The following is a 53561-nucleotide window of genomic DNA, read 5'->3' on the forward strand; positions in this document are numbered from 1 at the left end:
CCGGTTCGGCGTTCGGCGGCTACGTGGTCCTGCTGGTCGTCCTGGTGGCCGTCGGCACGATCGGCCTGTCGGTCCGGCACCGTCGCCGGGACCTGGCGCTGCTGCGGGCGGTGGCCGCCACCCCACGCCAGGCGCGCCTGCTGGTCGTGGCCGAGGGGGTCGTCGTGGCTCTGGCGTCCGCCCTGCTCGGTGTGCCCGCCGGTCTCTGGTCCACCCACTGGGTGCACCACCAGATGGTCAGCCGGGGCTTCCGGCCGGCTGACTTTCCGATCGTCAACGCCGGACTCGCCGCGGCGGCCGCCGTCGCGGTGACGGTCCTGGTGGCGGCCTCCGGGGCCTGGATCGCGTCGCGTCGCATCGTCCGCATCCGCCCGGCCGAGGCGCTCGGCGAGGCCGCGGTCGAACCGGCTCGGAGTTCCCGGGTCCGGCTCGTTTCCGGTCTGGTCACGATGGCCGGCGGCGTGTTCTCACTGTTCTTCGCGGCCGGGCTGTCCGGCACGGCCGCGCTGGCCACCGCGGCCGGCATGCTCTACCTGCTCGTGCTCGCGGTCGCGCTGCTCGCGCCCTGGATCAACGGCTTCGCCGCCCGGCTCTTGTCGCCGGTCTTGCGAACGGTGTGGCGGGCGCCTGGCGAACTGGCGGCGGCCAACCTGCGGGTCAACGCACGCGGGATGTCGGTCGTGCTGAGCGCGCTCGTGCTGGCGATCGGCTTCGGTGGCTCCATCTGGTTTCTTCAGGACAATCTGCAGCGGCAGACCGTCACGCAGAGCCGCGACGGGATGCTGGCCGACCGGGTGCTGACCACACCGCAGGGCATCTCGTCGACGGAGGTGGCCGAGGTACGCCAGCTCCCCGGGGTCGAGGCGGCGACCGGCGTCCGGAACACGTCGGTGGTGGTCCGGGTCCTCGGTGGTGCCGAGCCAGTCGTCGCCCGGGCGGTCGACCCGCGTGGGCTCGCGTCGACGATCGACCTGAAGGTGCGCGAGGGCAGCCTGTCCGGGCTGACCGACGGGACGATCGCCGCCTCGGCCCTGCAGGCCTCGTCCTCCGGCTGGAAGGTCGGTGGGACGGCCGAGATCTGGCTGGCCGACGGCACCCCGGTCCACCCCCGCGTGGTGGCGACCTACGACCGTGGGCTCGGCTTCGGGGATGTGCTGCTGCCACAGCAACGCGGCGTCTACGACGAGGTGCTCGTGCGTACCACCGGCGACGTCGACCAGCGGCTGTCCGCGTTCGGGACGGTGACCGACACCGGCGCCCTGACCGGGCAGTTGAACCGCGACCTGGCCATCTCGGCCTGGCTCAACAAGCTGCTCATCACCGTGCTGGTCGGCTACTCGGCCCTGGCCGCCGGCAACACCATGGTCATGGCCGCGCTGGCCCGCGGCCGGGAACTCGCGGTGCTGCGCCTCGCCGGGTTGACCCCCAGGCAGGTGCGGCGGATGGTCGACGCCGAACAGTTGGGCCTGATCGGTACGGCGCTGACGCTCGGGGTGGCGATCGCCGGGATGACGCTCGTCGCGGTCGTCCACGCGCTGACCGGCACGCTGATCCCGTACGTCCCGCCGCTGGGCTGGGTCGCTGTGCTGGGTGGCGCGACCGCGCTGGTCCTGGTCACCACGATGCTGCCGGTTCGGCGGTTGCTACGGACTCCGCCGGTCCGCGCGGCGGGTACCAGGGAATGACGCGGCCTGCGGCGGGCTAACTGGCGAGATGGGCGACCATCGTGTCGGCGTCGTCGAACGACTTCACCGTGCGAAAGCCCTCACTGGCGTACAGCTGCGCGGCGAAGTTGGCCCGCTCCACGCTCAACGACACCTTCGGTAGGCCGCGCTCGGCGGCGACGGACAGCACGGCGCGCAGGAGCGCCCGGCCCACACCGCGATTGCGCCACGAATCCACCACGCCGAGGGTCAGCTCGGGTACGTCGTCACTGACGTACCCGTAGCCCGGATCGGCGGCGGTCAGCTGTCGGCACCACGCCGCGCCGACCGGCCGGTCAGCCGGGTCCGCCGCGACGACCCCGAAGTCTGCCGGTCGCATCCAACCGGCGACGTAGTGGGCCAGCTCGGGCTTCGCGAGGATCTCCTCGCGTGACCAGTTGCGCTCGGGCAGCCAGTTGACGGCCTGCACCAGCATGTCGACCAGGAAACCGTGGTCAGCCGAGGTGGCGGTACGGATGCGGAACGTCGTCACCGCCGCAGCTTTTCACAGGGGATCGGGGCAGCGCACCGTCGATGCCGAGGTCTACCGTTACCGGCATGATGGTGCGGACGCGCTGGACGATGCCCCACCCGCCCGAGGTGTTGTGGCCGGCGTTGTGCGATTCGCGCCTTGAGTTGCAGCCCCGGTGTCCGGTCTTCTATCTGGGTACGCCCCGGCCGACGACGTGCCGGCTGCCGGAGGGCCCGGGTGAGGTGGGCGCGGCCCGGCAGTGCGTGTCCGAACAGGGCGTGGTGCGCCAGCGGATCACGACGTGGGAGCCGCCGACCCGCTTGGCGTTCCACATGGAGTCGACGGATCTCGGCTTCCACCGCTTCGTCGATCAGCTCGGCGACGTGTTCGAGTTGACTCCGACGGCGCGCGGCACCCGGGTGACCCGGACGACCACGGTGACGGTTCGCGGGTTCGGCCGTGCGGCTCTGTATCCGGCGCTGTGGGTCGGGTTGAAGTCGGTGCACCGCTTCGTGTTCCGCAACTGGCAGAAGATGGAGTTGTCCCCGCCGGCGACGGTGTGAGGGGTCAGCCCGAGGCGCGGCGAACGGCTCGCCTCAGGCGCGGAACGCCCTGATCGCGAGCGCGGCGAACCGGCGGGACGCGGCGACCCGGGCGTCCGTGGAGGTGGCGTGCAGGCCGCCGTTGGCCATCAGGACGAGGACGAGGTCGTCCAGGACGAAGTCGGACCGCAGATGGCCGGTGGTGCTGGCTCGGCGGGCCAGTTCGGCGAGTGCGGCCAGGGCCGCTTCGCGTTTCGCGGCGAGATCCACGGCATGCGGGAAGGCTGTGGTGAACGCCGTGGTGTAGCCCCGGTCGCGGGCGTGCAGCTCGCAGAGCTTCTCGATCACCAGGCACAGGCCGTGCCACGGGTCGGGGTCGGCGAGCCCTTCGTCGACGATCACCTGGCAGGCGTCCATCTGCTCGGCGAATGCCTCGGTGGCCAGCGCCTCCTTGGTGGGGAACCGTCGGTAGAGGGTGGCGGGGCCCACGCCGGCCCTGCGGGCAATTTCGCGCATCGGCACGTCCATGCCGTCGGTGGCGAACATCGCCCGGGCGGCTTCGAGGATCCGCTGGCGGTTGTCCCGCGCGTCCGACCGCAGGTTTCGAGTCAACTGCTCGGTCACGCTCTCACTTTAGCTAAACGGACGCCAGCGTCCACTACCGTTCGCGCTGACCGCAGGACGGTCCGACTCGAGAAGAGGCACACGTGAGAGCAATCATGATCAGGGAGTTCGGTGATCCTCGGGGCCTGGCGGTGACCGACATCCCCGACCCGGTTCCGGCGCCGGGGCAGGTGATGATCACGGTCGAGGCGGTCGGTGTCGCGGGCGTCGATGTCATGATCCGAAGCGGCGCCCTCGCCGCGTACGGCTTCCGCGAGGGGCACATCCTCGGCGGCGAGGTGGCGGGAACGGTGGCCGCGGTGGGCGAGGGTGTCGACGCGGCGTGGCTCGGGCAGCGCGTGTGGGCGTTCACCGGCACCGGCGGTGGGTACGCCGAGCGTGCGGTCGCCCCGATCTCGGAGGTGCTGCCCGTCCCCGCCGGCCTGTCCCTCGTCGATGCCGTGACCCTCGGGAGACCGGGGTCGTGGCCCACTTCGGTCTCGCCCACGCGCACGTCGCCGAAGGGGAGACCGTCCTGGTGCGCGGTGCCGCCGGCAGCATCGGGATCATGACGGTGCAACTCGCGGCCCGCCAGGGCGCCGGCGCCGTCGCGGTCACCACCTCGTCGCCCGAGCGTGGTCGTCGGCTGCGCGACCTTGGCGCGACCCACGTGCTCGACCGCTGCGGAGCAGGAGATTCCGGCGCTCCCCGAGGCTATGACGTGATCATCGACGTTGTGGCGGGCGACGGCATGCCCTCGTTCTTCGACAGGCTCAATCCCAACGGCCGTCTGGTGCTCGTCGGCGCGGTCGGGGGCCAGCCACCAGCGGACTTCGGGGCGACGCTGATGACGGCCTTCCAGAAGTCGCTGTCGTTCGCCACGTTCAGCGCCGCGACCGTGCCCGAACCCGCTCGCCAGGCCGTGCGGCGGGACCAGTTCGCCGCGGCGAGCCGTGGCGAACTGGTCCCGGTGGTGCACGAGGTGCTGCCCCTGGAGCAGGCGACGACCGCCCACCGGAAGATGGACGCCGGTCAGGTCTTCGGGCGGATCGTCCTCACCCCGTAGCGGGGCCGGGCTGTGCCGGGCCGTGGCGCGCGGCTCTCAGGCGAGCAGGGTGCCGCCGTCCACGGTGACCAGCGTGCCGGTGGCGTACGTCGACCGCAGGAGGTAGACGAACGCTTCGGCGACCTCCTCGGGCTCGCCCACCCGACCGAGCGGCAGCGACGCGCTGAGATGGGCGTACATCTGCTCTCGGGTGTCGTCGGGCAGTGCGTCCCACAGCGGTGAGCGGATGACGCCGGCGGAGACGGCGTTGACCCGGATCGGTGCCAGTTCGACGGCGAGCGAGCGGACCAGCGCGTCGATCGCCCCGGTGATGCCGGCGACCACCGACCAGCCCGCCTTCGGCCGGTGACCGGCGGTGCCGGTGGTGAGGGTGATCGACCCGCCGGGACGCAGATGCGGGAGCGCCGCGTGGACCGCCGCCAGCGAACCGAAGTAGCGCAGGTTGAAGGCGGTACGGGCGGCGGTGAGGTCCAGGGCGTCGACGGACATCAGCGCGAGCGGTTCGCCGGCGGTGTAGACGAGGTGGTCGAACGGGCCGAGCCCCTGGAACAGGCGCGTGACGTCGGCCGGGTCGGCGAGGTCGGCGACGTACCCCTGGGTGCCGGCCGGCAGGGCGGCGAGGGCGCGGTCCACGCTGTGCCGGTTGCGCGAGGCGACCACGACCTGGGCGCCCTCCTGGGCGGCCCGGGCGGCGGTCGCGAGCCCGATTCCCGAGGTGCCGCCGAGGACGACGACGCGCTGGTCGGTGAGGGTCATGATGGTCCTTCCGGATGGTCGGCTGACGTTCACCACCATGCGTCCGCACTGACGCCCACGTCCAAGACCTCTTTGAGCTGCTGTGATACCCGACGGGTATTTATAGACTGGTGGGACGCGAGCGAGTCGGACGGGAGGGCCGGATGGACGTCGATCTGCGTAAGCTCCGCTACTTCGTGGCCGTCGCCGAGGAGCTGCACTTCGGCCGGGCCGCCGCGCGGCTGCACATCGCCCAGCCGGTCCTGTCGCGGCAGATCCGGGCGTTCGAGCGGGAACTCCGCGCCGAGCTGTTCGTTCGGGATCGCCGCTCCACCGTGCTGACCGAGGCCGGTCGTCAACTGTTGGCCGACGCCGGTCCGCTGCTGGCCTCGGCCGAGGCCCTGGGTCGGCGGGTGCAGCGGGCGGCACACGGCCGGCCGACGTTCACCATCGCGTTCATGCCGGGCATCATCGTCACGGCCGAGGCCCGTGCCATCGCCCAGATGCACCCCGAACTGGCTGTCGGTGTCGTCCGCACCTCCCGGTACGACCAGGCCGAGGTGCTCCGCGAGGGGCGCGCCGACGTCGGCTACGTGCGGCTTCCGGTCGACCAGCGGGGCCTGCGCCTGCGCCCGCTGTTCGCCGAACCCCGCGTCGTGGTCCTGCCTGGCGACCATCGTCTGGCGGGCAAGGAGTCGGTCGACCTCGCCGAGTTGGCCGAGGAGCGCCTGCTTCAGGACCCGGACGTGGTGCCGGAGTGGCGGGACCTGCCGAACCGTCCGGCGGACCGGGAGCCCCGCCCCCGGCCGGTGCTGACCTCCGTCGAGGAGAAGCTGGAGCACGTCGCCGCGGAGGCCGGGGTGGTGATCCTGCCGCTGTCGATCGCGAGGTTCTACACCAGGCCGGACGTCGTTCACGTGCCCATCCGCGACCTGGCCGACAATCAGGTGTGCCTGGCCTGGGCCGAGAACAACCGGTCACCGCTGGTGCGGGAATTCGTCGACATCGCCACGCGGCAGGCCGGCGATGTCGGTCCCGTTGACCGTACCTAGAGCAGGGGGAAGCAGCATGGCGCTCCGGCGGATGGACAACGTCCTCATCGTGGTCGAGGACCTCGACGCGGTCATCGCGTTCTTCGTCGAGCTGGGCATGGAGTTGCAGGGCCGGGGACCGGTCGAGGGCCGGTGGGTGGAGCGCGTCATCGGTGTCGACGACGTGCGGCAGGAGGTCGCCATGCTGCGGACCCCGGACGGTCACGGCAAGGTCGAGCTGGCGATGTTCCACGCGCCGGAGGCCATCCGTCACGAGCCGCGGGACGTGCCGGCCAACACCCTCGGCATCCGCCGGATCATGTTCGCCGTGGACGACGTGGAGGACACGGTCGCCCGGCTGCGTCGCCACGGGGCGGAACTGGTCGGCGAGGTGCAGCGGTTCGAGGACATCTTCCTGCTCTGCTACGTCCGCGGCCCCGAGGGCATCGTCGTGGGGCTGGCCGAACAGCTGAACTGAGCGGCGAGCGGGGTTCGCGCCTGGCGACGCACGTGCTACAGGAGATTTCTGAAGAGTCGCAGGTGTTTTCGCATGAGGTGAATGCAGGCGAGGCGCTCGGCCCGATCGTCGAACGTGTAGATCGAGCCCGCCTCGATGTCGACATCGGCCGCAGGTGCCGGCCTGGAAAGTGCGTCCTTCCTGAACCCACTGTTGCGTTCCCGCACCTTGTCGACCAGGTTGTCGTACGCAGCGCCCAGCTCGGGTGATTCGAGGGTCAGCCACCGCCGGTGGAACGACAGGGTCTGTTGCGTGTCGCCGAGCATCTCGGCCAACTTCTTCCTGGTCTCCGCCGTGTCGTCGTGGAGCCACAGGAACGTGTAGGGCAGTTGTCGGTAGCGCTCGACGACGTCGAGAGCCTCCGCGTACCTGCGAGCTCTCTCGGTGCGCCTGGCCGCGGCGTTGCTCAGGAGGTAACCGCCGAGCGCAGCGGCAGCCGCGATGACGCCAACGACCACCGTCGAATCCATGCTCACCGTTGCATTGAAGCAACGCGGGACAACACGTCACGCGGGCGGTGGAGTCCGGAGCGGCCACCGCCGCCCCGGACTCCCTCCGTTCACGCGGTCCGGTAGGCCCGCAGTACCGTCTGCGTCACCGTGTTGCCGGCGGTGTCGGTGGCCGTCACGCGCAGCGCGACGAAACCGGGCTTCCGGGGATGGGCGATCAGGGCGACGCCGCGCAGCACCGGCAGCGTGACCCACGTCTTTCCGTCGTCGAACGACGCGGCGACGCCGAGCTTGCGGTTGGGTGCGGCCGACGAGCCGGCCTGCCGGTCCAGGCTGACCGGGAGGGGCATGACCCGTCCCGCCCGGGCGGTGTTGGTGTCGTCGAGCTTCGGTGTCGGGCGGGCCGTGGTCAGGGGCAGCCGCTGCGGAGCCGAGGTGTGCGCCGAGGTGAACGTCCAGGCCACCGAAACGGACGTCGACAGCGTGTCCGGGGTGCCACGCCTGGCGGTCGCCTCCAGGCGGTAGTCGGCCTCGCCTGCGGGTACCGCGAACTCCGCCCACGGGCTGTCCGACGTGCCGATCCGCGTGCCATTGCGGAACAGCCGGAACTCGACGGGCAGGTCGTCGCGGCCGGCGGGACGGCCGGTCGCGTCACCGAACAGCGGCAGGGACGCGATCGAGATGGTGTCGCCGTCGCGTCCCGCGTACCCGAGGGGACTCAGGGATGGCACCTGGGCCACCGACGGGCCGAACGGGGCCGCGTTCCAGGTCTGGGTGTACGTCCGCCCCGGCTGGAAGACCGACTCCTGCGTGGTGGAGTTGTCGCCCTCGACGAAGGTGGACGTCCAGGTGAGACCGCCGTCGGTGTTGTAGTACTCGGTGCCGTGGAACGGCAGGTCGATGGGTGTGTTGGACCCGATCGGGCCGGATCCGCCGGCCGCCGCCGCGCGGTGGAACCGTACGGCCGTCGCCGTGGTGGACTGGCGGCGGTAGGTCGCGTCGACCGTGGCGAGGTTCTTCGGCGTCAGCTTCGTGGACAGGCCGGTGAACATGTCTCCCTTGCGGACGTACGCGAGGTCGTAGGTGTAGGGGCTGTTGCGAAAGGTTCCGTCCTGACCGGGTCGGCCGAGCCCGACGCCGAGTGTCGCGGCGAACTCCGGGGCGGCGACGGCGGGCCCGATCCGACCGAAGAACACGTCGGCGAACGACACCCCGCTGAGCTGTACGCCCGGATAGCGGAAGCCGTCGTCCCAGTTGGCGCTCACATTGATCGCGATGGGAGCGGCGTCGCGCTGCGGTACGGTCAGTGCGACGGGCTTGGCGGTACGGGCGTCGATGGCCTCGGTCACCGGCCCGTGGACGTCCAGGACCGGCTGCACGAGCAACGTCGAGGTGTCGCCCTCGTGGATGGTGCTGTAGAGGGCGTAGCGGCCGGTGGGCAGTCGCAGGGTGCCACCGCCCGGCGTGGCGTCGAGGGTGCTGAACTCGCCGGTGGCGAGGTTCGCCGCGACGGTCGTGTACTCGGTGGCGGGCTTGCCGTCCCGGCCGGTGTGGGGGAGCGCGATGTCGTAGCTCTCGATCTCCCGGTTGAGGGCGAACGGCGTACGTACCCGTAGGTCGCCGGCGCCGGTGGCGACCACCGCGCCCTGGTAGACGCCGTCCGGGGCGTCTACCCGGGTGTCCACGGTGATCGTGGCCTCGGCCCGGCCGCCGGGCGGCACCACAAGCGTGCTCGGGTTGACGGTGAGCATGCCGGCCGGCGCGGGCGCAACGTTCAGCGACAGGGTGACCGGCGCGGCGCCGGTGTTGCGGTAGCCGACGACCCGGGTGACGGGGGTGTCGTCGGCGTGCGGCCAGCGCTGGACCGGGAAGTCGATGGCGGCCACGTCGGCGGCGACCGGCTGGGCGACCGCGCGGGCGACGTCGACTCGGCCCGCGCCCTGCTCGTAGAGGGTGTCCGCGCCGGTCGGCTTCGCCGAGTCCATCAGCGCGGCCTTGAGTTGCGGGCCGGTCCAGTCCGGGTGCTGACCGGCGAGGATCGCGGCGGCGCCCGCCACATGCGGGGTGGCCATCGACGTACCCGACATGGTGGCGTAGTCGCCGCCCGGGGCGGCCGCGACGATGTCGACGCCGGGAGCGCTGATCTCGGGCTTGATGTGGTTGTCGCCGACGCGTGGGCCGCGGCTGGAGAAGTACGCGCGCTGGTCATCGGAGTCGACAGCCGCCACGGCGAGCGCGTCGTCGGCGGACGCCGGCGACGACACCGACCTGGGCTTGCCCTCGTTGCCGGCGGCGACCACGAACAGCGTGCCGTACCGGCGGCTGAGGTCCTGTACGGCCGTCTCCAGGGGGTCGAGGCCGGGCATGTCGTCGCCGCCCACGCTCAGGTTGACCACCCGGGTCTGCGGGGCGAGCCACTGCATGCCGGTGATGATGTCCGAGTCCTGGCACTCGGTGGTGGCGCAGACCTTGCCGACGAGCAGCTTCGCGCCCGGCGCCACGCCGCGGTAGCGGCCACCGGAGGCGGCGCCGCTGCCTACGATCGTCGACGCCACGTGGGTGCCGTGACCGACCGAGTCGGCGGGGTCGTCGCCGCCCGTGAAGTCCCGGACCTCGGTGAGGTGCCCGGCGAAGTCGGGGTGCGCGGCGTCGATGCCGGTGTCCAGCACGCCGACGGTCACGCCCGTACCGTCGAAGCCGGCCTGCCAGGCCGCCGGAGCGCCGATCTGCGGCACACTGCGGTCCAGCGTCACCCGCCGTTTGCCGTCGAGCCAGATGGCGCTGACCCCGTCGGCGAGGGTGCGCGCCATCGACGTACCCCGCGTGAGCGACGACCACAGCGTCACCCGGTCGTCGCGGCCCGCCCGCACCGCGAGGGTGTGGGCGGCGGAAAGGTCCGCCCGCACGCGCCCGTCGCCCCCGACGGTCGCGGTCCGCGCCCCCGCCGCGTTGTTTCCGGGGTACGCGACCAGCAGCGGCAGTTCGGCCGCCCGGTCGTCGTAGCCGAACTCGGTGAGCGTGGTGAGGTCGAACAGTCGCCGGTCGAGCCGCCCGTCACGCAGCAGCGCCATGGCGTCCACCGGGATGACGAACTGGTGACCACCCTCCCGGCTGGTCACGAACCGCATCGCGGTCCGCCCCGTGCCCCGCTGGATCGTCAGGTGGCCCGCCGCGTCGACGGACACCCGGTCGCCGGTGACCAACGTGTAGGTGCCGGGTGTGCCGGAGACGGTCGCCGCCGGCCGCACCTGCGCGCTCGCCGGGTTGGCCGTCAGGGCCGCCGCGACCAGTGCTGTCGTGAGCACCCCGGCCGTCAGGGCGCGTCGTTGACGTTGTCGCACATCGTCCTCTCCGCCACGGGCATCTCCCGGGACGGCACGATGACGCTCGGGCCCGCCACCCGGTTGATCTTCACCGGTGTGACTGTGATCACAAACCGACCCGGGCGGCGGCCGGCCGGATCGCCGTAGCGGGTTCCATGCGCGGTGACCAGGGGGACGACGCTTCGGAGGACGCAGGTCGGATGCGTGATGCTGAGGAGTTCGACGCCCTCTACGCCGCCTGCGCCGGGCGGATCGTGGGTCACGTCTACGCGCTGACCGGCAACCGCAGCGAGGCCGAGGACGCCGTCGCGGAGGCGTTCATGCGGGCCTGGCAGCGCTGGCACACCGTCCGGGAGGCGGACAGCCCGGAGGCGTGGGTCCGCGCGGTGGCCTCGCGGGCGGCGGTGAGTAGTTGGCGCAAGACGTTCAACCGGATCCGCGCCCACCACCGGGCGGCCGTCGACCAGAGCGTGCCCGGCCTCAGCGAGGACCATGTGGCGTTGATCCAGGCACTGCAACGGCTCAGCGCCAACGAGCGCCGCGCCGTCGTCCTGCACCACCTGAACGACCTCAGCGTCGCCGAGGTGGCAGCCGAGATGCGCCGGCCCGTCGGGACCGTCAAGACGTACCTCGCCCGTGGTCGCCGGGCGATGGCCGGACTGCTGACCGAGGTGAACCAGGAGGGGACCTCTCATGGCTGATCCGCACGACGACCTGCAAGCGATCGTCGACGAGGTCCGCCGCGTCACGACCCTGCCCACGGCCCGGACGCTGCGCGGGCGCAGTGACCGGCGGCGGCGAAGCCGGGCGACCGTCACCGGCGTGGGACTGGCCGTGCTGGTCGCGGCCGCCGGCACCACCCTGGTGCGGGTGCGCGCCGACGACACGACGCCGCCTGTCGGCCCGGCGGGCACGGTGTCGCCCGCACCCTCGCGGTCGCCCCTCGCGCCGACCGTGACCGTCCCGGCGGGACCGCGGGACATTCTCGGCGGACGCCGGCAGGTGCGGATCGCGGTGCCGGGTCTGGGTGGGGCGGCCTTGGCGACCGACCCCGACGGCGACCGGGTACGGGCCACCGCCGGGGCGGGCGTCGACACCGGGGCGCTGTGGATCCTGCGCCCGACCGGAAAGGCGTACCGGATCGTGGCGGCCGCCCCGGCCGGAGCTGGCGAGGTCTGTATGACAGTCGTGCACGACGCCGCGCCGGGCAGCGTCCGTACCCGGTCCTGCGAGCCGGATGCGGCGACGCAGCTGTTCATCATCGACAAGGTCGACGACGGCAGCTACTCGATCCTGCAGGGCAGGCGCTACGTGCAGGTCGTCGACGGCACCAACGCGCTCGTGCCCGACCTGCCGGAGGCCCTGACCACCACCTACGAATTCGAGGATCGAGGCCCGTCGGGCTCCTGACCGCGCTCGGGGCGGCACCCACGGCTGGGCGCGTCCACCCGGCTAACCGGGGAAGGTCTCGCGCAGCGCCGGTTCCAGCGCGCGGCCGGTCGTCGGCTCGATGAACAACTCGGTGAGCAGCAGGTCGGCGAGGAAGGTGGGGTTGATCCCGGACTCCTTGCGACCGAGCGCCTGCGCCGCGCCGCCCAGTCGCAGCGCCGTCCGCGCCGCGCCGGCCGGCAGCCGGCCGACCCGGCGGCGGTGGCCGACCGCCCCGGCGATGCGCGCGAGCATGTCGTGCCAGGTCAGGTTCTCGTCGGCGACCGGGATGTCCGCGCCGCTGGCCGCATCGAGGGCGTCGGCCGCGACCTCGGCCACGCTGCGCGCCGAGGCCGCGGCGCTTCCGCCGGTGGGGGCAACCAGAGGGGTACGAGAGCGCGCCCACCGGTCCAGCGGACCGGCCCAGTTCGGCAGCCGGTCACCGGCCCGCCCGAACACGAAGGGCAGTTCGAGGACGGCGACCGGCAGGCCCGGACCGGCGGCGGCCCGTCCCTCGAGGGCCTGCTCCAGCCGGCAGCGGATGTACGTGTGCCGCTCACCGAGCCGCCACTGCGGATGGAGCCGGTCGAAGTACGTGTAGTACGAGCCCATGATCACCCCACGGGTGAGCCCCTCGGCGTGGGCGGCGGTGAACAGGCGTACCACCGGATCGACGTTCTCGCGCCGGAACTGCGGATAGATCGGCTTCGGCAACGGGCGCTGCTCGTCGGTCCGGGTGGCGTACACGACGCCGTCGTGCCCGGCCAGCACCGACCGCAGCTCGTCGACCGAGGCGGACCCCACGTCGAGCAGGTGGTCGACGCCCGGCTGGGCGGTACGCGCCACCGAGGTCGTGGCGTGTCCGCGCTCGCGCAGCACCTCCACGACGTGCGCGCCGATCAGACCACTGCCACCCACCACGAGAATCCGCACGCTGAATCGTCCACTGTCCAGCGGGGTGCGTGTCAAGTACGGCGTCGCTGCGGATGCGACGGCCGGATGGTCCGGCCAGAATGGCGTCCGGAGGTGAGCGAGGATGGTCGATCAGGAGAGTGTTCCCCGGCTGACGTCGGTGGTGCTCGACGGCACCGACGCGCGGGAGTTGGCGGAGTTCTACCGGCAGCTCATGGGCTTCGTCTACCGGCCCGGCGACGAGCCACCGACGGACGGCCGCCCCGACGAGCGCGGTCGCGACTGGCTGGTGCTGAGGTCACCATCCGGCGGCCCGCAGATCGCCTTCCAGCAGGTCGACAGCCTGCCCGAGACGACGTGGCCGAAGAACGACGTGCCACAACAGTTGCACCTGGACCTGACCGTGGACTCCGTCGACGACCTGCTGGTCCAGCACGAGCGCGTGCTACGCCTCGGCGGCCGACTGCGGTACGACCGGATCGAGGACCCGGTGGAGCCGTTGCGCGTGTACGCCGACCCGGCCGGCCACCCGTTCTGCATCATGGTGGGGTAGTGCCGTCCGGATCCGTGCGCGGCACCTGTGCGACCGTGGTACCCACGATCGTCGAGAACGGGGACGGGCATGCCGGAACCACGCGCCTTCTGGCTGGACGAACAGTTCGACCGTGAGCACGGCACCGACGGCCACGGCCGGTACGAGGCCGAGGTGCTCCGCCGGATCGATGACTTCGCCGAGACCTGGGGGGACTTCGCGCCGGTCGCGTTCGCCGCGACGGCCTGGCGGGTGGCCAGCGAGCTGTCGCCCGGCTTCGTCCGGTGGCACCGACGGATCATCTCGGCGACCTGCGAACGCAGCCCGTGGGACGGCGGCATGGTCTGCGTGGTCACCGTGGCCTCCCGCTGGCCCGCCGAGCTGACCTGGAGCAAGCAGTGGCAGCGCGACCGTGGGTGGCAGGACTGGCCCCAACTGTTCGGCCAGTTCACCACCCCGACCGAGCAGGACCGGACGCGCCGCCCGTACCTGCGGGCGCTGCTCCAGGTGGAGGCGCCGCTGCCGCTCGACGGCCTGCCGCCGACACCCGACGGCCCGGACGACGACGTGCCCACCGCGGCGCGGCGGGCGGTCGTGGTGTTGGCCCGGGAGCTCAACGACCTGCTGGCGCCGGTGATCGGGCAACTCGACAGCGGGGTCCCCGCCGACTCGTGACGGCGGGGACCCCTAGACAGTGCGTCGGTGGTCGATGGTGCGGTGGGTCCGGCCCGGTCACCGAACGGGCCGGGCCCACCACGTGTCAGCCGGTGGTCAGGTAGAACTTCTCCCAGGCCCCGGCGGACGTGCGGTTGGCGATCAGAGACCCGGCCCCGGAGTTCTCCGCGCACACGAACTGGTTGTTGATCGTGGCACGCAGGCTGACCGTCCCGTCCGAGTTGTTGACGATCTGGAAGGTCTGCGCCGCCCCGATCGACGTGCCGGTGGCGACCAACGGTGCGGTATTGCTCGTGGCCGAGACGTAGAGCCCGTTGGACCGCGACTTCAGGGCGATGTTGCCGTTGCCGGCGTCCACCCGGTCGAACTGCTCGGTGCTGCCGACGCTGGCCTTGTTGGCGATCAGCGCGGTGGTGCCGACCGCCGACACGTACTGGTTGTTGATCTGCGCCCGCAGCGTGGTCACCGGCGTGGTGCCACCGGTGCCGGTGGTGAAGGTGAACGCGTCCACGTCGAACAGGTAGCCCGACCCGCCCTTGAACACCAGGTACAGCGTGGTCGACGCGCTGGGCGGGTTGCTGATCGTGCCGGACACCTCGGTGAAGGTCTCCCAGTTACCGGTCACCGGCACCGTGACGGTGCCCAGCAGGGTGCCGGTGGCCGAGCCGGCCCGCACCTCGATGGTGCCGCCCGCCCCGGCCGACGACGCCCGCACGGTGATGCGGTTCGCGTTGGCCAGGTTGTACGGCTGGTACGAGATCCAGTCGTTGTTCTCGATGAACCCGGCGGTGCGGCCACCCTCGGCGCTGGTGTGGTCGGTGGCCTGCACGCCCGACGTGGCGCCGAAGTGCTCACCCTGGCGGTGCTTCGGTTGCAGGGTCTTGATGCTGTGCGTGGTCAGCCCGCCGTTGTCGGTGTAGGCGGCGTCGAAGACCCCGTAGATGTTCGCCGCGGAGTCGTGCTCACCGTCGGTCGGCAGGGTGATCGAGCCGCTGCACCCGTTCTTCGAGGTGATCTGGTGGGCGTGACTGTCGTGGCCCAGCGCGTACGTCAGGCTCACCTTGGTGCAGTCGATGGTGCCGTCCTGCGGGTCGCTCACACTGATCTGGTACGACACGGTGTCACCGAAGCTGAACAGTTGCCCGTCGGCGGGCGTCGTCAACGTCACCGTCGGGGCCGTGTTCCCCACGGTGATGACCAGGCTCGCCGTACCGGTCAGCCCGGTCGGGTCGGTGACCTTCAACGTCGGGGAGTACGTGCCGTTCGTGGTGTACGTCTTGGTGGGGTTCGCCGCCGTCGACGTGGTGCCGTCACCGAACGTCCACAGGTAGCTCAGCGCCCCGCCCTCGGGGTCGGAACTGCCCGCCGACGAGAAGTTCACCGTCAACGGGTTGGCCCCCGACGTCGGGTTCGCCGAGGCGACCGCGATCGGGTTGCGGTTACCGCCGCCGATGTACTCGATCCGGAACAGCGCCTGGTTGTTCGAGCCCGTGCCGTAGTCCAGCACGTACAGCGCGCCGTCCGGGCCGAAGGCCATGTCCATCACCTGCGTGCCGGACCACGGGAAGCTGGAGATCTCGCCACGGGAGCCGTCGGCGTTGATGGCGATGGGCTTGATCCAGCGGCGACCGTACTCGCCGGCGAAGAACAGGCCGTTCAGCGACTGCGGGAACTTGACGCTGGAGTTGAGCGAGGCGTCGTACCGGTACACCGGCCCGGCCATCGGCGACTCGGAGCCGCTGCCGAACTCCGACGGTGAGCCGGAGTCGCCCGCGTACTTGATCCAGGCCGGCTTCGCGGCGGGCAGGGTCTGCAGCCCGGTGTTGCGGAACGAGTTGTTGGTCGGCCCACCCGTGCAGTTGTACTTCGACTGCGACGGCCCGGACGGGAAGGTGTATTCGTTGTATGTTTCGTTGCTGGTGTTGCTGCCGGTGCAGTACGGCCAGCCGAAGTTGCCCGGCCCGGTGATCCGGTTGAACTCCACCTGACCCTGCGGGCCCCGGCTGGAGTTCGTGCTTCCCGCGTCCGGCCCGTAGTCGCCGACGTAGACGACGCCGGTCGCCTTGTCGACGCTCATCCGGAACGGGTTGCGCATGCCCATCGCGTAGATCTCGGGCCGGGTGTTGGCCGTGCCGGGCGCGAACAGGTTGCCCGCCGGGATGGTGTACGTCCCGTCCGCCTGCGGCGTGATCCGCAGGACCTTGCCCCGCAGGTCGTTCGTGTTGCCCGCGGAGCGCTGGGCGTCGAACTGCGGGTTGCGGTTGGTCCGCTCGTCCAGCGGCGCGTAGCCCGAGGACTCGAACGGGTTCGTGTCGTCGCCGGTGGTCAGGTACAGGTTGCCGGCGGCGTCGAAGTCCAGGTCACCACCGACGTGGCAGCACTGCCCACGGTCGTTGGCGACCTGGAGCACGATCTTCTCGCTGCCCATGTTGAGCGTGTCGTCACTGTTGAGGGTGAACCGGGACAGCCGCAGGTGCCCCTTCCACCGGTCCCAGTCGGACTGCGTGCCGGTGGTGGGCGCGTCCCCGGACGGGGTGCTCAGCGTGGGCGAGTAGTACAGATAGATCCACCGGTTGGTGGCGAAGTTGGGGTCGACGGCGACGCCCTGCAACCCCTCCTCGTCGTGCGTGTAGACGGACAGGGTGCCGGAGACCTTGGTGTTGCCGGCCACGTCGGTGACCCGCAGTACGCCGTTGCGGGCGGTGTGCAGCACCGAACGGTTGGGCAGGACGGCCAGCGACATTGCCTCGCCCAGCTCGGCGGAGCCGGTGGCGAGTTTGATCTGCTGATAGTCACTGGCGGGAATCACCACCGCCTGGGCGGCGGGGGAGTTGGCGGCCACGGCCAGGGTCACACTCGCGACGGTGGTTACCGCCGCGACGAGTGCCCGGGACCAGCGCCGGGATTTCGAAAGCATGATCGTCCTTCCTCGACGACCAGGGCCGGGGCGTGCTGGGGCGCACCACGACCAGGTGTGGGTGGCGGGGTGTGGGTCGTGGTGCGGTCAGTTGGTGGTGACGAGGTCGAACTTCTCCCACTGGCCGATGGAGGTCCGGTTGGCGATCAGCGGGGAGGAGCCTCCGTTGTCGGCGGCCACGTACCGGCTGTTCACCGTGGCCCGCAGGCTCACCGTGCCGTCGGAGTTGCGGATCAGCTGGAACGTCTCCCACGAGCCGGCGGTGGCCCGGTTGGCGATCAGCGCGGAGGCCCCGGCGTTCTCCGCCGCGACGAACTGCCCGTTGCTCTTGGCCTTCAGCGCGACGTTGCCGTTGGCGAGGTTGACCAGTTCGAACCGCTCACTGGTGCCGACGGAGGTCTTGTTGGCGATCAGCGGGGTGCTGGCGTTGGCCGCGCTGACGTACTGGTTGTTGGCGCGGGCACGCAGGGTGGAACCGGCGACGGCGGGCGGCGGGGTGGTCGGCGGGGCCGTGGTCGGCGGCGCGGTCGTCGGCGGAGGAGTGGTCGGCGGGGCCGTGGTGGGCGGGGCCGTGGTGGGCGGCGGGGTGGTCGGGTTGGTCCCCGGCGAGCAGTTGGCGCTCACCGAACCCGCGGCGACCTGCAGACCACCGAGCAGCATCCGGGTGAAGTTCGGGTCGGTGTACGACGCCTCGGTGTGCCCGAGACCGGTGTACCAGGCCCGGCCACCGCCGTACGCCTTGCACCAGGTGATCGGGTGGTCGCCGTTCATGTTGCCGCCGCTGTAGGACGACTCGTCGAGGCTGGCCAGGACCCGCGCGCTGGACCGGGGGTTGGTGCGGTAGTTGTACCACTCGTCGGAGCGGACCCAGGTGGCGCCGAGGTGCGCGGTCGACGGGTTGCTCCGGTCCTCGATCTTCACGGTCGCGGTCTGGATCGCCGGGTGCGAGTCGAACCAGGCGCCGACCAACTGCCCGTAGAACGGCCAGCTGTACTCGGTGTCCGCGGCGGCGTGCACGCCGACGTACCCGCCGCCGGCGGCGATGTACTGCTCGAAGGCCGTCTGCTGGCTGGAGTTGAGCACGTCGCCGGTCGTCGACATGAAGACCACCGCCTGGTACTGGGCCAGGTTGGAGGTGGTGAACTGGTTGGCGTCCTCGGTGGCGGTCACGCTGAAGCCGTTGGCAGCGCCGAGCTGCTGGATGGCCGCGATGCCGTTGGGGATGGACGAGTGCCGGAAGCCGGCGGTCTTGCTGAACACCAGGACCTTGGTCAGCGGCGCGGCAGAGGCGGTGGTCGGCAGTGCGACCAGGCCGGCCATCAACACGGCCACCCCGGTGACGAGTGCCAACAGGCGGGGACGGGAACGCATGGTGATGCTCCTTAGCTGAGCGTCGACCCCGGAGAGTGCGCGAGAGCACGCCCGGGGCCATGGTGGCGGTGGTGCGGAAGCCGGGCCGCCGATGCTCGGCTGAGGTGATGTGGAGCGGTGATGGTGGAGCCGTGCTGCGGTACACGAGCCAGCCGACGACCCCGACCGGCCAGTGTGGACGGACGAATAGCATCGACTGGTGTCGTTGAGGCAGTAAACCTCCGATGTCTGCGCCCGTCAACCCCATCCGCTCCGGCCTGCGGCCCGTCGAGACGCGGTCGGCGCCGACGTCGGGCCGGGCATAGGGTCGGTGGCATGTCGACCGACGAAGACCGTCAGCGCCTCGCCGAACAACTCGCCTCGCTGCCGGTGCGTGAGCTGGTCGACGTCCTGCGGCGTGCCCTCCCGCAGTTCACGCAGGAGGCGTACGGCATGCGGACGGTGTTGACCCTGGCGAACGTCACCTGGCTCGATGACGACGTCGACCCCAGCCTCGACATCGAGCTGGTCGCCTGGCCCGATCGTGACTACTACGACGGGGAGCTCGGCATGGACCAGGGCCTGTGGCAGAACGGACGCTGCCCGCGCTGCGATGTCGAGGTCACCTCGAACGCCAAGCGCGCGCACTGCCCGTACTGCGGAAGCGCCTGCACCCTGACCTGACGGTGCGCCGAACTTCCGGCACATCCCGGCCGGAAGCGGGGGCGTACGGCAGGATCGGGCTGGTGGACGCGGACGTGTCACCGCCGTGGCGGCCGCCGACGCGGCAGGAGGTCGCGGCGGCGGCCGGTCGCGGCCTGGTGGATGTGATCGGCCCCGGCCTGCGGGTGTTGTTCTGTGGCTTCAACCCCGGGCTCTACTCGGCGGCGGTGGGGGAGCACTTCGCCCGGCGGGGGAGCCGCTTCTGGCCGGCCCTGCACGGCGCGGGCTTCACCGACCGGGAGCTGCGCCCGTGGGAGCGCGCCGAGTTGCTGCGGCAGGGGCTGGGCATCACCAGCCTCAGCAACCGGGCCACCGCACGGGCCGACGAGCTGACCGCCGCCGAGCTGGTCGCCGGGGTGACCGGCCTGGCGGTCAAAGTCGAGCGGCACCGGCCACGGTGGGTGGCGGTGCTCGGGGTGACCGCGTACCGGATCGCGTTCGTCCGGCCGACGGCCACGCTCGGCCCGCAGCCGGAGCTGCTGGGTCCGGCCCGGGTCTGGGTGCTGCCCAACCCCAGCGGCCTGAACGCCCACTTCCCGCTGCCGGCGTTGACGGCCGAGTTCGCCCGACTGCGCCGGGAGGTCGACCCTCAGGCCCCGGCGGCCAGCGCCTCGTAGTAGGAGCTCATGGCCGGGTGGTACTCGTCGAACTCCGGTCGGCGCGTGCCATCCCGGGCGGCGACCAGCATGTCGAGGTAGTACTCCCAGCCGGCGCCCACCTCGGCGACGCCGTCGAGGCTGCTGAGGTGCTGGGTGAAGCGCAGCTCGGTGCCGCCGTCGGTCTCGGTCAGCGTGAACCCCAGCAGCCAGGCACCGTGGTCGTCGACCATCGACACGGCCAGGCGACGCGGCGCTTCGCACTCCTCGACGCGAACGTCGCACCAGGGCTGCTGCTCCTCGTAGGCCATCTGCACCCGGATGGTGTTGCCGGGCCGGGCGTCGCCCTCCCACGGGCCGAACCAGCGGGCCGTGCGCTCCGACTCGGTCAGGCTCGCCCACACGTCGGTCGCCGGGGCGCGGAAGGTGCGGGTGAGGACGAGGTCGTGGCCGGTGGCGGTGCGGAAAAGGCGGCCAGCGGGGGTACGGGTCATGCGGTGCGCTCCGTTCGATGGTCGGCCGGGCTGCCGGCGCGGCGTTCCCGGCGGGTGCGACGGACCTCGGTCTCCAACGCGTCGAGGCGCTGCTCCCACGTGTCGGGCGTGACGAGCCTCTCGGGTGCGACGAGCCCGCCGAGCCAGTCGACGAGCGGGGCGAGCGGGCCGGGGTCGAGCCGATAGATCCGCGTACGGCCGACCAGCTCGTCGTGGACCAGCCCGCTCTCGCGCAGCACCCGCAGGTGACGGCTCACCGCCGGGCGGCTGATGGCGAACCGATCGGCGATCGCGCCCGCGGTCAACGGCGTGTCGCGCAGCATGCCCAGGATCTGCCGCCGTACCGGGTCCGCGATCGCGGCGGCCACCTCGTCCACGCCGGAAAGCGTAACCCACAGGTTACGCTTTCCGCGACCCGGTGCGTCGATGGTGGGCACATGATCAGGTGACCTGGCACTCTTGACGCATGCCAGCCCAGCTTCGATCCCGCCTGCTCGATTGGACCGTCGCCGTACCCGTGCTCGCGGTGCTGGTGTTGCTCGTTACCTGGGGGCGAGATCTACCCGGCCCGGTCGTCGTGGTGGTCGCCGCGCTGCTGGGCGGCGCGGTCCTCGCCGCCGTGCACCACGCGGAGGTGGTCGCCCACCGGGTGGGGGAGCCGTACGGCTCGCTGGTGCTCGCCGTCGCGGTCACCGTCATCGAGGTGGCCCTCATCGTCACGCTGATGATCAGCGGCCCGGAGAAGACCCAGTCGCTGGCCCGGGACACCGTCTTCGCCGCCGTCATGATCACGTGCAACGGCATCCTCGGCCTGTCCCTGCTGCTCGGCGCGCTGCGCCGGCGGGTGGCCGTGTTCAACCCGGAGGGCACCGGCGGCGCGCTGGCGACCGTGATCACCCTGGCCACGCTGAGCCTGGTCATCCCGACCTTCACCACGGCCCGCCCCGGCCCGGAGTTCAGCCCGGCCCAGCTCACCTTCGCCGCGGTCGCCTCGCTCGCGCTGTACGGGCTGTTCGTGCTGGTGCAGACCGGCCGACACCGCGACTACTTCCTGCCCGTCGACAGCAAAGGGCAGGTCATAGACGCCGAGGAGCACGCCAAGCCGCCCACCACCCGCGCCGCGCTGATCAGCCTCGTCCTGTTGCTGGTGGCGCTGGTCGCGGTGGTCGGCGACGCCAAGACCGTCTCACCGACCATCGAGGCCGGGGTGGCGGCCGCGAACCTGCCGCACGCCTTCGTCGGTGTGATCATCGCGCTGCTGGTGCTCCTGCCGGAGACCCTCGCCGCCGCCCGCGCGGCCCGCCGCGACCGCGTACAGATCAGCCTCAATCTCGCCCTCGGCTCCGCGATGGCCAGCATCGGCCTGACCATCCCGGTGATAGCTGTCGCGTCGATCTGGCTGGAGGGCCCACTGCTGCTCGGCCTCGGTGGCACCCAGCTCGCGCTGCTGGCCCTCACCGCCGTGACGGCGGTGCTCACCGTCGTGCCCGGACGGGCCAACGTCCTGCAGGGCGGCGTCCACCTGGTGCTGCTGGCCGCGTTCGTCTTCCTGGCCGCCAGTCCCTGACCCGCCGGCTCAGCCGGCGACCGGCGGGTCGTCGGCCAACCGGTCCGCGCGGGCGTTGAGGTAGCGCTGCTGTGCCAGGTTCGTCGAGCGTGCCGCCGCCATCCGGTACGCCTCGCGCGCCGCGACCCGCGCACCGGTCAGTTCCCACAGGTGGGCGCGGGCGGCCGGCAGTCGTGGATCGTCGGCCAGCCGGGCGTCGTCGGCCAGCTCGGCGAGGAGCGCCAGGCCGGCCGACGCGCCCCGACTCATCGCCACCGCCACGGCGTGGTTGAGCGCCACCACCGGGTTGTCGGAGAGGCCGAGCAGGACCTCGTACAGGGCGGTGATCTGCGCCCAGTCGGTGGCCGCCGCGGTCGGCGCCTCGTCGTGCACGGCCGCGATGGCCGCCTGAAGCTGGTACGGCCCGACCGGCCCACGCGGCAGCGCCGCGCTGACCAGCGCGACCCCCTCGGCGATCTGGTCGGCCCGCCACCGGCTGCGGTCCTGCTCGGCCATCGGCACCAACTCGCCGTGCGGGCCGGTCCGTGCCGGCGCGCGGGCGTCGGTGAGCAGCATCAACGCGAGCAGCCCGGCGACCTCGGGATCGTCGGGCAGCAGTCGGCGTACCAGCCGGGTCAGCCGGATCGCCTCGGCGGTCAGGTCGGTCCGCAGGAGTCCCGGCCCGGCGGTACGCGCGTACCCCTCGGTGAAGACCAGGTAGAGCACGTGCAGCACGGCGGCGACCCGATCGGCGCGCTCGGCCGCGGTGGGTGGCGCGAACCGTAGGCCGCTGTCGCGGATCCGCTGCTTTCCCCGGCTGATCCGCCGGGTCATGGTCGCCTCCGGCACCAGGAACGCGCGGGCCACCTCGGCGGTGCTCAGCCCGCCCACGGCGCGCAGTGTCAGCGCGATCTGCGACGCCGGGGTGAGCGCCGGGTGGCAGCACAGGAACAGCAGAATGAGCGTGTCGTCGGCGTCCTGGAGTCGGTCGGCGGCCGGCGCGAGCCACTGCTCCGGCAGCATCCACCGGGCCACCGTCTCCTCCCGCCGGGCCCGCGCCTGGTCGCGCCGGAGCAGGTCGGTGAGCCGCCGGGACGCCACGGTGATCAACCACGCCCGGGGATCGTCCGGTACGCCGTCGCGCGGCCAGCGGTCCGCCGCCGCGATCAGCGCCTCCTGCACCGCGTCCTCGGCCGTGTCGAAGTGCCCGAAGCGGCGTACCAGCGCGCCGAGAACCTGCGGCGTCAACTCGCGCAGCAGGTCCTCGGCGGGGATGGCGGGCACGTGCTCAGCCGGCCAGGTCCTCGACGCCGTCCAGCACCGGCCGCACGTCCACGTACGCCCCGGGGGTGTCCGGGTCGACCAGGCCGGCGGCGATCTCGGTGGCCCGGTCGAAGCTGGCGCACTCCACGATCGTGTAACCGGCCAGGACTTCCTGCGTCTCCGCGTACGGGCCGTCGGTGACCACCGCCGTCCGGTCCCGCACCTGCACGCGGCGGGCGTGCACCGGCTCGCTGAGCCCTCGCGCGTCGACCAGTTCCCCGGACTCGGCGAGCGCCTGGTGGAACGTCTCCATGTGCTGGTGCATGGCCGCCACCTGCTCGGCCGACATGGCCGGCCGGTCGGTGGGTCGCCCCGACAGCGCGTCGTAGTCCTGCTGCGACCCGTAGAGCATGATCATGTATTTCATGGTGGCCTTCCTGTCCCCGGTGCCGCCCCGGCACCGCTCACCGGAGACGTCGAACCCAACTCCCGCCCACCGGACACCCCCGGCCCACCTCACCCACCCTGACTCGTCCTGGCCCGTTGATCATGAAGTTATTGCCCCGACACGCCGAGATCGAGGGCAATAACATCATGATCAACCGGGTGGGTGGGGGTGGGGGTTACTGGCCGTAGGAGAGGCGGAGGCGGTTGTTGATCAAGTAGTTGAGGCGGTGGCGGAGGTAGCCGAGGGTGCTTTCGCCGGGCAGGTCCGCGTCGGGGGTGGTCAGTGTCCAGCGCAGCGCGCAGTCACCGCCGGAGAGCCCTTCCGCGATGTCGAACCGGATCTCGTCCCGTGGTCGGTGCGGCCACAGCGACGACCACACCAGCAGTACCGGCGCGTACCCCGCTACCACCCGTGGCGCCACCTCGTCGTCGCGCAGCTCCAACCAGGGCCGGCTGCCGACCTCGTACGGGTCACGGAGCGACCGCCACACGACATGCGCCGGCGCCGGCTGGCTCCGTTGACGGCTGCCCAGCACGTGCACGTCGCCCCCTCCAACCAGACGGCCACCTCCGCCCCGGCCCATTGTGGCGGCCCACCGCATGCCCCGTGAACCACCCGAACCCGTCGATCAAGAGGTTCGCGTCACGACACGCCGGACGGGCTGACGCCAACCTCTTGATCACCGGGCCGGGGCGGGAGGCCGGGTGGGGCCGGGGCGCGTGAACCGGTCGCGGCGGTCGTGCGTGAATTCGGTGGCGGGCGTGCGGGTCGTACCGTCGGGGTATGGCGTGGTGCGAGCGCCGAGGTCTGGGGAGGCACAGTGGGGGCATGGTCGGGACGCGTCGCGCGGGGTCCCCTGGCAGGCCTGGTGGTCGTCGCGCTGGTGTCGCTCGCCTGCGCGGGCGGCGGGCTGGCCGAACCGGAGGGCGAACGCCCGGGGGCGAACCCGCCGGCCGCCTCGCCGGAACCGAACACCACCCGCGCCGACAGCACCACCAGCGTGGCCGAGTTCAAACAGGACGTCGCCGACGCGCAGGCGGTCGCGGAGCGCTACTGGGCGGCCCAGTTCAAGGCGTCCGGGCAACGCTTCACGCCCATCCGGCGGGTCACTCCGTACCAGCGGGCCGGCGAGGTCTCCTGCGGCGGTCAGCCACTGCCCCGCAACAACGCGGTCTACTGCTCGCAGGGCGACTTCATTGCGTACGACGTGGCATGGTCGGTGGCGGCCTTCCGCGAGGTCGGTGACGCCTTCGTGTTCTATCTGCTCGGTCACGAGTACGCCCACGGCATCCAGGTGCGCCTGGGCATCAACTACAGCTTCACCATCCAGCAGGAACTGCAGGCCGACTGCATGGCCGGGGCGTACCTCGGCGACTCGGTGCGCGCCGGCGACCTGACCCTCGCCGAGGGTGACCTGGACGAGTTCCGGGAGGGGGTCGCGGCGGTCGGTGACGACCCGGACCAGCCGTGGTTCGCCGAGGGCGCGCACGGCACCGCCGAGCAGCGCACCGGCATGTTCTTCCGCGGCTACGAACGCTCGCTGAAGGAGTGCAACCTGAGCTGAGCGGGTTGCCCCGGTCACCCTCGGAGCCGTTGCCGCCACCGGCGGCGGGCTCGGCTGGCAGGATCGCCGGTGTCGGTCACGACTCCCTGGAGGATCCGCTGAGCAGCCAACCCCCCGCCGCCGTGCTCTTCGACATGGACGGCACGCTTGTCGACAGCGAGAAGCTGTGGGACGTCGCGTTGCAGGAACTGGCCCACGAGTACGGCGGGGAGTTGTCCGTCGACGCCCGTCAGGCGATCATCGGCACCGCCATGGCCGAGTCGATGCGGATCCTGCACGACGATCTGGGCCAGCCCGAGCGTGACCCGGAGATCAGCGCGGCGTGGATCAACGTCCGGATCCTGGAGCTGTTCCGTACCGGGCTGCCCTGGCAGCCGGGCGCCTTCGAGCTGGTGCGCGCGGTCCGCGCGGCCGGGATCCCCACCGCGCTGGTCACCTCCAGCCCTCGGGCACTGGTCGAGATCGCCCTGGACACCCTCGGCCGGGAGAATTTCGACGTGGTGGTCGCCGGTGACGAGGTGGTCGCCGCCAAACCGCACCCGGAGCCGTACCTGACCGCCGCCCGACGCCTCGGCGTGCCGATCGAGCGGTGCGTGGCGATCGAGGACTCGCCGACCGGGGTGGCCAGCGCGCACGCCTCCGGCGCGGCCGTGCTGGCCGTACCCGCCGAGGTGCCGCTGCCGCCCATCGAGGGCGTACACCAGGTGCGCAGCCTGACCGGCGTGGACCTGGAGGCGCTGGCGGCGCTGCTGACCGACCGCGCCGCGACCTGACCACAACGAGGGGGCCCCGCCGTGCGGGACCCCCTCGTTGTGTGTGGCCTGGCGTCAGTCGTGCGCGATCGCGCCCAGGACGTTGATTCGGGCCGCCCGTACGGCGGGGACCACCGCGGCCACCACCCCGACGATCGCGGCGAGACCGAGGAAGACGCCCATCTGCCCCCAGGGCAGGTTCAGGTCGGTGATGCCCTCGTCCTTGAGCGCCTCGACCACCGCGGCGCCCAGGCCGGTGCCGACCGCCACGCCCAGCAGCGCGCCGAACACGGAGATCACCACCGCCTCGACCGTGATCATGCCCATCGTCTGCCCACGGCGCAGCCCGATCGCTCGCAGCAACCCCAGCTCCCGCGTGCGCTCCAACACCGACAGCGCGAGGGTGTTGACGATGCCCAGGACGGCGATCACGATGGCCAGCGCCAACAGGATCTGGATCATCGTGAGCAGCCCGTCGAGCGAACTCGTCTGCTGCTTGATGAACGCGTCCCGGTCGGCCACCGACACCTCGGGGCTGTCCGCGAGCAGCGTCTCCACCTGCGGTTGCACGTCGGCCACCCGGGCGCCCGGCGCGAGCTGGATGAAGCCCTGGATGGGCTGCGGAATCGCGAAGTCCTTCGCCGCCGTCGCCGGCAACGTCACCGGGTTGGTCAGCTGCGACGACTCGTAGATGCCGCTGATCGTGTAGGTGCGGGCCTCACCCCGGGTCAACTGGACATTGACGGTCGAGCCGACCGACCAGTTGCGGGACTTCGCAGTGTCGGAGCTGACCAGCATCTGCGTCGGCGATAGCCGGTCGATGTCACCGGCGGTGGCCTTCGCCCCGAAAATCTGCCGCAGGGACGCCACGTCGCTGCTCGCGGCCACCCAGGTGCCCTTGCCGTCGACGCGTGCCATGTCGCCGTACTCGCCGTCGACCATCCGTACGCCGGGCAGCGCCTTCACCTGGTCCAGCACGCTCGGGTCGAAGCTCGGCGGACGCGGCCCGCCCTGCTGACCGGCGATCACCAACTCGGCCTTGATGGTGTCCTGGGCGAGGGCGCTGATGCTGCCCTTGGCCGAGTCGAGGATCACCGTGACGCCGGTGACCAGCGCGATGCCGACCATCAGCGCGGCGGCCGTGATGGCGGTACGGCGCGGGTTGCGACCGGAGTTGAGCCGCCCCAGCTTGCCCGGCACCGACCAGGAGAAGATCGCGCCGAGCAGGTTCACCACCGGCCGACTGATCAGCGGGGTCAGCAGCGCCACACCGATGAACGCGAACAGCACCCCGCCCAGGATGGTGGACAGCGTCTGACCACCGGCGTTACCACTGAGCCCGAGGAACAGCAGCACCGCGCCGATGCCGGTGACCAGCGACCCGGCCACCGTGACCTTGGTCAGCGGCCGGTCCGGGGTCGCCACGTCCTGCATGGCGGCGATCGGCGGGATCCGGGACGCCCGCAGCGCCGGCAGCAACGCCGCCACCACGGTGATCACCAGACCGACGCCGAACGAGCCGATCACCGCGGCCGCCGGCACGCCGATCCCGGCCAGGGTCAGCCCACCGGCCAACTTGCCGAACAGGAACGCCAGCAGCGCGCCCACCCCGATGCCGGCGGCCAGGCCGAGCACCGACGCGATCAACCCGACCGCGATGGCCTCCAGCACCACCGAGCCGATGATCTGGCGGCCGCTCGCCCCGATTGCGCGCATCAGCGCCAACTCACGGGTGCGCTGGGCCACGATGATCGAGAAGGTGTTGAGGATCAGGAACGTGCCGACCAGCAGCGCCACCGCCGCGAAGCCCAGCAGGATCTTGTTGAAGAAGGAGAGGCCCTCCTTCAGGCTGGCCGCCGCGTCGTCGGCCACCTGCTCGCCCGTCTTCACGTCGTAGTCCGCGCCCAGGGTGCGGGCCACGTCGTCGCGCAGCGCCTCGTCCGAGACGCCACCGGCGGCGGTCACCGTGATGCTGCTGAACACCCCCGGCTCGCCCAGCATCAGCCGCTGCGCCACCGGCGTGGTGAAGAAGACCTCGTTGACGCCGCCGATCGAGTCCCGGTCACCGCTGTAGCCGGCGACGCCGACCAGGGTGAACTCCCGCTTCTTCGACTCGAACGCGGTCAGCACGCCGACCTTCTCGCCGACGCGCACCTTCGCCGTCGTGGCCAGCGACCTGTTGATGACGATTTCGTCGTCCGCCTGCGGCGCGCGCCCCTCGCGCAGTTGCAGCAGGTCGCTCTCACCGACCCAGTTCTCGCCGAGCTGCGGCGGACCGAACGACGTGACCACCTTGCCGTTGCTGCCGATCACCCGCGCGCCGTCGGCGTTGACGACACCGGTCGCCGAGGCCACCCCCGGCACCTGCTTGACCCGGTCCACCACGGCGGCGGGCAGCGGAGCGGCGGTCTGCTCGCCCTCCAACTCACTGACCTCGACCTTGGGCTTCGCCGCGACGTTCACGTCGATCTCGGAGAAGCCGTCGGCGAACACCGAGTCGAAGGAGCGACCCAGCGTGTCGGTCAGTACGAACGCGCCGGAGACGAACATGACCCCGAGCACCACGGCCAGACCGGACAGGATCAGCCGGACCTTGCGGGCCAGCAGACTCTTGAGTGTCGCCCGGAACATCAGTTGCCCACCTCGGCCGGAGTGTCCAGCTTCTTCATGGTGTCCAGCACCGTGTCGGCGGTCGGCTCGATCAACTCCGACACGATCTGCCCGTCGGCCAGGAAGACCACCCGGTCGGCGTACGCGGCGGCGGTCGGGTCGTGGGTGACCATGACGATGGTCTGACCGTGCTGGCGCACCGAGTCGCGCAGGAAGCCGAGCACCTCCGCGCCGGAGCGCGAGTCCAGGTTGCCGGTCGGCTCGTCCGCGAAGATCACCTCGGGGCGGGAGACCAGCGCCCGCGCGCACGCCACCCGCTGCTGCTGGCCACCCGAGAGCTGCGCCGGCCGGTGGTCCAGCCGGTCCTGCAGGCCCACCGTCTTGATCACCGTGTCGTACCAGGCCGGGTCCGGCCGGCGGCCGGCGATCGACATCGGCAGCAGGATGTTCTCCTTGGCGGTGAGCGTCGGCAGCAGGTTGAACTGCTGGAAGATGAAGCCCACCTTGTCCCGGCGCAGCTTCGTCAGCCCCGAATCGCCCAGCCCAGTGACCGTCGTCTCACCGATCGACACCGTCCCCCGGGTCACCGAGTCCAGACCGGCGAGGCAGTGCATCAGCGTCGACTTCCCGGAACCCGACGGGCCCATGATCGCGGTGAAGCGGCCACGTTCGAACTCCGCGCTGACCCCCCGCAGGGCGATGACCTGAGCCTCGCCGCTGCCGTACACCTTCCACACGTCGTTCGCCCGGGCCGCGGCCTGCGCCTGCCGGCCTACCGTCGCGGTCACGTCATCTACCTCTTCCGTCTGCTTCGACAATGCACGCCGCCCCCCGATGGTCCGGCGTGCCGTTCAATCATCGGCGCTGCGCGCGCCCGTCCCGTCCGCCCCTGGGGGGACGCGCAGCGGATTTCCCGCTGCGGGTGCACCCCCATGCCGCCTCAGGGTTGCCCCTGACCCGACGGCCGGTCGACCGGTTTTGCCCACGTCCCCCCACACGCCACAGGAGGGTCAACCCCGCCGTGCCGTCTCTGGTCACGGTAGGTGAGCGCGGCAACCCCGCCGTCCCTCTCCGGGGGGATCTTCGGGTACGCCGGGTGAGGTAGCCGCCGCGCTGCGGCTACGCCCGTGGGCGGACCAGACCCGACTCGTACGCCAGCACGACCGCCTGCACCCGGTCGCGCAACCGCAGCTTGGTCAACAGATGACCCACGTGGGTCTTGACGGTGGTCTCGCTGACCGAGAGCACCGCGGCGATCTCGGCGTTGGACAACCCCCGGGCCACCTGCACCAGCACCTCACGCTCGCGGTCGGTGAGCGCGTTGAGCGCCGCCGACGGCGTCGCCGCCGGATCGGGCAGCAGCTCGGCGAAGCGTTCCAGCAGTCGCCGGAGGATCCGCGGCGCGACCACCGCGTCCCCGCCGGCGACCGTGCGGATCGCCGCGATCAGCTCCTCGGCGGGTACGTCCTTGGCCAGGAACCCGCTCGCGCCCGCGCGCAGCGCCCCCACCACGTACTCGTCGAGGTCGAACGTGGTCAGCACCAGCACCCGCACCGGCAGGCGGGAGTCGACGATGGCGCGGGTCGCCGCCACCCCGTCCATCCGGGGCATCCGGATGTCCATCAGCACGACGTCGGGCAGCAGCCGTCGGGACAGCTCCACCGCCTCCACGCCGTCACCGGCCTCGGCCACCACGTCCAGGTCGCCCTCGGCGCCCAGCACCATCCGGAAACCGGTCCGCAGCAGCGGCTGGTCGTCGGCGAGCAGGATGCGTACCGGCCGCGCCGGCGCCATCCGATCGCTCATCTCGTCTCCCGTCCCGCGTCACCTGCCTGTGCGTCGCGGACCACGGTAGAGGCACGCCCGGGTGCCTGTCCCGACCCGGACGGCACCGCTCCGGTCGGGCGGTCCGGGCCATACCCACCCCGACGCCGTCGATCTTGCACTTTCTGCTGCGACAAAGGGTGCGAATCCGATGAAGTCAACATCCGAAAGTGCAAGATCGGCGGGGCGGGGCGGGGCGGGGCGGGGGTGCGCGGGGTGGTTACTCGTCGGCGCCGGGGGGTGTGGGGGTGGTGCGGGCATCGCGGAGGGGGTCGGCGTTCGCCGCCGCGACGGGGAACGGCGGCGGCGTGCCGCCGAACGTGGGGCACAGCGCCTGGTGGCTGCACCAGTCACAGAGCCGGCTCGGCCGGGGCCGGAAATCCTGCCGGGCGGTGGCCTGCTCGATCGCCCGCCACAGCGCCACCACGGTGCGCTCGAAGCGGACCAGCTCGTCGGCGTCGGGGGTGTAGTCCAACACCTCGGCGTCGCGCAGGTAGAGCAGCCGTAGCACCCGGGGCACCACGCCCCGGGTGCGCCACAGCACCAGCGCGTAGAACTTCAGCTGGAACAGCGCCCGCGCCTCGAACGCCTCCCGGGGCGCGCCGCCCGTCTTGTAGTCGACCACCCGCAGCGCACCGTCCGGAGCCACGTCGAGCCGGTCGAGATAGCCCCGGATCAGCAGTTCCTCGTCGACGACCGCCGAGATCAGGCTCTCTCGCTCGGCCGGCTCCAGGCGGGTCGGATCCTCCACGGCGAAATAGCCCTCCAGCAGCCCCGCCGCGGAGCGCAGGAACTCCACCGGGCCGGCCGGCTCCGCGTCGTCGAAGATCGCGGCCAGCTCCGGCTGCTCGGCGACGAGCCGGTCCCACTGGGGGGCCACCAGGTCACCGGCGGCGGCCGGCGTGCGACTCGACGCGGGCAGGTCGAACAGCCGCTCCAGCACCGCGTGCACCAACGTGCCCCGGGCCTGCTCGATGGTCGTGCGCTCGGGCAGCCGGTCGATGCTGCGGAACCGGTAGAGCAGCGGGCAGGTCTTGAAATCCGCCGCCCGCGACGGCGACAGCGAGGCCCGCACCGTCGGCGGCGGCTGCGCCGGGGTGCAGGACTGGGGGGTGGTGACCGGTTCCGCCGTCATGTGGGCAAAGGCTAGGGCACCGGTGTGACACCGCCCGCCGCCCGTCCCACCCCGGGCCGGTCCGTAGCATCGGTGCGATGGAGCAGACATCCCGGCCGCCGCGTCGGTCCGACCGGCGACCCGGTCTGAACGTGGGTCGGGTCTTCGGGGTGCCCCTGCACCTCAACGCCTCGATGCTCCTGCTGGCCGTGCTGGTCGCCGTGCTCTACGCCGAGTTCGCCCGCCGACAACTGGACCTGCCGCAGCTCAGCGGCTACCTGATCGGCTTCGGGTTCGTGGTCTCCCTGCTCGGCTCGGTGCTGCTGCACGAGCTGGGCCACGCCCTGACCGCCCGCCGCTACGGCATCGGTGTGCGCGGAATCACCCTCGAACTGCTCGGTGGGTACACCGAGATGGAACGGGACGCTCCGACGCCCCGCATCGATTTGCTGGTCTCGCTGGCCGGCCCGGCGGTCTCCGCGGTGCTGGGCGTCCTCGCGGTCGCCGCCACCCTCGCCCTGCCGCCGGGCACCGTCGGCCACCAGCTCGCCTTCCAACTCGCGCTGAGCAACGTCATCGTCGCGGTGTTCAACATCCTGCCCGGGCTGCCGCTGGACGGCGGCCGGGCGCTGCGCGCCGCCGTGTGGGGCCTCACCCGTGACCGGCACCGCGGCACCGAGGTCGCCGGCTGGGCCGGCCGGGTCGTCGCCGTCGGCACCGCCGCCCTGGTCGGGCTGCTGACCGCGACCGACCATCTGGCGCCGGTGGCGCTGCCGCTGATGCTGCTGGTCGCCGTCACCCTCTGGCGCGGTGCCGGGCAGTCGATCCGCGCCGCCCGGGTCAGCCGGCGGTTCCCGCTTATCGACCTGGCCCACCTGGCCCGGCCGGTCTGGCCGGTGACCAGCGGCACGCCGCTGGCCGAGGCCCAGCGCCGCCGCGCCGAGGGTGGGCAGCCCGCCGCCGCGCTGCTGGTCACCGACTCCGCCGGCCACCCGGTGGCGCTGGTCGACCCGGCCGCCGCCGCGGCCGTACCCGCCGAGCGTCGCCCCTGGCTGGCGGTCGACTCGGTCGCCCGGCCGCTGACCGCCCTTCCCACCCTGGCGCTCGGGCTGGACGGCGAACGGGTGATGGAGGCCGTGCAGACCCACCCGGGCGCGCAGTACGTGGTGACGTCAGGCGAAGATGTCGTCGGCATTCTGCACATCGGGGACCTGGCACAGCTCCTCGAACCCAACCGGAAGATGACATCGTGACCGCAACTGACTCCACCGTCGGCGCCGACGCCGCCCCCCGGACGCTGACACCCGTGCACCGAGGCCCGTTCCGGCCCGGCGACCGCGTGCAGCTGACCGACCCCAAGGGGCGGATGCACACCGTCACGCTGGAGCACGGCAAGGAGTTCCACACCCACCGCGGCATCCTGGCGCACGACACGCTCATCGGGCTGCCCGACGGCAGCGTGGTGACCACCGCCGGCGGCGGCACCGCCTTCCTGGCGCTGCGCCCGCTGCTGTCGGACTACGTGCTGTCCATGCCGCGCGGCGCCCAGGTGATCTACCCGAAGGACTCGGCGCAGATCGTCGCGATGGGCGACATCTTCCCCGGCGCCAAGGTCCTCGAGGCCGGCGCGGGTTCCGGCGCGCTGAGCTGTTCGCTGCTGCGCGCCGTCGGCACCGAGGGCGAGCTGCACTCGTTCGAGCTGCGCGACGACTTCGCCCAGATCGCCAAGCGCAACGTCGAGGCGTTCTTCAACGGGCCGCACCCCTCGTGGCACCTGCACGTCGGCGACGTCGCGCAGTGTCAGGAGACCGGCTTCGACCGGATCATCCTGGACATGCTCACCCCCTGGGAGACCCTCGACATGGTCGAGCGGGCGTTGGTGCCCGGCGGCGTGTTCATCGGCTACGTCGCCACCACCCCGCAGCTCTCCGAGCTGGTCGAGGCGCTGCGCGAACGCGGCGGCTGGACCGAGCCGCGCGCCTGGGAGTCGCTGGTGCGCGACTGGCACGCCGAGGGCCTCGCCGTCCGCCCGGACCACCGCATGATCGCGCACACCGCGTTCCTGGTCTCCGCGCGCAAGCTCGCCCCGGGCGTCACCGCGCCGCCGCGTCGCCGCAAACCCAGCAAGGGCACCGAGGCGTACGCGCAGCGCCGCGAGGACCTGCGCGCGGCCGAGGCGGCCCGGCAGGCCGCCGCCGCCCAGGCCGCCGGGGCGCAGCCCGACGCGACGGGGGAGATGGACAGGCCGTGACCATCGGTGAGCGGGGGGAGGCGGCCCGATGAGCCGACCGGGCTACGGCGGCGGCGACCTGCCCGCCGTGTTTCCGGACTGGTCGCCCTACCAGGACCTGGAGTCGGCGGCGCGCGCCTATCTGCGGGACCCGGACGTCGCCCTGGAGGCGCTCGGTGGCGTGCTCCGCGGGGCCTCGGTGCTCGGCTTCACCCTGGAACGCTTCGTCAACGAGGTCAACGGCGTGTGGCAGGAGGTCGTCGTCTGTGACGGCAGCCGGCTGATCCTCTGGCACGGCGAGGACGTGCCGCCGGGGGAGGGGCCGCCGGGTTCGATGACGTCGTCGCTGCGGGTCGTGCCGGTCTCCACGGTCACCGAGGTGGGCTGCCGGCGCCGGCTCAACCGCCTGGAGAACGGCGAGATCCGGGTCGACAGCATCGACGTCTACCTGCTGCTCACCTCGCTGGACGAGGCGCCGCCGAGCGAGGAGATGGCCGGTACGCCCCGGCACGACGCGCTGCGGTTCGGCAAGACCCTCGACGACGGAGGGGCCGGGCAGATCGCCCGGCTGGAGGAGTTCGCGCGGCTGGTCGCCTCGGTGGTCGGCCGGCCGATGCTCTGAGGCGTACCCCTGCTCGGGTCGGCGTCGCGCGGTCCGCGCGACGCCGGCTCAGTCCTCGGCGTCCGGACCGGCGACCTCGACACCGTCGCCGCGCACCACGTGGATGCAGTCGCCCGGGCACTCCTTCGCGGAGTCGATCACTTCGAGCCGCAGGTGCGCGGGCACGTCGACCCGGCTGCCCGGCGCCATCCGCAGCTCGCCGTCGACACCCTTGACGTACGCCAGGCCGTCGATGTCGAACTCGAACACCTCCGGCGCGTACTGCACGCAGAGCCCATCGCCCGTGCAGAGATCCTGGTCCACCCAGACCTGCAACTCGTCGGTCGCGACCTCGGCCACCGGTGCACCCCCCATGTTCTCCCGTACCAGCCTCCGACGGTACCCGAACGCCGGTACCGGCCCCGCAGACCACCCCTTGGCGATCAAGGTTCAGTGACGAGGGTGTTGCGTGGGACCGAATCGGGCTCATAGCGGCTAGTGTTAGCTCAGAACGTTCAAGCCCCCCGGGGAGGTGGGACGTGGCAGCACGCAGCGACGACGCGGACTCGCGCGCCGCACGGTGGGAGAAGGAAGCCCACGATCTCTCCACGCAGGTCGCGTTCCTTCAGGAGGAACTCGCCCTGGTGCGGCGCAAGTTGACCGAAAGCCCCCGACACGTCCGGCAGCTCGAAGAGCGGCTGGCGGCCACCCAGGCACAGTTGGCGCGGCTGACCGAGAACAACGACCGGCTGGTGAGCACCCTCAAGGAGGCTCGCACGCAGATCGTCACGCTCAAGGAGGAGATCGACCGGCTCGCCCAGCCACCGAGTGGCTACGGAGTGTTCCTGGCCAAGCACGACGACGGCACGGTGGACGTGTTCACCGGCGGCCGCAAACTGCGGGTCGCCGTCTCGCCCTCGCTGGACGTGGCCGAGCTGCGGCGCGGCCAGGAGGTCCTGCTCAACGACGCGCTCAACATCGTCGACGCGTTCGGGTACGAGCGGGTCGGCGAGGTGGTGATGCTCAAGGAGGTGTTGGAGGGACCGAACGGCGGGCCGGGCGACCGGGCGCTGGTGGTCTCCCACTCCGACGAGGAGCGCATCGTGCACCTCGCCGAGACGCTGATCGGCTCGGCGATCCGGGCCGGCGACTCGCTCATGATCGAGCCCCGCTCGGCGTACGCGTACGAGCGGATCCCGAAGAGCGAGGTCGAGGAGTTGGTCCTGGAGGAGGTGCCCGACGTCGACTACTCCGACATCGGTGGCCTCCAGTCCCAGATCGAGCAGATCCGCGACGCGGTGGAGCTGCCGTTCCTGCACGCGGACCTGTTCCGTGAGCACCAGCTCCGCCCGCCGAAGGGCATCCTGCTCTACGGGCCGCCCGGCTGCGGCAAGACGCTGATCGCGAAGGCGGTGGCCAACTCCCTGGCCAAGAAGATCGCCGAGCGGCAGGGCAAGGAGAAGCACACCAGCTTCTTCCTCAACATCAAGGGCCCGGAGCTGCTCAACAAGTACGTCGGCGAGACCGAGCGACACATCCGGCTGATCTTCCAGCGGGCTCGGGAGAAGGCCGGCGAGGGCACCCCGGTGATCGTGTTCTTCGACGAGATGGACTCGATCTTCCGGACCCGCGGCTCCGGCGTCTCGTCCGACGTGGAGAACACCATCGTCCCGCAGCTGCTCAGCGAGATCGACGGCGTGGAGGGGCTGGAGAACGTCATCGTCATCGGCGCCTCCAACCGGGAAGACATGATCGACCCGGCGATCCTGCGCCCGGGCCGGCTCGACGTGAAGATCAAGATCGAGCGGCCGGACGCCGAGGCGGCCAAGGACATCTTCTCCAAGTACATCCTTTCCGGGCTGCCACTGCACCCGGACGACCTCGCCGAACACGGCACCGACGCGCAGGCCACGGTGGCCGCGATGATCGACGCCGTGGTCCTGCGGATGTACTCGGAGACCGAGGAGAACCGCTTCCTCGAGGTCACCTACGCCAACGGTGACAAGGAAGTCCTCTACTTCAAGGACTTCAACTCCGGCGCGATGATCCAGAACATCGTCGACCGGGCCAAGAAGATGGCCATCAAGGAATTCCTCACCTCCGGTCGCAAGGGACTGCGCCTGCAGCACCTGCTCGACTCCTGCGTCGACGAGTTCCGCGAGAACGAGGACCTTCCCAACACCACCAACCCCGACGACTGGGCCCGCATCTCCGGCAAGAAGGGCGAACGGATCGTCTACATCCGCACGCTCGTCTCCGGCGGCAAGGGCGCCGAGGCCGGCCGGTCCATCGAGACCGCCAGCAACACCGGCCAGTACCTGTAGCCAGGCGCTGACACCAGCGGGGCCCGGGACGCGAAACGTCCCGGGCCCCGCTCGTCACGCCGTCCCACAACCACTCAACCGACCCGGTACGCTGTGGCGCTTCCGACCCTGCGAAAAGCCGAGGAACCGCGTGCCGTCCGAACTCACCGTCACCGACCCGCCGGCACGCGCCGAGACCGGCCCGGAAACGGCGCCGCCCGGTCACCCCTACCGCCGACTGCTCGTCGCGCTCGCGGTGGCCTGGCTGGTACCCACCGTGGCGTACCCCCTGCACCTGGCCTGGCTGCTGCCCCCGCTCGTGCTGCTCGCCACGGCCAGCCTGCTCCGCGGCGGCCGCGCCCTGCTCGACCGGCTCGTGCTCGCCATGCTGCTGCTCGTCGGCGCCACCACCGTCGCCGGGCTGCTCTTCACCGTCTGGCCCTGGGGGCTGCACCCCGTCGCGGTCAGCGGCAGCGCGCTCACCGCCCTCGCCCTCATCGCCACGGTGACCGGCCGACGTCCCACCCTGCCCCGACCCGGTTGGACCGACCTGCTGCCGGTCGCCGCCACCATCGCCGTCGTCGGCTACCTCGCGTCGCCCTGGCTGCGGGCCGGCACTCTCGCCGGCCGCCTCAGCCTGCTCGCCCTCGGCGAGGACAACTTCCGCCACGTCGCCCTCGTCGACGCCATCGGCCGGCTCGGCGGGTACGTCTTCCTCGACCCGTCGGCCTCCCGCGACGACATCGTCTCCCTGCTGGCCCGCTACCCGCAGGGTTGGCACCTCACCACCGCCCTGCTCGACGCGCACCTGCGTTCGGCCACCGGCACCGCCAGTGGCGCCAGCAGCATCAGCCACTACGAGTGGTGGTTCCTCGCCACCTTCGCCCTGCTCGTGCTCACCCTCTTCTGGGCCGCCCAGCGCCTTCCCGGCCCCCTGCACCCGCTGCACCGAGTCGTCCTGACCGTCGTCGTCGGCGCCCTCGTCCTCGGCAGCCAACTGCCCCGGCTGCTGATTGCCGGCTACCCCAGCGAGGTCCTCGGGCTCGCGCTCGCCGTCGCCCTGACCGCGCTCGTCGTACGCCCGCTCGCCGGCAACCGGGAACAACTCGTCCTGCTCGGCGCGCTGCTCACCGGCATCGGCTTCACCTACTACCTGTTCCTGCCCCCGGCCGGGCTGCTGGTGCTCGCCTGGCTCGTCGCACACCGCCGGGAGTTGCTCCGCGTCCGCCGGACCGTGCTCGTCGTCGGCCTGGTCACTGCCCTGCTCGCACCGCTGCCCCTGCTGCTGGGCATCTTCGCCGCGAACCAGACCGAAGCCCTCGACGCCAAGGCCGGCCTGGAACTCGCCGAGGCGTGGCGGGCCCTGCTCGGCCTCACCCCGATCGTCCTGATCGGCCTCGTGATCCAGGCCCGTCGCGCCGACCGGGCCTGGCGCCGGCACATCGCCGCCGTGCTGGTGGCCGTCGGCTTCGCCCTCGCCATCGCCCTGGCCAACGTCCTCACCGGCGTCCAACCCGCCTACTACTTCATGAAGGGCGTGCACCTCGCCACCGTCGGGCTCGTCGTCGGTGCGGCCGCCCTCGTCGTGCTGCTGCCCGTCCCGTCCAGCGACGCCGGCCGCCCCCGAGCACGCGCCGCCGTCGCCGCTCTCGCCGCCGTCCTGGCCGGGCTCACCGCCGTGATCCTCTGCGGGCTCACCGGTTGGAGTCGGAGCCTGCTCGTGGTCGACAAGCAGAGCTGGACGCAGAGCTGGGTCGACCACGACGTCGACAACCCGATGCGGGTCGCCCAGGTGTGCGCCGCGGCCTACCACCGTTACCTCGAGAAGCCGGGTACGGTCACCGTCGTGCTCGACCGGACCGGCTACCGGGGGTACGTCGAGTCGATATGTCTCTCCGCCCTGCAGGGCACCACCGGGCAGACCGAGAAGGCGATCTATCTGCCCACGTTGTTCGAGGAGCCCGAACGCACCCGGATGATGCTGCGTACCACCCGAGGTCCGCTCCGCCTGGTGATCAGCGATCCCGCCGCGCAACGACGCGTCGACAAGCTGCTGACCCAGTACCCGGACCTGTGCGGCCGGGTCACCACCGTTCCCATGACCATCAAATACTGAGCCCGGCGGGCGGGCGCGCGGAACGACACCCGTGAACCGCCCGCACCGGCGCGCCCCCCTCGGAGAACAGTCGGACTACGCTCGACATGACGGGGATCGGGTCGGGCGAGCGAAGCGGGTAGGTCGATGAGCGTAAGACGGATCATGGGCACCGAGGTCGAGTACGGCATCTCCGTACCCGGCCAGGCCGGAGCCAACCCGATGGTCACCTCGTCCCAGGTGGTCAACGCCTACGGAGCCCGGCCCGAACTCAACCGGGGTGGGCGCGCCCGCTGGGACTACGAGGAGGAGTCGCCACTGCGCGACGCCCGCGGCTTCACCTACTCCGGAGCCGCCTACGACCCCGCCGAGGCCCTCGCCGACGAGGACCTGGGCCTGGCCAACGTGATACTCACCAACGGCGCACGCCTCTACGTGGACCACGCGCACCCGGAATACTCCACCCCCGAGGTCACCACCCCCCGGGACGTGGTGCGCTGGGACAAGGCCGGCGAGCGGGTGATGGCCGAGGCGTCCCGCCGGGCCGCCACCATTCCCGGCAGCCAGCCGATCCACCTCTACAAGAACAACACCGACAACAAGGGCGCGAGCTACGGTGCGCACGAGAACTACCTGATGCGCCGGCAGACCCCGTTCGCCGACATCGTGGCGTACCTGACGCCCTTCTTCGTGACCCGGCAGATCGTCTGCGGCGCCGGCCGCGTCGGCATCGGGCAGGACGGCGGCCAGAGCGGCTTCCAGATCTCCCAACGCGCGGACTTCTTCGAGGTCGAGGTCGGCCTCGAGACCACCCTCAAGCGACCGATCATCAACACCCGCGACGAGCCGCACGCCGACGCCGACAAGTACCGCCGACTGCACGTCATCATCGGCGACGCCAACCTCTCCGAGATCTCCACCTACCTCAAGGTCGGCACCACCGCGCTCATCCTCACCATGATCGAGGAGAAGGCGCTCGGCGCCGACCTCGGCATCGCCGACCCGGTCAGCGAACTGCGCGCGGTCAGCCACGACCCCACCCTCACGCACCTCATGCGGCTGCGCGACGGCCGCCGGCTGACCGCCCTGGACGTGCAGTGGGCGTACCTCGAACGGGTCCGGTCCTTTGTCGACGACCGGTACGGCGCCGACGTCGACGAGCAGACCGCCGACGTGCTGGACCGGTGGGAGGGCGTCCTGGACCGGCTCGGCCGCGACCCCATGCTCTGCGTCGACGAGTTGGACTGGGTGGCCAAGCTGCGGCTGCTGGAGGGCTACCGGGAGCGGGAGAAGCTCGGCTGGGGCTCCCACAAGCTCCAGCTCGTCGATCTGCAGTACTCCGACGTGCGCCCGGAGAAGGGCCTCTACAACCGGCTCGTCTCCCGGGGGGCGATGAAGACGTTGCTCACCGACGAGGAGGTCCGCAGCGCGATGACCGAGCCGCCGGAGGACACCCGGGCCTACTTCCGGGGCCGCTGCCTCGCCCAGTACGCCTCCGAGGTGGTCGCCGCGAGCTGGGACTCGGTCATCTTCGACGTCGGCCGGGAGTCGCTGGTCCGGGTGCCGATGATGGAGCCGGAGCGGGGCACGCGGGCGCACGTCGGCGCGCTGTTCGACCGCTGCGCCAGCGCCAAGGACCTGCTGGAGACGTTGACCGGCGGCTGAACCCGCCAACCGAATGCCCGCTGTGCGCCGCAAGCCGGCGCGCGGCGGGCTTTTCGTCGCCCCAGCGAGGTAAGTTCATCGCAGACGATCGTGGAGGAGGCAGCAATGGCCACTCATGACAGCGGCGGCCAGTCGCAGTCCGGCAAGTCCCGCCAGGGCGAGGAGATCGAGGACGTCACCACCGAGGCCAACCCCGAGGTGGCCGAGCGGCACGCCGAGATCACCGAGGACGTCGACGACCTGCTCGACGAGATCGACTCCGTCCTGGAGGAGAACGCAGAAGAGTTCGTGAGGGGTTATGTACAAAAAGGGGGTGAATGATAGTATATGTCCGATTTGCCGGACGGTGTCGAGAAGGCATGTCCGCAGTGCAAGAGAGTGCTGGCCAGCACGGAGTTCCACCGTGATCGGCGAGGGAATGACGGGCTGGCCTTCTACTGCAAGGTCTGCGCCGCAGCACGGTCGGAGGCAAAGCGGCGCAAGCGCGGTATCGCCCCGCAGCGGAAATCCCTCACGCCCGTCGGCGAAGGCCTCAAGTGGTGTCCGGACTGTGAGCAGATCAAGCCCCTGAACGACTTTCCCACCACCTCGACCAAGGCCAGTGGTCGACACAGCTACTGCAAGCCCTGCCACAACGCCCGCGGCAAAGAGACGGCGCAACGACTCTACGGCGGCACACGCGAATACCACCTGCGGCATCGCTACGGCATCGGGGAGAAGGAGTTTCAGGAGCTCCTGGCCGAGCAGGGCGGGGTCTGTGCGATCTGCGGCGGCACGGACCCGCAACATCTGGACCACGATCATCGCACCGGATGGGTGCGCGGGATACTCTGCTTCAACTGCAACGGTGGTCTTGGCCAGTTCCGTGACAGTCCTACGAGGCTGGCCAGGGCGATCACGTACCTGAGAGGAACCACGTGGCAGCGGGCTTTGATCCATCCGGGCGTCTACCAGATGTGTTCACCAACGCGGGGACGTCCTCCTTCACCACGTTCTTGAGCCGGGTGGCGCCCGAGATGCTGCCCGGTCGTCGACCGCTGCCCCCGGGCATGGCCGCCGACCTGGCGCCGCACGCGACCACGATCGTGGCCATCTCGGCCGCCGGTGGCGTCGTGATGGCCGGCGACCGGCGGGCCACCATGGGCAACCTGATCGCCCAGCGCGACATCGAGAAGGTGCACCCGGCCGACGCGTACTCCCTGGTCGGCATCGCGGGCACCGCGGGCATCGGCATCGAGCTGATGCGACTGTTCCAGGTGGAGCTGGAGCACTACGAGAAGATCGAGGGCGCGATGCTCTCGCTCGACGGCAAGGCCAACCGGCTGGCGTCGATGATCCGGGGCAACCTGGGCGCGGCCATGCAGGGCCTCGCCGTGGTGCCGCTGTTCGCGGGCTTCGACCTGGCCGCCGCTGACCCGACGCGGGCCGGGCGGATCTTCAGCTTCGACGTGACCGGTGGCCCGTACGAGGAGACCGGGTACGACGCCATCGGCTCCGGCTCGCTGTTCGCCAAGTCGGCGCTCAAGAAGCGTTTCCGGACCGGGCTGTCGCTCGAGGACGCGACCCGGCTCGCGGTCGAGGCGCTCTACGACGCGGCCGACGACGACACCGCGACCGGCGGACCGGACCTGACCCGCCGGATCTATCCGGTGGTGATGACCGCGACCGCCGAGGGCACCCGCCGGTTGACCGACACCGAGACGGCGGCGATTGCCGAGGGTGTGGTCGCCGGTCGGATGGAGAACCCGGGCGGATGAGCGCCGTCCACCCCCACCAGTCAGCAGTCGTCAGCACAGCGCCGTAAGGAGAACCGCCGCCGTGGCCATGCAGTTCTACGCCTCGCCCGAACAGATCATGCGCGACCGCTCCGAGCTGGCCCGCAAGGGCATCGCTCGCGGGCGCAGCGCGGTGGTCCTGAGCTACTCCGGCGGGGTGCTCTTCGTCGCGGAGAACCTCTCCAGCGCCCTGCACAAGGTCAGTGAGATCTACGACCGGATCGGCTTCGCCGCGGTCGGCCGGTACAACGAGTTCGAGAACCTGCGTCGCGCCGGGGTGCGGATGGCCGACCTGAACGGCCTGAGCTACGACCGGCGGGACGTGACCGGGCGGGCGCTCGCCAACGCCTTCGCGCAGACGCTGGGCGCGATCTTCACCGAGCAGTCGAAGCCGTTCGAGGTGGAGATCTGTGTGGCGGAGGTCGGGGCCACGGCGGACGACGACGAGCTGTACCGGCTCACCTACGACGGGTCGGTCAACGACGAGCCGGGCCGGATGGCGATGGGTGGTCAGGCCGAGGCGATCACCGGCGTGTTGAAGTCGCAGCACCGGGCGGACATGTCCCTCGGCGAGGCGGTCCGGGTGGCGGTGCAGGCGTTGAGCACCGCCGGCGGTGAGGGCGGTGCGGCCCGTACGATCGCCGCCAACCAGCTTGAGGTGGCGGTGCTGGATCGTCAGCGGGTGGGGCGTACGTTCCGCCGGATCACCGGGGCGGCGCTGACGGCGCTGCTCGACGGTGACGTCGCGGCGGCGGAGCAGTCGGTCGAGGCGGGTGGGCCGGACACGCCGACGCAGCCGACCACGGAGGCGCACAAGCCGACGACGTCGGCGGGCTCCGCCGACCTGGAGGACAAGCCCGCAGACGGCAAGTAAGCGCGAGCGACAGCGGCGGGCGACCCCTTCGGGCTCGCCCGCCGCGCGCGTTCCCCGCCCGCCCCGCCCTGCCTCACCTACACCTCGCCGATCTTGCACTTTCGGTTGCCGTTATGCACCTTTTGCGGGCATTAGTCACGACAGAAAGTGCAAGATCGACGGGGTGGGGGCGGGGCGTCATGCCGACGCGTTTTTTAGGGCGGGTCCTAGGAGGAGTCCGCCGTCGACGACGTGCTCGGTGCCGGTGATGAAGGCGGCGTCGGGCGAGGCGAGGAACAGCAGCATGGCGGTGATGTCGGCGGGCTGTCCGAGCCGGGGGACGGCGAACGGCTCGGGGGTGTAGAAGTCGGCGATCGGGGCGTCCGCGCCTGCCGCCGGTTCGGTGATGAACGCGGTGGCGACGACGCCGGGGTGGATGGTGTTGACGCGGATGTTGTCGCGGCCCAGTTCGAGGGCGGCGGTCTGGGTGAGCCCGCGGATGGCCCACTTGCTGGCGACGTAGGGCGCGTAGTGGGCGGTGCCTCCGGTGCCCATGACGGAGGCGATGTTGATGATCACCCCACCGCCGGCTCGGCGCAGCGCTGGTGTGGCGGTCTTGATGCCGAGGAACGTGCCGGTGAGGTTGATGTCGAGGATGCGCGCCCAGGTGGCCTGGTCGGTGGACTCGATGAGGGCCGGCGGGTTCTGTACGCCGGCGTTGTTGACCAGGATGGTGAGCGCGCCGAACGCTTCCTCGGTCGCCGCGACGGCGGCGGCCCACGACTTCTCGTCGGAGACGTCGAGGCGTACGAAGAGCGCTCGGTCCCCGAGTTCGGCGGCGAGGGCGGCGCCGCGTTCGGCGTTGGTGCCCCCGATGACGACGTTGGCGCCCTCGGCGTGCAGCGCGCGTACGTGGCTGGCGCCCTGCCCGCCGGTGCCGCCGGTGACGAGAGCGGTGTGCGCGGTGAAGCGGGACATGCGGTCCTCCAGGAAAGCCAATGGTGAGTCGTTTGACTCACCACGGCAACGGTACGTCGCCTCCGGTGGTGAGTCAACCCACTCACCTCGCTATGATGGCCGCATGACGACCTATCACCAGCGGGTGGCTCAGCAGAAGCGCGCGCTGATCGTGCAGGCCGCCACGCAGCTGTTCCTGGAGCTGGGCTACGACCGGTCGTCGCTGGCGCGCATCGCCGAGGAGGCCGGGGTGTCGAAGGCAACGCTGTTCAAGCAGTTCCCGACGAAGGCGGCCCTGTTCGACGCCATCGTCGTCGACTCCTGGGCCGGCGGTGACGACGCCGCAGTGCCGTCCGTGGGTGACCTGGAAGCCGGCCTGACCGCGCTCGGGCGGCACTATGCGGCACTGTTGGGCCGGCCGGGGATGGTGGATCTGTTCCGCATCGTCATCGCCGAGTTGCCCCGCTTCCCGGAACTGGCGAAGGCGCACTTCGCCGGGGGGAAGCTGCCGTACTTCGAGACGGTTCAGCGCTACCTCGTGGCCGAGCGCGACGCGGGAACGGCGGACATCGCCGACCCGCAGATGGCCGCCACGCAGTTTCTCGGGATGATCTCCAACTACCTGTTCTGGCCGTGCCTGCTGGTCCCCGGCTGGACGGTGACCCCGGAGCGCGCCGGCGCGGTGGTGGACGACGCCGTCCGCACGATGATCGCACGGTACGACCGGCACGCGAACCGGTAGCACCGACCGGGCCGTGACCACGTGACCACGCACGCCACAGGCACACCCTGACCTATCCGGGTCCCCGGGGGTGGTCCGGGTAGGTCGTCAGGGGGCGCTGGTCACCCCGGGGGCGACCGCCTCGCGGGCGGCGGGCACGGGCGCCGGGCCGCTGGTGCGGGCGCGCAGCAGAACGGCCATGGTGGCGGCGACCACGACGGAGCCGATGGCGTAGCCGAGTTCGACCCGCAGGGCGGTCGCGACCGGGGCCAGGGTGGCGGCGACCAGCGCGGCCACGCCGACCGCCCAGGCGACGGCCTGGGCGCGGTGCCGGTCGAGGGCCAGCAGCGCCTGGCCGAGGACCATCGCCCAGAGGTAGGCGAGGGTGGCCGCGGCGAGCCAGGCGAAGTCACCGTGGCCGAGGACGTCGGGGGCGTCGAACAGGGTCTGCACCAGCCACGGGCCGAGCAGGACGGCGAGCACGGCGCCGGTGAGGCCGAGCGCGGTGACGATACCCAGGGCCCGGCGCAGGAGGCTGTTGAAGGCCGTGCGGTCGCCGGTGGCGGCGGAGGTGGCGAGGCCGGGCAGCAGGGACGCCTGGAGCGAGGCGAAGACGAACAGCGGGATCCGGACCAGCACCAGGGCGGAGAGCAACGCGCCGGCGGTGGCCACGTCGGAGGGGTCCAGCACCTTGACGTTGATCACGCCGATGTTGACGACGACCTGGGAGAGCAGGCTGGACGTGATGAGCAGGCCGAGGCCGCGCAGGAACGCGGCCCAGGCGACGGGGACGCCGCCGCCGACGGCCCGCAGCACGGGCGGGGCCGTGAGCGCCACGCCGATCAGCGGGGCGGCGATCAGCACCGCGCCGAACCAGATGGGGGAGGTGACGCCGGTCAGGCCGAGCAGGGCGACGAGGGCGATGCGCAGGCCGCCGTCGACGGCGAGTTGGGTGCCGTACCAGGGGAACAGTTGCAGGCCGGAGAGCACGCCGCGGGTGGTGTGCGCGACGGCGAGCGCGGCGAGCGATCCGATCAGGACGGCGACCATGCGGTCGTCGCCCGCGAAGAGCCGGTCGGCGAGCGGCGCCCGGGCGACGATGATCAGCGCGACGACCGCGACGAGCAGGCCGAGGGCCAGGGCGGCCCCCCGGGCCAGGACCGGCCCGGGGGTGAGGCCCTGGCTGTGCCGGCCGGCGACGAGGCGGGCGACCTCCTGTTCGACGGGCATGAACAGGCCGATGCCGAGGGTGAAGACGATCGTCCAGAGCGCCGCGAGCGACGAGTAGTCGGCCTCGGTGAGGCTGTGCCCGGCGACGGCCAGGTGGACGTAGGAGGCGAGCCCCAGCAGGGCCAGGCCGGCGCCGACGGCGATGGTGCCCGGTGGGACGAGACTCAGGAGCCGGCGGATCACCGGCGAATGAGCGCCAACGTGAGGACGGCGAAGGCCCGACCGAGGTAGATCATGGCCTTGGCCGGTGAGTGGCTGGGGGTGCCGGCCATCCGCTTGCGCATGGCCACCGGCACCTGGCGGATGGTGTAGCCCCGCCGGGCGGTGTGCACGAGCGTCTCGACCGTGTCGCCCAGGTACTCCACGGGATACCAGGTGGCGAACATGTCAATCACCCGGCGGTTGGCGGCCCGGAACCCGGACGTGGTGTCGGTGAGCTTGGTGCGGGCGACGCGGGACAGCACGCCGGAGAGCATGACCATGGCCCAGCGGCGGGGGCCGCGGACGTTGTAGTCGCCCTCGCCGGCGAACCGGGCGCCGATCACCAGGTCGGTCTCGTCGAGCAGGTCGACGAGCTTCGGCACGTACCGGGGGTCGTGCTGGCCGTCCGCGTCGATCTGGATGGCCACGTCGTAGTCGTGGTCGCGGGCGTACCGGTACCCCACTCGCATGGCGCCGCCGACACCGAGGTTGTACGGGAGTTTCGCGACCCGGGCGCCGGCGGCGGAGGCGACCGCGGCGGTGCGGTCGGTGGAGCCGTCGTCGACGACGAGCACGTCGACGCCGGGCAGTTCGCCGCGGACCTCACCGACGACGTCGGCGATCGAGCCGGACTCGTTGAGCGCCGGGATGATGATCAGGACCCGCTTGCCGTTAACCATCGTGCGACACCAGTTCGTCTCGGGCCGCCCGGTCCGCGTCGATCTCGGCGCGGAGCAGGGCGAAGTCTTCTGCCAGGGTCCGGGTCTCTTCCTCCAGGGCGCTGACCTCCCAGCTGAGGTGCACGCAGACCAGCAGTAGGAAGACGATGCCGAGGAAGAGCACGAGGCTGACACCGGAGGCGACGCCGAGGAGTTCGGCGACGTTGTCGAGCAGCCGGGGGAACAGGGACAACGGGATCACGATGATCAGCACGGCGAGCCAGAGCATGCCGTACTTCTCGCGCAGCTGACGACGGCGCAGCAGCTCGACGATGGTGCCGAGCAGAATCAGGCCGGTCAAGCCGGTGACGAGGGTGAGCTTCATGCGACCTTCCACGGGGCGGGTGGAGCGGGGGAGTGGAACGCGTCAACCAGGGTGGAGTGCCAGTCCGGAAGTGGCGGCAGACCCGCGGCCGCCCAGCGGTTGTGCCCTAGCACACTGTACGCCGGACGGGGAGCGGGACGAGGATACCGGTCGCTGGTGGTGGGTCGGATCCGGTCCGGGTCCAGACCGGCCACCGTGAACGCGGCACGGGCCAGCCCGTACCAGGTGGTCTCGCCGGCGCAGGTGCCGTGGTAGACGCCGGGAGCCGCGCGACCGGCCAGGGCGGCGTCGGCGAGCGCGACCAGCCGCTCGGCGAGCCGGTACGACCAGGTGGGCTGCCCGTGCTGGTCGTCGACCACGTCGAGGTGCTCGCGTTGGCCGGCCAGCCGCAGCATGGTGGCCACGAAGTTCGGCCCGTGCGCGCCGTACAGCCACGCGGTGCGGACGACGTACCCGGTGTCCGGCAGCAGGCGGGCGACGGCCTGCTCGCCGACCAGCTTGCCGCGCCCGTACGCGTTGACGGGCGCGGTCGGCGCGTCCTCCGCGTAGGGGGAGCCGGCGTCGCCGGCGAGGACGTAGTCGGTGGAGACCTGGATCAACCGGGTGCCGCTGGTGGCGCACGCCGCAGCGAGGTTCGCCACGCCGTGGCCGTTGACGGCGGTGGCCGCCGCCTCGTCGGCTTCCGCACCGTCGACGTTGGTCCACGCGGCGGCGTTGATCACGACGTCGTGTCCGGCGACGGCGTGGCGGACCGCAGTGGGGTCGGTGATGTCCAGGTCGGCACGGGCGGCGGCGGTGACCTTCAGGTCGGGCCGGGCCTCCAGGACGGTGACCAGGTCCTGGCCGAGCATCCCCCCGGCGCCGGTGACGAGTAGTCGGGTCATGCGGTGGGGGCCGACTTCAGCGGCTCCCACCAGGCCCGGTTCTCCTGGTACCAGCGCACGGTGTCGGCGAGGCCGTCGTCGAGAGTGATGCTGGGCTGGTAGCCCAGCTCTTCGCTGATCTTGCTGATGTCGAGGGAGTACCGGCGGTCGTGGCCCTTGCGGTCGGTGACCGGGACGACCCGGTCCCAGTCAGCGCCGCAGGCGTCCAGCAGTCGACCGGTCAGCTCCTTGTTGGTCAGCTCGGTGCCGCCGCCGATGTTGTAGACCTCGCCGGCGCGACCCTTCTGCTGGACCAGCGCGATGCCCCGGCAGTGGTCGTGCACGTGCAGCCAGTCGCGGATGTTGCCGCCGTCGCCGTACAGCGGAACCGTCCCGCCGTCGAGCAGGTTGGTCACGAACAGCGGGATGACCTTCTCCGGGAACTGGTACGGACCGTAGTTGTTGGAGCAGCGGGTCACGACCACGTCCATGCCGTGGGTGCGGTGGTAGGCCAGCGCGAGCAGGTCGGAGCCGGCCTTCGAGGCCGAGTACGGGGAGTTCGGGGCGAGCGGCCAGATCTCCGTCCAGGAGCCCTCGTCGATCGAGCCGTACACCTCGTCGGTGGAGACGTGCACGAAGCGGCCGGTGCCGTGCCGCAGCGCCGCGTCGAGCAGGGTCTGCGTGCCGAGCACGTTGGTGGTGACGAACGGCGCGGCGCCGGCGATCGAGCGGTCGACGTGCGATTCCGCCGCGAAGTGCACGATCACGTCGTGCCCGGCGACCACCTCGTCGACGACGGTCGGGTCGCAGATGTCGCCCTGCACGAACCGCAGCCGCGGGTCGTCGCGCACCGGGTCGAGGTTCGCCAGGTTGCCCGAGTAGGTCAACTTGTCGAGCACGGTCACGACCGCCGGTTCGAGCGGGGGCACGCCCTCGGCACTGCCCAGGGGTTTGCCCAGCAGCAGTCGAACGTACTCCGACCCGATGAATCCGGCTCCGCCGGTGACGAGGATCCTCACGGGTCCGAAAGTGTACGCGACGTTCGTCGGTGGACGTGGGACGCGACCCCCACGCACGTTCCGTAGCCGTGCCGGTAGGCTTCGCCGGTGCGTGGAATCCTACTCGCCGGCGGCACCGGTTCCCGGCTCTGGCCGATCACCCGGGCAGTGTCCAAGCAGCTGATGCCGGTCTTCGACAAACCGATGATCTACTACCCGCTCTCCACACTGGTGATGTCCGGGGTCCGGGAGATCCTGGTGATCACGACACCGGAGGACCAGGACCAGTTCCGTCGGCTGCTCGGCGACGGCAGCCAGTTCGGGTTGCGGCTGGAGTATGTCAGCCAGGAGCGTCCGGAGGGCATCGCGCAGGCGTTCATTCTTGGTGCGGATTTCATCGGTGACGAGTCGGTGGCGTTGATCCTCGGCGACAACATCTTCCACGGCGTGGGGCTGGGCCGGCAGCTCGCCGACCACGGTGACCCCGTCGGCGGCCGGGTCTTCGCGTACCAGGTGGCCAATCCGCAGGAGTACGGCGTGGTCGATTTCGACGCCGACGGCCGGGTGCTCTCGATCGAGGAGAAGCCGGCCCTGCCGAAGTCCCGCTACGCGGTGCCCGGCCTGTACTTCTACGACAATCGGGTGGTCGACATCGCCCGCAAGCTCACCCCGAGCGCTCGGGGCGAGCTGGAGATCACCGCCGTCAACGAGGTGTACCGGGAGACCGGCGAGCTGTCGGTGACGGTGCTCGATCGCGGCACCGCGTGGCTGGACACCGGCACCTTCACCTCGATGATGCAGGCTGGCGAGTTCGTCCGGGTGGTCGAGGAGCGACAGGGCCTCAAGATCGGTTGCGTGGAGGAGGTGGCCTGGCGGGCCGGCCTCATCGACGACGACCAGCTCCGCGCGTTGGCCGAGCCGCTGGTCAAGAGCGGGTACGGCGACTACCTGTTCGGCCTCCTGGCCGAGAAGAACGAAGCGCGGGTGGGCCGGTGAAGATCCGGGAGCTGAGCATCGAGGGCGCCTGGGAGATCACCCCCCAGCAGCACGGCGACCCGCGCGGCATGTTCATGGAGTGGTACCGCTTCGACAAGCTCGCCGAGGCGGTGGGGCATCCGCTGCGCCTGGCCCAGGCCAACCTGTCGGTCTCGGCGCGCGGCGTGGTGCGCGGTGTCCACTTCGCCGACGTACCCCCCGGGCAGGCCAAGTACGTGACCTGCGTGCGGGGCGCGGTCCTCGACGTGATCGTCGACCTGCGGGTCGGCTCGCCGACCTTCGGCCGCTGGGAGGGTGTCCGGCTGGACGACACCGACCGGCGGGCCGTCTACCTCAGCGAAGGGCTGGGGCACGGGTTCTGCGCGCTGACCGACGACGCGACGCTGAGCTACCTCTGCTCGGCCACGTACAACCCGACGGGCGAGCACGCGGTGCACCCGCTCGACGAGGAACTGGGCATCGAGTGGCCCGCCGACACCCCGCTGCTGTCCGCGCGCGACGACGCCGCGCCGACCCTCGCGCAGGCCCGCGAGAGCGGCCTGCTGCCGGAGTACGACGCGTGCCGGCGGTTCGTGGCGAGCCTCGGACCGGACGGAATGTCGCACTCAGCCGGTATGTGACCACCCCTCGGGCACGACCTGTGGTGTGACAGTGACGAACCGGGCCTCCGGGCGGCTAATGTCTCATCATGGAGCGGCGAATCTTCGGCCTCGAGACCGAGTACGGCGTCACCTGCACCTATCGCGGGCAGCGGCGGCTGTCCCCGGACGAGGTCGCGCGGTATCTGTTCCGGCGCGTCGTGTCCTGGGGTCGGTCGAGCAACGTGTTCCTGCGCAACGGGGCCCGTCTCTACCTGGACGTCGGGTCACACCCGGAGTACGCGACACCGGAGTGCGACTCGGTGACCGACCTGGTGGCCCACGACCGGGCCGGCGAGCGGATCCTGGAGGGGTTGCTCGTCGACGCGGAGAAGCGGCTGCACGACGAGGGCATCGCGGGTGAGATCTACCTGTTCAAGAACAACACCGACTCGGCCGGCAACTCGTACGGCTGCCACGAGAACTACCTGGTCTCCCGGCACGGGGAGTTCGGCCGGCTGGCCGACGTGCTCATCCCGTTCCTGGTGACCCGACAGTTGATCTGCGGAGCCGGCAAGGTGCTGCAGACCCCGCGCGGCGCGGTCTACTGCCTGTCCCAGCGGGCCGAGCACATCTGGGAGGGCGTCTCGTCGGCGACCACCCGCAGCCGTCCGATCATCAACACCCGCGACGAGCCGCACGCCGACGCCGAGCGCTACCGGCGCCTGCACGTCATCGTCGGCGACTCCAACATGAACGAGGTCACCACGCTGCTCAAGGTCGGCACCGCCGACATCGTGCTGCGGATGATCGAGGCCGGTGTGGTCATGCGGGACCTGTCGCTGGAGAACCCGATCCGGGCGATCCGCGAGGTGTCGCACGACATCACCGGCCGCCGCAAGGTGCGCCTGGCCTCCGGCAAGGAGGTCAGCGCGCTGGACATCCAGCAGGAGTACCTGGCCAAGGCCACCGAGTTCGTCGAGCGGCGCGGCGGCGACCAGGCCGCCAAGCGGGTGGTCGAGCTGTGGGGCCGGGTGCTGCACGCGGTGGAGACCGGTGACCTGGAGCCGGTCTCCCGTGAGATCGACTGGGTGAGCAAGCTGCGGCTCATCGAGCGGTACCAGCGCAAGCACGACCTGCCGCTGTCGCATCCCCGGGTGGCGCAGATGGACCTGGCGTACCACGACGTGCGTCGCGGTCGTGGTCTCTACGGGCTGTTGGAGCGCCGCGGCGAGGTGGACCGGGTCGCCACCGACCCGGAGATCTTCGAGGCCAAGGAGACGCCGCCGCAGACCACCCGGGCGCGGCTGCGCGGCGAGTTCATCCGGCACGCCCAGGAGAAGCGGCGCGACTTCACCGTCGACTGGGTGCACCTGAAGCTCAACGACCAGGCGCAGCGCACCGTGCTCTGCAAGGACCCCTTCCGGGCGTACGACGAGCGGGTGGAACGGCTGATCGCCAGCATGTGACGGGTCCGCCGGCCCCGCCGACGGTGTCCGCCGACGGGGCCGGCGCAACCGGTAGGCTGAGCGCGCCATGACGACTTCTGGACCATCCGACCCCACCGAGCGCGGCACCGAGCGGCAGAACTGGGTCGAGCGCCGGCGGGAGAAGATCCGCGCCGAGATCGAGCGCAACCGGCGCGGTGAGTACACCGTGCCGACCTGGGTGCTGGCCGTGGCGCTGGTGCTCATCGTGGGCGGCTGGCTCGCCCTGATCTTCCTCTCCTGATCCCGCCCCGCGCTGGTCGCGCGTGATGTCCGGTGATCCCTCCCCGCGCTGGCGCGCCTGATGTCCGGCGCTGACCCGTCGGGGCCAGGCATTGGCCCGGCCGGGTCGCCCCGGCGGGTACCCGCCGGGTGTCGCCGTCGCGGGCCGTCCTGCCCCGCCCAGCGCGCCGGCGGCACCAGGACGCGACGACGCGGGAGGCGATCATGAACGACCCGACGGTGCCCCAGCCCGAACGCGGCGGTGGGGGTTGGGTGGACCCCGGGCCACGCGACGTGGTCCGCGACCGGCAGAACCCCGACCTGTTGACCCCACCGAGCACGGACGCGGGCACCCTGCCCAACCTGCGGTTCTCCTTCTCCGACGCGCACACCCGTGTGCAGCGCGGCGGATGGACCCGGGAGGTGACCGTACGGGAGTTGCCGATCGCCACCGAGCTGTGCGGCGTGGACATGGCGCTGGAACCGGGCGGGTACCGGGAGATGCACTGGCACAAGCAGTCCGAGTGGGCGTACGTGTCGCGCGGCAGCGCCCGGATCAGCGCGGTCGACCAGGAGGGCCGCAACTTCCTCGACGACGTACGCGCCGGTGACCTGTGGTTCTTCCCGCAGGGGGTGCCGCACCACATCCAGGCCCTCGACGAGGGCGTGGAGTTCCTGCTGGTCTTCGACGACGGCGCGTTCACCGAGAACGGCACGTTCCTGATCAGCGACTTCTTCGCGCACACCCCGAAGGAGGTGCTGGCCAAGAACTTCGGGTGGCGGCTCGACCAGCTCGACTCGATCCCCGAGCGGGAGAAGTACATCTTCGCCGGGCAGGTACCGCCGCCGCTGGACCAGGACCGAGTCGTCAGCCCGACCGGGGACGTGCCCCGCAGCCTCAGCCACCGGCTCCTCGCGCAGAAGCCGCAGCGGTTCCCGGGCGGGCAGGTGCGCATCGCCGACGTCACCCAGTTCGCCGCGTCGACCACGATCTGCGCGGCGCTGGTCGAGGTGGACCCGGGCGGGATGCGGGAGCTGCACTGGCACCCCACCGACGACGAGTGGCAGTACTACCTGTCCGGCCACGGTCGGATGGGCGTGTTCGCCAGCTCCGGGGTGGCTGGCACCTTCGACATGCGCTCCGGTGACGTCGGGTACGTGCCGTTCGCGTACGGCCACTACATCGAGAACCTCGGCACCGAGCCGCTGGTGTTCCTGGAGATGTTCCGCAAGCCCCGGTTCGAGTCGGTGTCGCTGACCCAGTGGATGGCGAACACCCCGCCCGAGGTCAGCGCCGACACCCTCAACCTGCCCCGAGAACTGATCGAGGCCCTACCCCGAGACCAACGCCCGGTGATCCGCTGACCCCACCCGGCCCTTCCCGCGCCGGCCTCGGCCGGGTTGATCATGAAGTTCTTGCCGCGACACGCCGCTTGAGGTCAAGGGGTGAGTGCAATCGTTAGGCGGCGATGAGGTGGTCCAGACGCTCGGCTGGGGTCGCCCAGCCGAGCGTCTGGCGGGGGCGGGTGTTCAGTTCGTGGGCAACTTCGTCA

55 protein-coding genes (1 of these 55 running past the window's edge) are annotated in these 53561 nt (G+C 71.3%); 31 read left to right on the forward strand and 24 right to left on the reverse strand.

The genetic code is table 11. The features are described from left to right. On the forward strand, positions 1-1685 hold the 3' portion of the coding sequence (locus tag AC3EN4_RS18000; RefSeq protein ID WP_435206988.1) for an ABC transporter permease. The gene continues 481 nt to the left of window position 1, outside the view; the window shows 1685 of its 2166 coding nt (coding positions 482-2166); the start codon falls outside the window, past its left edge; its stop codon occupies positions 1683-1685. Positions 1686-1701: 16 nt separating this feature from the next. Here AC3EN4_RS18000 and AC3EN4_RS18005 read toward each other — a convergent pair whose 3' ends face one another. Then, positions 1702-2196, reverse strand: coding sequence for a GNAT family N-acetyltransferase (locus AC3EN4_RS18005; protein ID WP_435206989.1), 495 nt, complete (start codon positions 2194-2196; stop codon positions 1702-1704). Between the two features lie 65 nt (positions 2197-2261). Here AC3EN4_RS18005 and AC3EN4_RS18010 point away from each other — a divergent pair, with 65 nt between their 5' ends. Continuing rightward, a complete protein-coding gene (locus AC3EN4_RS18010) occupies positions 2262-2738 on the forward strand; it encodes an SRPBCC family protein (protein ID WP_435206991.1) in 477 nt (158 codons plus the stop codon). 33 nt (positions 2739-2771) lie between these two features. On the opposite strand, the gene AC3EN4_RS18015 is transcribed toward AC3EN4_RS18010, so the two are convergent. Beyond that, on the reverse strand, positions 2772-3341 hold the full coding sequence (locus tag AC3EN4_RS18015) for a TetR/AcrR family transcriptional regulator (protein ID WP_435206993.1): 570 nt from the start codon (positions 3339-3341) through the stop codon (positions 2772-2774). Between the two features lie 83 nt (positions 3342-3424). Here AC3EN4_RS18015 and AC3EN4_RS18020 point away from each other — a divergent pair, with 83 nt between their 5' ends. Continuing rightward, positions 3425-3892: an alcohol dehydrogenase catalytic domain-containing protein gene (locus tag AC3EN4_RS18020; protein ID WP_435206995.1), complete on the forward strand. Its 468-nt coding sequence runs from the start codon at positions 3425-3427 to the stop codon at positions 3890-3892. Continuing rightward, positions 3889-4386 carry a zinc-binding dehydrogenase gene (locus tag AC3EN4_RS18025; RefSeq protein ID WP_435206997.1) on the forward strand — a complete coding sequence of 166 codons (498 nt, stop codon included), beginning with the start codon at positions 3889-3891 and terminating at the stop codon, positions 4384-4386. Before AC3EN4_RS18020 ends, AC3EN4_RS18025 begins: the two co-directional genes overlap by 4 nt. Before the next feature lie 36 nt (positions 4387-4422). Here the strand turns inward: AC3EN4_RS18025 and AC3EN4_RS18030 are convergent, their stop codons facing one another. After that, entirely contained in the window at positions 4423-5142 is a 720-nt protein-coding gene (locus tag AC3EN4_RS18030; RefSeq protein ID WP_435206998.1) for an SDR family oxidoreductase, read from the reverse strand. A 143-nt stretch (positions 5143-5285) separates the two neighbouring features. On the opposite strand from AC3EN4_RS18030, the gene AC3EN4_RS18035 reads away from it, so the two are divergent. Together AC3EN4_RS18035 and AC3EN4_RS18040 are read left to right on the forward strand one after the other, a co-directional pair. Further along, a complete protein-coding gene (locus AC3EN4_RS18035; RefSeq protein ID WP_435207000.1) occupies positions 5286-6173 on the forward strand; it encodes a LysR family transcriptional regulator in 888 nt (295 codons plus the stop codon). Between the two features lie 16 nt (positions 6174-6189). Beyond that, complete coding sequence (locus AC3EN4_RS18040) at positions 6190-6630, forward strand: VOC family protein (protein WP_435207002.1); 441 nt, start codon at positions 6190-6192, stop codon at positions 6628-6630. 35 nt (positions 6631-6665) lie between these two features. Here the strand turns inward: AC3EN4_RS18040 and AC3EN4_RS18045 are convergent, their stop codons facing one another. Beyond that, a complete protein-coding gene (locus AC3EN4_RS18045; protein ID WP_435207003.1) occupies positions 6666-7145 on the reverse strand; it encodes a hypothetical protein in 480 nt (159 codons plus the stop codon). Between the two features lie 83 nt (positions 7146-7228). Beyond that, positions 7229-10459, reverse strand: coding sequence for a S8 family peptidase (locus AC3EN4_RS18050; protein WP_435207005.1), 3231 nt, complete (start codon positions 10457-10459; stop codon positions 7229-7231). 182 nt (positions 10460-10641) lie between these two features. Here AC3EN4_RS18050 and AC3EN4_RS18055 point away from each other — a divergent pair, with 182 nt between their 5' ends. Further along, positions 10642-11142 carry an RNA polymerase sigma factor gene (locus tag AC3EN4_RS18055; protein WP_435207006.1) on the forward strand — a complete coding sequence of 167 codons (501 nt, stop codon included), beginning with the start codon at positions 10642-10644 and terminating at the stop codon, positions 11140-11142. After that, a complete protein-coding gene (locus AC3EN4_RS18060) occupies positions 11135-11851 on the forward strand; it encodes a hypothetical protein (protein WP_435207008.1) in 717 nt (238 codons plus the stop codon). Before AC3EN4_RS18055 ends, AC3EN4_RS18060 begins: the two co-directional genes overlap by 8 nt. A 42-nt stretch (positions 11852-11893) precedes the next feature. Here the strand turns inward: AC3EN4_RS18060 and AC3EN4_RS18065 are convergent, their stop codons facing one another. Further along, complete coding sequence (locus tag AC3EN4_RS18065) at positions 11894-12802, reverse strand: NAD-dependent epimerase/dehydratase family protein (RefSeq protein WP_435207009.1); 909 nt, start codon at positions 12800-12802, stop codon at positions 11894-11896. Positions 12803-12905: 103 nt separating this feature from the next. Between AC3EN4_RS18065 and AC3EN4_RS18070 the strand changes: the two genes are divergently transcribed. Next, positions 12906-13334 carry a VOC family protein gene (locus AC3EN4_RS18070; RefSeq protein WP_422740085.1) on the forward strand — a complete coding sequence of 143 codons (429 nt, stop codon included), beginning with the start codon at positions 12906-12908 and terminating at the stop codon, positions 13332-13334. Positions 13335-13403: 69 nt separating this feature from the next. After that, complete coding sequence (locus AC3EN4_RS18075; protein WP_435207012.1) at positions 13404-13988, forward strand: hypothetical protein; 585 nt, start codon at positions 13404-13406, stop codon at positions 13986-13988. Between the two features lie 85 nt (positions 13989-14073). On the opposite strand, the gene AC3EN4_RS18080 is transcribed toward AC3EN4_RS18075, so the two are convergent. Both AC3EN4_RS18080 and AC3EN4_RS18085 read right to left on the reverse strand, forming a co-directional pair. Next, positions 14074-16905, reverse strand: coding sequence for a PQQ-dependent sugar dehydrogenase (locus tag AC3EN4_RS18080; RefSeq protein ID WP_435207014.1), 2832 nt, complete (start codon positions 16903-16905; stop codon positions 14074-14076). 87 nt (positions 16906-16992) lie between these two features. Then, entirely contained in the window at positions 16993-18276 is a 1284-nt protein-coding gene (locus AC3EN4_RS18085; protein ID WP_422740088.1) for a ThuA domain-containing protein, read from the reverse strand. A gap of 315 nt (positions 18277-18591) precedes the next feature. Between AC3EN4_RS18085 and AC3EN4_RS18090 the strand changes: the two genes are divergently transcribed. Both AC3EN4_RS18090 and mug read left to right on the forward strand, forming a co-directional pair. Further along, positions 18592-18939 carry a hypothetical protein gene (locus AC3EN4_RS18090; RefSeq protein ID WP_435207015.1) on the forward strand — a complete coding sequence of 116 codons (348 nt, stop codon included), beginning with the start codon at positions 18592-18594 and terminating at the stop codon, positions 18937-18939. 62 nt (positions 18940-19001) lie between these two features. Further along, positions 19002-19595, forward strand: a complete 594-nt coding sequence (mug, locus tag AC3EN4_RS18095) for a G/U mismatch-specific DNA glycosylase (protein ID WP_435207017.1) — start codon at positions 19002-19004, stop codon at positions 19593-19595. On the opposite strand, the gene AC3EN4_RS18100 is transcribed toward mug, so the two are convergent. Beyond that, positions 19568-20068, reverse strand: a complete 501-nt coding sequence (locus AC3EN4_RS18100; protein ID WP_435207019.1) for an SRPBCC family protein — start codon at positions 20066-20068, stop codon at positions 19568-19570. The genes mug and AC3EN4_RS18100 overlap by 28 nt on opposite strands. After that, a complete protein-coding gene (locus AC3EN4_RS18105) occupies positions 20065-20445 on the reverse strand; it encodes an ArsR/SmtB family transcription factor (protein ID WP_435207021.1) in 381 nt (126 codons plus the stop codon). The genes AC3EN4_RS18100 and AC3EN4_RS18105 overlap by 4 nt, the downstream gene beginning before the upstream one ends. 89 nt (positions 20446-20534) lie before the next feature. Between AC3EN4_RS18105 and AC3EN4_RS18110 the strand changes: the two genes are divergently transcribed. Beyond that, positions 20535-21635, forward strand: coding sequence for a calcium:cation antiporter (locus tag AC3EN4_RS18110; protein ID WP_435207023.1), 1101 nt, complete (start codon positions 20535-20537; stop codon positions 21633-21635). Between the two features lie 9 nt (positions 21636-21644). Here the strand turns inward: AC3EN4_RS18110 and AC3EN4_RS18115 are convergent, their stop codons facing one another. The 3 genes from AC3EN4_RS18115 to AC3EN4_RS18125 form a co-directional block, all read right to left on the reverse strand. Further along, complete coding sequence (locus AC3EN4_RS18115; protein ID WP_435207025.1) at positions 21645-22898, reverse strand: RNA polymerase sigma factor; 1254 nt, start codon at positions 22896-22898, stop codon at positions 21645-21647. A 4-nt stretch (positions 22899-22902) separates the two neighbouring features. Continuing rightward, a complete protein-coding gene (locus tag AC3EN4_RS18120) occupies positions 22903-23304 on the reverse strand; it encodes a YciI family protein (RefSeq protein WP_435207026.1) in 402 nt (133 codons plus the stop codon). Between the two features lie 196 nt (positions 23305-23500). Beyond that, a complete protein-coding gene (locus AC3EN4_RS18125) occupies positions 23501-23866 on the reverse strand; it encodes an amidohydrolase family protein (protein ID WP_435207028.1) in 366 nt (121 codons plus the stop codon). A gap of 279 nt (positions 23867-24145) precedes the next feature. Here AC3EN4_RS18125 and AC3EN4_RS18130 point away from each other — a divergent pair, with 279 nt between their 5' ends. After that, entirely contained in the window at positions 24146-24889 is a 744-nt protein-coding gene (locus tag AC3EN4_RS18130) for a neutral zinc metallopeptidase (protein ID WP_435207030.1), read from the forward strand. Between the two features lie 122 nt (positions 24890-25011). After that, on the forward strand, positions 25012-25662 hold the full coding sequence (locus AC3EN4_RS18135; RefSeq protein WP_435207070.1) for an HAD family hydrolase: 651 nt from the start codon (positions 25012-25014) through the stop codon (positions 25660-25662). Positions 25663-25716: 54 nt separating this feature from the next. On the opposite strand, the gene AC3EN4_RS18140 is transcribed toward AC3EN4_RS18135, so the two are convergent. The 4 genes from AC3EN4_RS18140 to AC3EN4_RS18155 form a co-directional block, all read right to left on the reverse strand. Further along, complete coding sequence (locus AC3EN4_RS18140; protein WP_435207032.1) at positions 25717-28272, reverse strand: ABC transporter permease; 2556 nt, start codon at positions 28270-28272, stop codon at positions 25717-25719. Then, on the reverse strand, positions 28272-29039 hold the full coding sequence (locus AC3EN4_RS18145) for an ABC transporter ATP-binding protein (RefSeq protein ID WP_422740100.1): 768 nt from the start codon (positions 29037-29039) through the stop codon (positions 28272-28274). The genes AC3EN4_RS18140 and AC3EN4_RS18145 overlap by 1 nt, the downstream gene beginning before the upstream one ends. A gap of 331 nt (positions 29040-29370) precedes the next feature. Next, positions 29371-30057: a response regulator gene (locus AC3EN4_RS18150; RefSeq protein ID WP_435207034.1), complete on the reverse strand. Its 687-nt coding sequence runs from the start codon at positions 30055-30057 to the stop codon at positions 29371-29373. A gap of 238 nt (positions 30058-30295) precedes the next feature. Further along, the gene (locus tag AC3EN4_RS18155; protein ID WP_435207036.1) at positions 30296-31210 is read right to left on the reverse strand and encodes a RecB family exonuclease; all 915 of its coding nucleotides are present in this window, start codon (positions 31208-31210) and stop codon (positions 30296-30298) included. 173 nt (positions 31211-31383) lie between these two features. Between AC3EN4_RS18155 and AC3EN4_RS18160 the strand changes: the two genes are divergently transcribed. Genes AC3EN4_RS18160 through AC3EN4_RS18170 form a run of 3 tightly spaced genes read left to right on the forward strand, consistent with a single transcriptional unit; the run spans position 31384 to position 34041 of the window. Beyond that, positions 31384-32442, forward strand: a complete 1059-nt coding sequence (locus tag AC3EN4_RS18160) for a site-2 protease family protein (RefSeq protein ID WP_435207071.1) — start codon at positions 31384-31386, stop codon at positions 32440-32442. Further along, a complete protein-coding gene (locus AC3EN4_RS18165) occupies positions 32439-33440 on the forward strand; it encodes a tRNA (adenine-N1)-methyltransferase (RefSeq protein ID WP_422740103.1) in 1002 nt (333 codons plus the stop codon). Before AC3EN4_RS18160 ends, AC3EN4_RS18165 begins: the two co-directional genes overlap by 4 nt. Before the next feature lie 28 nt (positions 33441-33468). Beyond that, a complete protein-coding gene (locus AC3EN4_RS18170) occupies positions 33469-34041 on the forward strand; it encodes a hypothetical protein (protein WP_435207037.1) in 573 nt (190 codons plus the stop codon). 48 nt (positions 34042-34089) lie between these two features. Here the strand turns inward: AC3EN4_RS18170 and AC3EN4_RS18175 are convergent, their stop codons facing one another. Next, positions 34090-34380, reverse strand: a complete 291-nt coding sequence (locus AC3EN4_RS18175; protein WP_355421412.1) for a ferredoxin — start codon at positions 34378-34380, stop codon at positions 34090-34092. A gap of 179 nt (positions 34381-34559) precedes the next feature. Between AC3EN4_RS18175 and arc the strand changes: the two genes are divergently transcribed. From arc to prcA, 7 genes are all read left to right on the forward strand, one after another. After that, positions 34560-36344, forward strand: coding sequence for a proteasome ATPase (gene arc, locus AC3EN4_RS18180; RefSeq protein ID WP_422740104.1), 1785 nt, complete (start codon positions 34560-34562; stop codon positions 36342-36344). Between the two features lie 130 nt (positions 36345-36474). After that, positions 36475-38439, forward strand: coding sequence for a hypothetical protein (locus AC3EN4_RS18185; RefSeq protein WP_435207039.1), 1965 nt, complete (start codon positions 36475-36477; stop codon positions 38437-38439). 126 nt (positions 38440-38565) lie between these two features. Next, on the forward strand, positions 38566-40083 hold the full coding sequence (gene dop, locus AC3EN4_RS18190) for a depupylase/deamidase Dop (protein ID WP_435207041.1): 1518 nt from the start codon (positions 38566-38568) through the stop codon (positions 40081-40083). Between the two features lie 105 nt (positions 40084-40188). Then, complete coding sequence (locus tag AC3EN4_RS18195; RefSeq protein WP_088948111.1) at positions 40189-40404, forward strand: ubiquitin-like protein Pup; 216 nt, start codon at positions 40189-40191, stop codon at positions 40402-40404. A gap of 6 nt (positions 40405-40410) precedes the next feature. Then, positions 40411-41082 (forward strand): endonuclease VII domain-containing protein, encoded by a 672-nt coding sequence (locus AC3EN4_RS18200; RefSeq protein WP_435207043.1) that lies wholly within the window; start codon positions 40411-40413, stop codon positions 41080-41082. Continuing rightward, entirely contained in the window at positions 41001-41840 is an 840-nt protein-coding gene (gene prcB, locus AC3EN4_RS18205; RefSeq protein ID WP_435207045.1) for a proteasome subunit beta, read from the forward strand. Before AC3EN4_RS18200 ends, prcB begins: the two co-directional genes overlap by 82 nt. A gap of 61 nt (positions 41841-41901) precedes the next feature. Further along, positions 41902-42732: a proteasome subunit alpha gene (gene prcA / locus AC3EN4_RS18210; RefSeq protein ID WP_435207047.1), complete on the forward strand. Its 831-nt coding sequence runs from the start codon at positions 41902-41904 to the stop codon at positions 42730-42732. A gap of 177 nt (positions 42733-42909) precedes the next feature. Here the strand turns inward: prcA and AC3EN4_RS18215 are convergent, their stop codons facing one another. Continuing rightward, entirely contained in the window at positions 42910-43689 is a 780-nt protein-coding gene (locus AC3EN4_RS18215; RefSeq protein ID WP_435207049.1) for an SDR family NAD(P)-dependent oxidoreductase, read from the reverse strand. Between the two features lie 103 nt (positions 43690-43792). Here AC3EN4_RS18215 and AC3EN4_RS18220 point away from each other — a divergent pair, with 103 nt between their 5' ends. Beyond that, entirely contained in the window at positions 43793-44410 is a 618-nt protein-coding gene (locus tag AC3EN4_RS18220) for a TetR/AcrR family transcriptional regulator (RefSeq protein ID WP_435207051.1), read from the forward strand. An 87-nt stretch (positions 44411-44497) separates the two neighbouring features. On the opposite strand, the gene AC3EN4_RS18225 is transcribed toward AC3EN4_RS18220, so the two are convergent. The 5 genes from AC3EN4_RS18225 to rfbB are packed head-to-tail and all read right to left on the reverse strand — an operon-like array spanning position 44498 to position 48746. Continuing rightward, complete coding sequence (locus AC3EN4_RS18225; RefSeq protein WP_435207053.1) at positions 44498-45802, reverse strand: polysaccharide biosynthesis protein; 1305 nt, start codon at positions 45800-45802, stop codon at positions 44498-44500. Beyond that, entirely contained in the window at positions 45799-46500 is a 702-nt protein-coding gene (locus tag AC3EN4_RS18230) for a glycosyltransferase family 2 protein (RefSeq protein WP_357119253.1), read from the reverse strand. The genes AC3EN4_RS18225 and AC3EN4_RS18230 overlap by 4 nt, the downstream gene beginning before the upstream one ends. Continuing rightward, on the reverse strand, positions 46493-46864 hold the full coding sequence (locus AC3EN4_RS18235) for a DUF2304 domain-containing protein (protein ID WP_422740113.1): 372 nt from the start codon (positions 46862-46864) through the stop codon (positions 46493-46495). The genes AC3EN4_RS18230 and AC3EN4_RS18235 overlap by 8 nt, the downstream gene beginning before the upstream one ends. Then, complete coding sequence (gene rfbD / locus AC3EN4_RS18240; RefSeq protein ID WP_435207055.1) at positions 46861-47748, reverse strand: dTDP-4-dehydrorhamnose reductase; 888 nt, start codon at positions 47746-47748, stop codon at positions 46861-46863. The genes AC3EN4_RS18235 and rfbD overlap by 4 nt, the downstream gene beginning before the upstream one ends. Then, the gene (gene rfbB, locus AC3EN4_RS18245) at positions 47745-48746 is read right to left on the reverse strand and encodes a dTDP-glucose 4,6-dehydratase (RefSeq protein WP_435207057.1); all 1002 of its coding nucleotides are present in this window, start codon (positions 48744-48746) and stop codon (positions 47745-47747) included. Before rfbB ends, rfbD begins: the two co-directional genes overlap by 4 nt. A gap of 87 nt (positions 48747-48833) precedes the next feature. Here rfbB and rfbA point away from each other — a divergent pair, with 87 nt between their 5' ends. From rfbA to AC3EN4_RS18270, 5 genes are all read left to right on the forward strand, one after another. Then, entirely contained in the window at positions 48834-49721 is an 888-nt protein-coding gene (rfbA, locus tag AC3EN4_RS18250) for a glucose-1-phosphate thymidylyltransferase RfbA (RefSeq protein WP_422740116.1), read from the forward strand. Then, on the forward strand, positions 49718-50341 hold the full coding sequence (gene rfbC / locus AC3EN4_RS18255; RefSeq protein ID WP_422740117.1) for a dTDP-4-dehydrorhamnose 3,5-epimerase: 624 nt from the start codon (positions 49718-49720) through the stop codon (positions 50339-50341). The genes rfbA and rfbC overlap by 4 nt, the downstream gene beginning before the upstream one ends. Positions 50342-50409: 68 nt before the next feature. After that, complete coding sequence (gene pafA / locus AC3EN4_RS18260; RefSeq protein WP_089021075.1) at positions 50410-51768, forward strand: Pup--protein ligase; 1359 nt, start codon at positions 50410-50412, stop codon at positions 51766-51768. A 67-nt stretch (positions 51769-51835) separates the two neighbouring features. Continuing rightward, a complete protein-coding gene (locus tag AC3EN4_RS18265; protein WP_422740118.1) occupies positions 51836-52030 on the forward strand; it encodes a hypothetical protein in 195 nt (64 codons plus the stop codon). Positions 52031-52233: 203 nt separating this feature from the next. Beyond that, entirely contained in the window at positions 52234-53373 is a 1140-nt protein-coding gene (locus tag AC3EN4_RS18270; protein ID WP_435207060.1) for an oxalate decarboxylase family bicupin, read from the forward strand. The last annotated feature ends 188 nt before the right edge of the window (positions 53374-53561 follow it).

It is taken from the genome of Micromonospora sp. bgisy143 (assembly GCF_057708145.1).

Coding starts and splice junctions, on each gene's coding strand:
- AC3EN4_RS18010 (WP_435206991.1), top strand. CDS start 2,262: ATGATGGTGCGGACGCGCTGGACGATGCCCCACCCGCCCGAGGTGTTG.
- AC3EN4_RS18025 (WP_435206997.1), top strand. CDS start 3,889: ATGACGGTGCAACTCGCGGCCCGCCAGGGCGCCGGCGCCGTCGCGGTC.
- AC3EN4_RS18030 (WP_435206998.1), bottom strand. CDS start 5,142: ATGACCCTCACCGACCAGCGCGTCGTCGTCCTCGGCGGCACCTCGGGA.
- AC3EN4_RS18035 (WP_435207000.1), top strand. CDS start 5,286: ATGGACGTCGATCTGCGTAAGCTCCGCTACTTCGTGGCCGTCGCCGAG.
- AC3EN4_RS18040 (WP_435207002.1), top strand. CDS start 6,190: ATGGCGCTCCGGCGGATGGACAACGTCCTCATCGTGGTCGAGGACCTC.
- AC3EN4_RS18055 (WP_435207006.1), top strand. CDS start 10,642: ATGCGTGATGCTGAGGAGTTCGACGCCCTCTACGCCGCCTGCGCCGGG.
- AC3EN4_RS18060 (WP_435207008.1), top strand. CDS start 11,135: ATGGCTGATCCGCACGACGACCTGCAAGCGATCGTCGACGAGGTCCGC.
- AC3EN4_RS18070 (WP_422740085.1), top strand. CDS start 12,906: ATGGTCGATCAGGAGAGTGTTCCCCGGCTGACGTCGGTGGTGCTCGAC.
- AC3EN4_RS18075 (WP_435207012.1), top strand. CDS start 13,404: ATGCCGGAACCACGCGCCTTCTGGCTGGACGAACAGTTCGACCGTGAG.
- AC3EN4_RS18080 (WP_435207014.1), bottom strand. CDS start 16,905: ATGCTTTCGAAATCCCGGCGCTGGTCCCGGGCACTCGTCGCGGCGGTA.
- AC3EN4_RS18085 (WP_422740088.1), bottom strand. CDS start 18,276: ATGCGTTCCCGTCCCCGCCTGTTGGCACTCGTCACCGGGGTGGCCGTG.
- AC3EN4_RS18090 (WP_435207015.1), top strand. CDS start 18,592: ATGTCGACCGACGAAGACCGTCAGCGCCTCGCCGAACAACTCGCCTCG.
- AC3EN4_RS18100 (WP_435207019.1), bottom strand. CDS start 20,068: ATGACCCGTACCCCCGCTGGCCGCCTTTTCCGCACCGCCACCGGCCAC.
- AC3EN4_RS18110 (WP_435207023.1), top strand. CDS start 20,535: ATGCCAGCCCAGCTTCGATCCCGCCTGCTCGATTGGACCGTCGCCGTA.
- AC3EN4_RS18120 (WP_435207026.1), bottom strand. CDS start 23,304: ATGAAATACATGATCATGCTCTACGGGTCGCAGCAGGACTACGACGCG.
- AC3EN4_RS18140 (WP_435207032.1), bottom strand. CDS start 28,272: ATGTTCCGGGCGACACTCAAGAGTCTGCTGGCCCGCAAGGTCCGGCTG.
- AC3EN4_RS18150 (WP_435207034.1), bottom strand. CDS start 30,057: ATGAGCGATCGGATGGCGCCGGCGCGGCCGGTACGCATCCTGCTCGCC.
- AC3EN4_RS18155 (WP_435207036.1), bottom strand. CDS start 31,210: ATGACGGCGGAACCGGTCACCACCCCCCAGTCCTGCACCCCGGCGCAG.
- AC3EN4_RS18160 (WP_435207071.1), top strand. CDS start 31,384: ATGCTCCTGCTGGCCGTGCTGGTCGCCGTGCTCTACGCCGAGTTCGCC.
- AC3EN4_RS18170 (WP_435207037.1), top strand. CDS start 33,469: ATGAGCCGACCGGGCTACGGCGGCGGCGACCTGCCCGCCGTGTTTCCG.
- dop (WP_435207041.1), top strand. CDS start 38,566: ATGAGCGTAAGACGGATCATGGGCACCGAGGTCGAGTACGGCATCTCC.
- AC3EN4_RS18195 (WP_088948111.1), top strand. CDS start 40,189: ATGGCCACTCATGACAGCGGCGGCCAGTCGCAGTCCGGCAAGTCCCGC.
- AC3EN4_RS18200 (WP_435207043.1), top strand. CDS start 40,411: ATGTCCGATTTGCCGGACGGTGTCGAGAAGGCATGTCCGCAGTGCAAG.
- AC3EN4_RS18215 (WP_435207049.1), bottom strand. CDS start 43,689: ATGTCCCGCTTCACCGCGCACACCGCTCTCGTCACCGGCGGCACCGGC.
- AC3EN4_RS18220 (WP_435207051.1), top strand. CDS start 43,793: ATGACGACCTATCACCAGCGGGTGGCTCAGCAGAAGCGCGCGCTGATC.
- AC3EN4_RS18230 (WP_357119253.1), bottom strand. CDS start 46,500: ATGGTTAACGGCAAGCGGGTCCTGATCATCATCCCGGCGCTCAACGAG.
- AC3EN4_RS18235 (WP_422740113.1), bottom strand. CDS start 46,864: ATGAAGCTCACCCTCGTCACCGGCTTGACCGGCCTGATTCTGCTCGGC.
- rfbD (WP_435207055.1), bottom strand. CDS start 47,748: ATGACCCGACTACTCGTCACCGGCGCCGGGGGGATGCTCGGCCAGGAC.
- pafA (WP_089021075.1), top strand. CDS start 50,410: ATGGAGCGGCGAATCTTCGGCCTCGAGACCGAGTACGGCGTCACCTGC.
- AC3EN4_RS18265 (WP_422740118.1), top strand. CDS start 51,836: ATGACGACTTCTGGACCATCCGACCCCACCGAGCGCGGCACCGAGCGG.
- AC3EN4_RS18270 (WP_435207060.1), top strand. CDS start 52,234: ATGAACGACCCGACGGTGCCCCAGCCCGAACGCGGCGGTGGGGGTTGG.